Below are 57,671 nucleotides of genomic sequence, written 5' to 3' on the forward strand. Positions count from 1 at the left end.
TGTAGAATCTGAACAGCACCTGCTCAGGTGTCTTGTGTACATTGACTTGAATATGGTGCGTGCCGGCGTAGTCTCTCATCCGTCAGAATGGCCTTTCGGTGGATATGGAGAAATTCAGGAGCCACGCCGAAAATCTGTGTTGATAGCATATCAAAAGCTTGCTGACCTGGCAGGTTTTGCAACGTATGATGCTTTTCGGAAAACGCACAAAGAGTTGATAGACGAAGCCCTGACGCATGCGGGCACCTTCCGTCAAAGACAAAGTCAATGGACTGAGAGCATAGCGGTGGGAAGTAGAAGTTTTACCGAGATGATCAAAGAGAAATTGGGAATATTAGCCAAAGGACGCAAAATTCTTGAAAATGAGACAGGATTTCAACTTCGGGAAAGCATGGGAACCTATATTGCCAATTTTGATGGCAAAAAAGACGATATAGGGGCTCAAAACGCCTATTATTGGGATCTTAATTATTGATTTCCAAATAGTTACCGTGGCCCGACCCCAGCGGCAGCGCCCCAGCGGCACAGCGGCAACGTTGTTTCAACCTGACCGCCGGGAGCCGCGTTCTCCGAATCCAGTTCAGTGGCGGCGGCAGGTTAAAAACGGCGTTAGACAGCGGAGTAAAAAAACTTGATATTGACCCAAGGAGTAAATTTTGCCTTGCTAAGCATGCTTTTTGCGGGCATTAACGACGTAATTTTTAAAAAATATGCCGCTAAAAACCGATCAAGAGGCATGTATATTCTAGGCGTTGGTTTTACATGGGCAATTTTGCAAATTTTATACTCATCTTTCTCCATAATTTCATTCAGCTTTGATATTCTAACAATCCAATATGGGGTATTGGCAGGTATCATTTTGGCGGCAGCTAACATTTCATTAATTGAGGGTCTTACTCACATCGACGTGAGTCTTGGGTCCACCGTATACCGTCTGAACACCATTGGGGTAGTTATTCTGTCTTTTGTGTTTTTAAGTGAGAGCATTGAATTCTATAAACTAACTGGCATTATGTTTGGCATCATTTCCGTGTTGCTTTTATACAAAAGCAACAACGGCAAAACAGTCAGTCGTACAACAAAAATATTTTTTTGGTTGGTAGTATTTGCATCGTTACTTCGTGCTGCATACGGTGTTGTAACCAAAATTGGTCTACTTGCGTCAGTAGATAAGAACGCAATCATTTTATTGGCTGCGCTCTGCTGGATTGTTGGCGGGGCATTCTACGCTAAATATGTTGAAAAACGCTTTATTGTAACCAAAAGGAAGGCTCTTTATTCCTTAGTGTCTGGTGTTCTTGTATTTTGCATTGTGAATTTCCTAATTCTTGGTCTTAAAGTTGCGCAAGCTAGTGTTGTAGTGCCAATTGCAAATATGAGTTTCATTATTGCTCTGCTCCTTTCTGTTCTAATGGGAACTGAAAGGATGGATTTAAAAAAAATAGTCGCTATAGCCTTTGCTGTAGGTTCGATAGTGTTGCTTTCAAGTGTCTAATCGGGTAGCCGGGGGATTTTCTCCCCCAGCCCCCACACCACCTGGCATGCGGGTCCGCACCAGGCGGTTCCCAAAGGCTACCGAGCCGTAGCCGGGTAATGGATGTTTACCCACAGATCTTTGACAGACAGCAAACCTTGATCCTTAAGCCACTGATTGGTCATGCCCGACTGGGTGGCCAGCGTGCGGGAGAGCCGCCATGGACCTTTCCGGCTCATGCCGGCCGAAATAGCGGTTCGCAGGTAAGTTCCAAGCTTTGTCAGCTCACGAACCTTGGTGCGGCAGTATCGCCATTGCTTCCAATAGCACATGCGCACCCTGCGGCGTAGCCAGTGGTCTATTTCCGGGATTGGTCGATAATGCTCCGATTTCCCAAAGTAGCCCATCCAGCCGCGCAGGTACTCGGCCAGCTTGATAAGACGGTATTCCATGGAGACACCCCAGCTCCGGCCGGTCAGTTCCTTGACGCGCTGCTTGAATCTGGCAAACGCCTTGTCCGACCAGCGGATACTGGCTCCCTTGAAGGTAAAACCGAGAAAGGTGATCTCGTTGGTTGAGGCCACCTTGCTTTTGTCCTGATTGACCTTAAGCTTGAGCTTGCGTTCAAGAAAGCGGGTGACGCTCGCCATGACCCGTTCCGCCGCCCGGCGACTCTTCACCAAAATGACAAAGTCATCGGCGTAGCGGGCGAAACGATGTCCGCGTTTCTCCAGTTCCTTATCGAGGTCATCCAGGAGGATGTTGGCCAGAAGCGGCGACAGCGGCCCGCCCTGGGGAACGCCCTTGCGGGTTTCCTCCCTGCGGCCGTTGATCATCACCCCAGCCCGCAGGTACTTGCCGATCAGCTGCAAGACGCGCTTATCGCGCACCTTTCTGCTGACCCGGCACATGAGGACGTCGTGCTCCACGGTGTCGAAAAATTTCGCCAGGTCGGCATCCACTGCGACGCGATGTCCCTTGCGGATGTAATCACGAACCTGGTAAACGGCATTGTGGGCCGAACGTCCCGGACGGAATCCGAAACTCGATTCCGAAAAGTGCGGGTCAAAGATCGGCAGCAAAACCTGGGCAATGGCTTGTTGGATCAGGCGGTCAAGCACGGCGGGAATCCCCAGGGGGCGGGTGCCGCCTGTTGCTTTCGGGATCTCTACCCGCTTGACCGGCATGGGTTGGTAGGTGCCTGCAAAGATGGATGAACGGATTTTCTCCCAGTGTTCGCGGGCAAAGGCCAGGAAATCGTCAATGGGCATGTTATCCACGCCCGGCGCTCCCTTGTTGGCCTTGACCCGTTCCCAGGCCATGGTCATGTTCGGCCGGGAAAGAATCTGTTCCAGCAGGTGTTCATCGGGATTGGGCGGATCTGCAACGCGCCGACCATTCGCTCCCCCGGACGGGTTCATGGCGTTGGTCGAGCTTGCCGGGCCTTTTCCCTGCTCTGAGTTCGGTCCTTCGTTCCCATGAGAGGAACTACTATGACCTCGGCTGACTCCTGCCCGGTCTTCCGACATGTTTCCATGCCGGATGCTGCCCGATGTTGCCTGGACCGCCTGCCGGGCAGGTCTCCCCGGATAAGGACGTGATCTGTCGCTACACAACCGCGGCATTTACCGTGCCTCCTAAACCCGGGGCTTTGTCATGTTGTGCTGACTTACCCGGAGGCTTGGCCTTGTATGCCATTTCTGTTCGTCGGCTCATAGTTTTGCGCTCCAGCTTCCTTCGGACGATCCCTCGCGAGATCGCCCTTGCTTTCGGCTAGTATTTTGTTCCTGTCTCACGACAGTAACGGGTTTACATACAGGGGACTTTCACCCCATAAGATCACGCCCATGCCGGGCGTACACAAGGCTAATGCAGCCGACGCAAAAAGCCGCGCGGCTGATTAGCACTGTTATACACAATAGGAATCATCGTGGAGTTATCAGAAGTAGTACCGTGGGGAAGATCCTTCAGCGAGTACAAAGAAATGTTCTCGCTATCAAGTGACGATCTTAGAAAGAAGTTACTTGGCTGTGGAGATGGGCCAGCTTGTTTTAATGCAGAATTATCTGCCAACGGTGGTAACGTAATATCAATTGACCCAATATATCAGTTCAGCGCTATTCAAATCCAATCAAGGATTGAAGAGGTTTATCCTCGGATAATGGATCAAGTGTCAAAAAACAAAGAGGATTATGCCGGCCGGATGGGGTCGGGCCACGCTAACTATTTAAAAGTAAAAGCAATAAGTATCAATTTGTGCCCATATTTCAGTTTATAATGGCGATTTTGATGTCAAAAATACAAATATAGATGGTTCTATTGGCGTAATGGCAAGGGCAAAGAGGCATTATCTTCCAGGACAAATATGGCACCTTACTCACCGATGCCATAAAAGTAGTTACCGTGGCCCTATTCAAGGACCTATTTAATTCAAGCAACATAAACACGGTTGTTGTCTGCACTTTGACATCAAATTTAAAAAGAGGACAGGCCCCTGGAAACATAACCCTAAATATGGGGGAAGCTAATTTGCCTAAAAAAAACGTTGTCAATATTTCCCAGATCTATACGGTCAACAAAAGTGAATTGACAGAATTAATTGGCAAGGTATCGGAAAAAAGAATGGGCGAAATTCTTGAAGGACTGAAATTACTCACTGAGCCAAAGAGTTTATGAAGAAAGGGGTCACCCATTAAAAGAGTGAGGTTCGTTGATTTAAAGAGAAAAGCCGAGCAATCGCATTGAGGAATAAAAGGAGGCTACAATGATCCAGTTTCACGTTGATGAGGAGCTCTGCATCCAGTGTGGCGAATGCGAGGTTGAATGTCCGGCCGGGGTCATCACCCTGGAGGAGTTCCCGGTGATCACCGACGAGCAGGGCTGCTTTCAGTGCCAGCACTGTCTTGCCGTATGCCCCACCGCTGCCGTATCGATTCTCGGTAGAAATCCCGATGAGAGTGTTGTGCTTGCCGGCAATATGCCGGACCCCGCCCGGCTGGCAACCCTGATCAAGGGCCGGCGGTCCGTCCGCCGTTATAAGCAGGAGGACCTGCCGCCTGAAATGATTGACGAGCTGCTGGAGATTGCCTGCCATGCCCCGACTGGCGTCAACGCCCGCAGCGTGCTGTTCACCGTGGTCAAGCAGCGGACGGTCATGGATACCCTGCGGGCAGAGGTGATGGCGCGTCTGGCGCACCTGAAGGATAGCGGGCAATTGCCGGAGGGCTTTCTCGGCCAGTATCTCGGCCGGGCCGTGCAGGCCTGGCAGGAGGCGGGCAAGGACATCATCTTCCGGGGGGCGCCGCATCTGCTGGTGACAAGCGCCCCGCAGGACGCCCCCTGTCCGGTGCAGGACACCCACATCGCCCTGACCACCTTCCAGCTCATGGCCCATGCCCGGGGTGTCGGCACGGTGTGGGACGGCCTGTTCATGATGGTGGTCTCCCTCTGCCCCGACCTGGTCGGTCGGCTCGGCATCCCGGCAAATCACACCCTGGGATTTGCCATGGCCTTTGGAGCGCCGGCTGTGGAATACCACCGCACGGTGCAGCGCGGCCCGGCCCTGGTCAATGTTGTCAAGTGATGGAGCGGGGGAGGATTCTCATGCAGAGCAAGCGGCGTTCTGTTATCCGTTGTCGACCGGCTTGCCGGAGTTAGGTTTCCAGACTTCCCTGGTTGTTTTTCAGCAGGGTTAGATTGTGCATGCGTAGCGCGCCACAATCTGCAGAACACCGGCGGTGCCGCACGAAAATCCCCTGCTCAGGAAGCAAATGCCGGCTCGGACTCCTGTCGGCGGTGGAAATCAATTCCTCCCATCGACGCGGCCGGATAATAGGGACAGGCCGCATGGTCTTTCCCGCACAGATTCTCAAGCTCCGATATGCTGGGGACATACCTGCCCTGTCTGGCTTGACAGGCGGCAACCTGCCAGGAAAACAAGTCGTTTGCATAAACGGACAAATAGCAACATTTCATAATCATCCTCCTTGAATTTTCAAAGAAGATACATCATGCATATTAGGATGCTGTCAGGATATGTTTAGATTTCTATTGCGCCGTCTGCCCCAGGAAATTTCCCCGGCTTTGCTCCTGATTATTTTTTCTGTTTCAAATCAAGCTATTACCAGATTGGCATAATCAAGCCGCAGGGTTTTCAGGCCGTGGCGGGGGAAAAAAACATCAACGGTTTTGTCGCCCGCTATTTTTTGCACCTGGCCGTTGCCGAAAAATCCGTGTTTCACCTGCATGCCGAGACTGAGATCGCGGGTTGAGGTGATTTTACCGCCGAGCTGATCCGGCGCTGAAACGGCTGTGCCCCTCGCTGCCGGGTACGCTGAGGATGTCTGCGCCGGTATCGCCGGGGAATGCACTCCGTATGCGCCGAAACCGGTTCCTCCGGCAGGGCTGTTTTGAACGAGTCCCGGCGGCAGGTCGGCAAGAAAGGGAGATATGGAGGAATAATGGCGTGATCTGTCGGGAGCGATGGTTTCCCTGGGATAGCAAAAAAAGAGCCGTGATTTCGCCCTGGTCGCAGCCACGTAGAGAAGTCGCCTTTCCTCTTCATACTGGTCGGGAAAAGCGGCGCAATGGGAGGAAGGGAATTTGCCGTCGGCCAGGGTGATGACAAAAACCGTGTCCCATTCCAGGCCTTTGGCCGAATGAACCGTCGACAGAATGAGGGTATCCTTGACCTGCGCGGCAAAAGGATCGGTTAATTCAGGCGGATCAAGGGCCGTATCATCTAAAAATGACCGCAGATCCTTATACCCGGCGACGATAATCTTCAACTGCTCCAGATCACGGCTGCGGCTGGGAAAGTCATCATGATACAGCCGTTCAAAGACCGGCTGGTAATATTCCATGACCCGGTCAAATCGGCCGGCAGGAGAAAGACCGCCGCGCATGTCGTAAAACATTTTCACCAGTTCCTGGAAATCCTGCCGCCAGGCGGGGGCGGCATTGAAATTTTTGAGAACGGCAAGATGGTCTTCCGCGGTCCGCAGGGATTCAACGATTTTCTGGACGGTTTTTGGTCCGACCTTGGGCAAATGGAGCAGAATCCTGTTCCAGGACAGGGTATCTTCATGATTTTCCACCAGCCGCAGATAGGAAAGCACATCTTTCACATGAGCGGTTTCAGTCAGTTTCAATCCGCCTCTTTTTTCAAAAGGAATCCGGCTGTTGCTCAATTCAAGTTCAAGTTTGTAGGAATGATAGCCGGAGCGGAAGAGAACGGCCATCTCGTGATAGGGAAGGCCCTTTTCATGCAGTTCGATGATTTGTTTGGTGACAAAGCGGGCCTGCTCCCCTTCATCACGCGCGGCGAAGATCGACGGTTTCTCGCCGCCGGCAATGGAACTGAAAAGTTTTTTGGTGTATTTTTCCCGAGCCTGTTCGATGATGGCGTTGGTGGCTTGCAGAATCGTTTCGCTGCTTCGATAATTTTCCTCAAGCCGGATGAGCCTGGTGCCCGGGAAAATCTTCGGGAAATCCATGATATTGCGAAAATCAGCGCCCCTGAAACTATAGATGGACTGGCTGTCGTCACCCACGGCCATGACGTTGTCATGCTCGGAGGCCACCAGTCTGACGATTTCCGCCTGAATATGATTGGTATCCTGGTATTCATCCACCATCACATAGCGGAAACGGGACGACACCTCCCGCCGGACATCCTCATTGCGCGCCAGCAGATCACGAAAATGAACCAGCAGGTCGTCATAATCCATCAGGCCGTGATCACGCTTGAACTGATGATAATGGTCGCGTATGCGCAGCAAGTCGCCGAGAAATTCAATCAGGTGGACGTATTGGGCCGCGACCAGCTCCTCAAAGGGAAAGGACTTGTTGACCGAGCCGCTGATGATATTTAGGATAACCCTTTTCGAGGGAAAACGTTTGCCGGCGCCCCCTAAATCAAGGGACGACTTGATGAGATTGACGATGCCCTCGGCATCGGCCCGATCCAGGATGGTGAAGTTGGGTTCGTAGCCGATATGGCGTCCATAACGGCGCAGAAGCAGATTGGCAACGGCATGAAAAGTTCCGCCCATCACCCGTTGGCAGGAATCATCGAGCAGATTGGCCGCCCGGCCGATCATTTCATGGGCAGCCTTGCGGGTAAAGGTCAGCAGCAGGATATTTTCCGGCGACACCCCCTGCTCGACAAGATGAACAAGCCGGTACACCAGGGTGCGCGTCTTGCCGCTGCCCGCACCGGCAATAACCAGCACCGGCCCGTTGATGCAATGCACCGCCTCAAACTGGGCGGCATTGAGGTCATTTGCTTTGATACGGGAATTTCCCGGTTCCCCGCCCATCGTGTCCACCGGAAAAAGGCTTTGCTGTTTCATGAAGAATTGTATTTTTATTTTAAATTTGACCAGAAGTTTCAAAAAAAGTAGTATGAAAAATATAAACAATATTAAAAGACTACGTATTATTATCCATACCGGAGGTTTGCTGTAAATGGCTGAGATAAACGACATATTCACCGACGACGTCCTTCGGGAGCTCTTCCCCCGGCAACGCGCTGATGAATTTTTTGAAGCCCTGTTCGGAGATGCCGCCGAGGGTGCTTACGATATTTCCCTTAAATTCACCAATCACCTGCCCGAAACACAGGAATTGTATTTTGCCCTGCATCTCATCCAGCGGCCCAACAAATGTCTGGCATGCAACCTCACTTACGGACTGCCCGAGGTTTTTTCCAGACACCCGGTGATCAATATCAAGGGGCTTGTCGCCGATATCGAGAAACGGCTCGGCGGCAGCCCGAAATGCAAGGGATGGGCGCTCAAACACACCAAGTCCGTCTCCAGCGCCCTGCACATCATTCCGCTTGTCATCACCCTGGAGTAAACCGCTTTCAGGCCACCAGGGCCGGCAACCTTTCAAAAAAACGACCGACATCCTCGGGCCGATGGGCATCGGAACCGGCAACCAGGCTGACGCCCATGCCCATCGCCTCCCGCACTATCCAGGGCGCGGGAAACGGCTGGTTGCGCAGGGCATAACCCGAGGTGTTGACCTCAAGGGCAATCTTTCTTTTCTCCATCGATGCCAGAATTGTTCGCAGGGCCGCGACATGCCGGTCGGCTAACGAGAAATTCGAACAATGGCGCAACACCGCGTCCAGATGGCACACCACATTTGCGGGAATCACCTCGATCGCCTGTTTCAAGCCGTCAAAATAGGCGTCAGCCACGGTGGCGAAACCGATTTTTCCCATCAGCTCAAGGTTGATTTTCCTGCGACTCACCACGTTGACGAAAACATCCCCATGCCGGACGTAATGATAGGACAGGCCGATGCGGTGCCACCTGTATCGCCGAAGAAAATCAATCGTTTCCTCGAATCTTTCCGGATTCGCCCCGACCTCGACACCGACACCGACGTCGATCAGCCCCTGATACCTGGCGGCCAGACGCCGCCCTTCCTCATGATAAAAGGCGAAATCATCATCGGTCAGCCAGGTGCGTTCGAAATAGGAGATGCCGGTTTCATAATGCTCGAGGAAAATTATTCTCCCCAGCCCGGCTTTCAACGCAGCCTCGACATAGTCCTCCATTTCGCCGACAGCGTGAAGGCAAAGCCGGGTGTGGACGTGGCCGTCAGTGGTTATGTCGATTATCGGCGAGGCCATCAAACCATCAATAATTTTTCTTGGCCAGAATCTCGCGCGGCTTCGCCCCGTCGGATGGCCCGATGACACCTTCCTTTTCCATGGTTTCGATCATGCGCGCCGCCCGGTTGTAACCGACCCGCAGACGCCGCTGGATCATGGAAATGGAAGCCTGGCCCGCTTCGCAGACAAAGGCCACCGCCTCATCGTATTTTTCGTCGAAATCCTCATCCCCGCCGTTCTCCGAATTGTTATCTTCCTTTTCCACCACCTGCATGACCGATTCATCATACCGGGGGGAGGCCTGCTCCTTGAGGAAATTAACGATCCGCTCCGATTCGTGCTCGGAGATATAGGCGCCGTGTATCCGTTTCAGCCGCGACGAGCCGGGAGGCAGCAGCAGCATGTCGCCGGCGCCGAGGAGATGCTCGGCCCCGCTTGTATCGAGAATGGTGCGGGAATCGATCTTGGAAGAAACCTTGAAGGACATCCTGGTGGGGAAATTCGCCTTGATCAGTCCGGTCAGGACATCCACCGAAGGACGCTGGGTCGCCAGGATGAGATGCATGCCGGCGGCGCGGGCCATCTGAGCCAGTCGTGCCACGGCGGTTTCCACCTCATTGGATGAAACCATCATCAAATCAGCCAGCTCATCAATAATAATGACGATGTAGGGCAGCTTTTCTTCCGCGCTTTCGTTATAGCTTGCAAAACTCTTGACCCGCTGTTCCTCCATGAGCAGGTAGCGGCGCTCCATCTCCCTGACAGCCCATTGCAGGGCGCGGCTGGCCATTTTCGGGTCAACCACCACGGGATGCAGCAGATGCGGTATCGCCTCATAGGTGGACAGCTCGATCCGCTTCGGATCCACCATCAACAACCGCACCTCATCAGGGGTTGCCTTGAACAGTATGCTGCAGATGATGGTATTGATCGCCACGCTTTTGCCGGCCCCGGTGGCGCCGGCAATGAGCAGATGCGGCATGCGGGCCAGATCAGTGCACACCGGGCGGCCGACCACGTCCATGCCGAGGCCCAGGGTGAGCTTTGATTCCGCCTTTTGGAATTTTTCGGTGGCCATTATGTCGCGAATGGTCACTATTTTTCGGTGCGGGTTGGGAATTTCAATACCCAGGGCGGATTTGCCGGGAATGGAGCCGACAATCCGGACGCTTTCCGCCTGCAGTCCCAAGGCAAGGTCATCGGCCAGGGCAACAATCTTGTTTATCTTCACCCCTGGGGCCGGGGCAAATTCATAGGTGGTGATCACCGGTCCGGGAGAGATACCGGTAACCTTTCCCTGGACGCCGAAATCGGCCAGTTTCAATTCAAGGGCCCGGCTGACCTCGATATAATGTTCCCGGTCGATTTTCACCTCGTCCTCGGGCGAAAGGTCCAGCAAGCCGATTGAAGGGAGATGATACTCGCCCGATTTCACCGGCAACGGCTGGAAGTCTGTGGCGACCGTATTGCTCCTCACGGTAACCGGTTCATGCAGCTGAGGAATGATCAGCGGCAGCGGTCCGGGATCATCCACGCCCTTTTCTTTGCCCGCGACCGGCGATTGCGGCGGATTTCCCGCTTTTTCCTTCAACTGACGACGTTCGCGAATTTTCCTGTTCAAGGTGCCGCAGGTGGTTACCATTCGCTTGCCGACGAAAAAGGGAGAAAAGCGAACCGTTGCCATGAGCGACAGGACAAGGAGGGTAAGAAAAAAAAGAAACGCGCCGGTCCAGCCGACAAATTTTGATATAAAATCAAAGAGATTGGCGCCCACATACCCGGCCAAAGGATAATCCCGACCGAAAAACGGCAGGTTTTCCCAGGACAGAGAGCCGAAAAGCCCGCTGCTCGCCAGCAACAGCCCGGTACAGCCGCCGCAGATAAAGGGCAGTCGATTGAGGGAAGAATCGGCGAAAAATATTGAGAGGCCGAAAAAGAAGAGAAGAACCGGGAACCAGAAGGAACTGAGCCCGAGAAAACCGAGAAGAAAAGTCGCCAGGAAATGGCCGACCATGCCGCACCAGTTGGCAGCGGAAGCGCCGGCGGAATTTTCCACGGGCGGGGTGAAACTGACAAGACAGAGCAGCAGAAAAAGGGCGGAGACCAATGCCAATACAGCAGCAACCTCCTGCCCCAGGGTGGGATGGTACGATTGTTTTTTTATGCCGTTTGCCATATGTGACAGACTTGTGAAAAGCGAAAAATTTACCACAGAGCACACAGGGCACACAGAGTACACAGAGATAACTCCATGTAATAAAAAATATTTCTCTGTGATCTCTGTGGTGAAAAAAAATGATTTTTCACGAAACCATCATATGTGATGATCTCGTAAAAACTATAATCAACCCGCAGAGAACGCTGAAATTACCGGTAATAACAAAAAGATTCCTCTGTGATCTCCGCGGTGGAAAAAGACTTTTTACGAAGCCGGCAAGCTATGCTTTTCTGACGCTGCGACACATGGAATCCAGGATGCCGTTAATGAAGGGCGCGGCGTCATCGGTGCTGAAGCGCTTGGCTATTTCAATCGCTTCATTGAGAGCGACGGATGCCGGAACATCGTTCATGTGGGTCAGTTCAAAGGCGGCGATGCGGAGAATATTACGGTCGATGACGGCCATGCGGGTCAGCCGCCAGTTCTTCGCATGATCCTCGATCAACGTGTTCAATTCCTGCCAGTGCAGGCGAATGCCTTCGACAAGTTCCTGGGCATAGGGAACCGCTTTTTTATTGACGTCGAAATGATCACTCATCCCGGCGACATCCGCCTCAAAATTACCGCTCTGATCAATCTGATAAAGGCATTGGAGGGCGAGTTCCCTTGATTTCCGTCGAAGACTCATGTGAGATTCTTGAGCAGATTGACCATTTCAACCGCGGCTGAGGCGCACTCGGAGCCCTTGTTTCCCGCCTTGGAACCGGCCCTTTCAATGGCCTGTTCGATGGTGTCGGTGGTCAGCACGCCGAAAATGATCGGCACGCCGGTGTCCATGCTTGCCTGGGCGATCCCCTTGGCCGCCTCATTGGCAACGAAATCAAAATGCGGGGTTGCGCCCCGGATCACCGCGCCGAGACAGATAACCGCATCGTAGCGGGCGGAACGCGCCATTTTCAACGCCACCAGAGGTATCTCATAGGCACCGGGCACCCGGGCTATCTCGATATCATCATCGCCCGCGCCGGAACGCAGCAGGGTGTCAAGGGCGCCTTCCAGCAGACGCTCCGCGATAAAAGAATTGAAACGGGCCAGCACGATACCGATTTTCTGCCCCTCAGCCTGTAAATTTCCTTCAAAATACTTTGCCATTTTTTACTCCGATTCCCTTTATTCTTCCGAGCTATCCAGTTCAAGCAGATGGCCCATTTTGTCTTTTTTGCAGCGCAGATACCCGATGTTGTCCGGCACCGGATGCATTTCAATTTTCACCCGGTCGACAACCTGCAGGCCGTATCCCTCAAGACCGACGATTTTCTTCGGGTTGTTGGTCATGAGCTTCATCTTGCTCACCCCGAGGTCCCGCAGAATCTGGGCGCCGATGCCGTAATCGCGCAAATCCGCCTTGAAACCCAGTTCAAGATTGGCTTCAACCGTATCCATCCCCTTGTCCTGCAGGGCATAGGCCTTGATCTTGTTGGCCAGTCCGATGCCCCTGCCTTCCTGATGCATATAAAGAATGACCCCGCTGCCCTCCTTGTCGACCATGCGCATGGCCGCCTGCAGCTGGCCGCCGCAGTCGCAGCGCATGGAACCGAAAACATCTCCGGTCAGACACTCCGAGTGAACCCGGACCAGAACCGGTTTATCCGGACGGATATCACCCTTGACCAGGGCCAGGTGCTCAAAATCATCCACATCGTTGGTATAGACGATGGCCTTGAACTCACCGCCGTATCGGGTAGGCATTCGTGTTTCAGCGGCCCGGTGCACAAGTTTGTCTTTTTGCATTCTGTAGCTGATGAGATCGGCAATGGTGGCGATCTTCAAACCATGTTTCTCGGCAAAAACATCAAGATCAGGCATGCGGGCCATGGTGCCGTCTTCGTTCATGATCTCACAGATGACCCCTGCGGGGGTAAGCCCTGCCAGCCGGGACATATCCACCGAGCCTTCGGTCTGCCCGGTGCGCACCAGGACGCCGCCGCGTCGTGCCCGTAAAGGAAAAACATGGCCGGGGCTGACGAGGTCTTCCGGTTTGACATCGGGAGAAACCGCCGCCTGAATGGTACGGGCCCTGTCCGCCGCGGAAATACCGGTGGTAACCCCATGGCGCGCCTCGATGCTGACCGTGAATGCCGTTTCATAAGGGGACTGATTGTTCTGCACCATCATGGGCAGCTTCAGCCGGTCAAGGAGCTCCGGGGTCAGGGTGAGACAGATCAAGCCGCGGCCGTGGGTGGCCATGAAGTTGATGGCTTCCGGCGTGGCCATCTGCGCCGCCATGTATAAATCACCCTCGTTTTCCCGATCCTCATCATCTACCAGGATGATCATCTTGCCTGATCGAATGTCCTCTATTGCCTCTTCAATACTGCTTACCGGCATATTATTCACCTGTTTCCGGCCGGGCCGGAAATTAAATATTGGTAACTATCCCACAGCACCGCATCTGCGGCACTGCTGAACAGTTACAGTGCGTGGTTTTATTTACTTTGTCGCCATGAAGCTGGATAGTGACAAATATTGCTGAAATAGTAATTTTGCTCAATCGGTGCAACCAAATCCGACCAAAATCCGGACGCGATCCAGGTATATTAATATTTTCCAAGTCCCTTAAAAAAACCCGTGCTCAGCCAGAAAGGCGGAGCTGATTTTCGACGGTTGCGGTTTTTTCCCGCTGTCATTGAACAGCAGCAGCTTTTCCACATACTTGCCGATGAGGTCAACCTCGATATTGACCATGTCTCCCTGGTTGAGACGCCCCAGAGTCGTCACTTCCAGGGTATGAGGGATAATGGCCACGGAAAAGGTTTTGTCATCGCAGGAATTCACCGTGAGGCTGATGCCGTTGATGGTAATCGACCCCTTTTCAATAATGTATTTCCCCTGGCCCTCGGGAACCGCAAAAACAAAACGGACAAAATCCCCCTCCGGTCTTCGTGCAAGCACCGGGGTGACGGCATCAACGTGACCGCTGACCAGATGACCGCCCAGACGATCAGAAAGCCGCAAGGCCCGTTCCAGATTCATCATCATGCCGAGTCCGATATCGCCGAGAGTGGTGCGCGACAGGCTCTCGGGCGACACATCCACCTCAAACCGGCGCCCGGCAATTTTTTTTGCCGTCAGGCAGACCCCGTTGCAGGCGATGGATTCGCCCTCCTGCGGATCGGCAAGGTCGAAATCCGCCTCAACGCCGAAAACCAATCCTCCGCCGGCAGGTCGTTTTTCTATCAGCTTTCCCTTTCCCTGAATGATTCCGGTAAACATTGTTCCTGGCTCAGCCCTTGAAATTAATCATTGCCGGTTCCATGCGCCAGCACAAATGATGAAGAAAAAATCCCTTCCACCAGCACGTCGTCGTCAAACCTTTTGACCCGGCTGGTGACAAAACGTCGTCCGTCCCGCACCGAGGCCAGAGATAATGTATCAACCACGGGTACCGCATCGGCGCCCAGAAAAAAGGGGGCCAGAAAAATACTGACCTGATCAACCAGCCCGGCCCGGAGAAAGGAACCATGAACCCGGCCTCCCCCCTCAACCAGCAGACTGGTGATCTGATTTTTTCCGAGTTCACGAAGAACCTGCGCCAGGTCGAGAAAACCGTTCTCTCCGGTGCCGACGGGAATAACGCGGGCGCCGGCTTTTTCCAGGGATTTTCTTTTTCGGGCATCAGGATTATCGGCGCAGAAAATCCAGGTCGGGGCAGAGGATTGCCGGCGCAGCATTTGAGCGTCGAGCGGCAGCCGAAGTTTCCCGTCAAGCACGACACGCAGGGGGTCTTTTCCTTTTTTCCCCGGCAGTCTCGTTGTCAAGGATGGATCATCGGCAAGCGCGGTGCCGGCCCCGACCAGGATAGCGTCCACCCGGTGGCGCAGACGGTGCACCTCGCGTCTGGACTTTTCATTGGTGATCCAGCCGCTTTGTCCGTCGGCAGCGGCGATTCTTCCGTCAAGGGTGCAGCCGGCCTTCATGATCACCCAGGGCAGCCCGGTGACGATATGCTTGATAAAAGGAAAATTCAACCGCCGGCATTCATCAGCCAGAACATTCCGGCGCACGTCAAGCCCCTTTTCCCGCAGAAAATCGCACCCACCGCCGGCAACGAGCGGGTTCGGATCAAGCATCCCCACCACAACCCGCTTAATTCCGCTTGCAAGGATCGCCAGGGTGCAGGGAGGGGTGCGGCCCGTATGGTTGCAGGGCTCCAGGGTGACATAGATGGTGGCCCCGTGAGCCGCATCACCCGCCGCCCGGAGTGCATGAATTTCGGCATGGGGGGTGCCGGCCTTTTTATGATACCCCGTGCCGACGATGCTGCCGTCCCTGACCACCACCGCGCCGACGGCTGGATTGGGAGATGTTGCGCCCAGTCCCTTGCGTGCCTCCCGCAACGCCCTTTTCATGAAAGCGATGTCGGGATCAGTCTTTTTTTTCATCTTCCCGGCCGCTCAGCAGCCCCTTCAGCTCATCCATGAATTCATTCAGGTCCTTGAATTGCCGATAAACCGAGGCAAATCGTACATAGGCGACCTCGTCGATTGTGCGCAGGGCATCCATGACTCGTGCGCCGACCAGCCGGACCGGAATCTCCCGCTCCCCCATATCCTGCAGTTCCCTTTCCAGATTGTCGACAAACTCCTCGATCTGGGTCATGCTGACCGGTCTTTTCTCGCATGCCTTTTTCAGCCCGGCAACGACCTTGTTCCGATCCCATGGTTCGCGGCGATCATCCTTTTTGATGAGCATCGGCATGCTCACTTCCAATCTTTCGTAGGTGGTGAAACGTCTGCCGCAGGAGTCGCAGAGACGACGACGGCGGGTAATCGTGTAATCTTTATTGAGGCGGGAATCGACCACCTTATTATCAAGTTGGCCACAGTAGGGACATTTCATGATTAAGCCTGCAATAAACGAAAAAAAGAACAAAGACCACGGGAAGAATGACTTATCCTGGGCCGGATTCGGAGCCGGGAATACTCTTTATTCACCACTCTCCATCTGAATCAAAGGAATACCGGCCTCGGCAAGCATGGAAGCCGCGAGAAAATCCGCATAGCCGTCTTTGTAGTAAATAGCTTTCACCCGGGCGTTTATCAGCATTTTGCTGCAGATGGAGCACGGCATATTGGTGCAATAGACAGTGGAATCTTCAACACTGACACCGTGGAGAGCCGCCTGAATAATGGCATTCTGTTCCGCATGCAGCCCCCGGCAAAGCTCATGCCTTTCGCCGGAAGGGATATTCTGCTGCTCACGCAGGCAACCGACTTCCAGGCAGTGGCGCACCTTGGTCGGCGCGCCGTTATAGCCGGTGGCGATTATTCTTTTGTCTCTGACCAGGATAGCACCAACCTTTCTCCGGGTGCAGGTTGATCGCTGGGCGACAAGCTGGGTGATGGCGAGAAAATATTCGGACCAGGAAGGCCGTTGGACGGGATCACTCATCTTCTCGTTCTAAATGAGGATAGAGAGGAAACATATCACACAGCATGCGCACTTCCAGCCGTATGGTCCCCAAAGCTTCCTTGTTGTGGCGGTTGTCGATCGCCCGGTTGATCCAATCGGCAATGCGGGCCATTTCCGGCTCTTTCAACCCCCTGGTGGTAACCGCCGGGGTGCCGATCCTGACGCCGCCCGTCACAAATCGGCTCTGGGTGTCAAAGGGGATGGCGTTTTTGTTCACCGTCAGGCCCGCATCCTCCAAAACTTTTTCCGCCTCTTTGCCGGTTATATTCTTGTTGTTCAAATCAACCAGAAGCAGATGATTGTCCGTGCCGCCGGAAACAAGCTGAAAACCGAATTTCTGCAGATTTTCCCCCAGGGCCCTGGCATTTTTGACAACCTGGGCCTGATAGATTTTGAACTCGTCACTCATCGCTTCCTTGAAACTCACCGCCTTGGCGGCAATGACATGGACAAGAGGCCCACCCTGGATGCCGGGGAATATCTTGCTGTTCAGCTTCTTGCCGAACTCTTCCTTGGCCAGGATGAGACCGCCGCGCGGACCACGCATGGTCTTATGGGTGGTGGTGGTGACAAAATGGGCATGAGGCACCGGTGAAGGATGGATGCCCGCCGCCACGAGCCCGGCAATATGGGCCATGTCTACCATGAAAAGGGCATTTACCTTGTCGGCGATTTTACGAAAGGCGGCGAAATCAATAATGCGGGGATAGGCGCTGGCCCCGGCAACGATCATCTTCGGCTTCTCGGCCAGGGCGATGCGTTCAACCTCGTCCATGTCGATTCTGCCGGTTTCCTTATTGAGGCCGTAGGAAACAAACTGAAACAATTGCCCGGAAAAGTTGACGCTGCTGCCGTGGGTCAGATGGCCGCCATGGGCCAGATCCATGCCGAGTACCTTATCGCCCGGCTGCAGTGTGGCGAAATAAACCGCCATGTTTGCCTGGCTGCCGGAATGGGGCTGGACGTTGGCGTATTCAGCGCCGAAAAGTTCCCTGGCGCGGGATATGGCCAAGGACTCGACCTCGTCGGCATATTCACAGCCGCCATAATAGCGTTTGTTGGGGTACCCCTCGGCGTACTTATTGGTAAAAATCGACCCCTGCGCTTCAAGCACCGCGGGGCTGACAATATTTTCCGAGGCAATGAGCTCAAGCTGATTGGTTTGACGCTCAAGTTCATACTTTATGGCCCGAAACACTGCCGGATCAACATCCTTTAGAAATGACATATATTTTCTGTCTAAAAGGTAAAATTTATAATTAAAACATTTCGATACGCCGGAGATGACGGTCGCCGGCAAACTCTGTTGTCAACCAGGTGCGCACTATTTCTTCCGCCAGTCCGGGCCCGATAACCCGCGCACCGAGGCAAAGCACATTGGCGTTGTTATGCTCCCGGCTCATTCGCGCCGTAAACATATCGGCGCACAAGGCCGCCCGGATATCCTTATTGCGGTTGGCTGCCATGGACATGCCTATACCGGTGCCGCAGATGAGAATGCCTGCTTCACATTCGTTTGCGGACACCTTATCGCAAACCGCCTTGGCGTATTTGGGGTAGTCCACCGACATCTCCGAATCAGTTCCCACATCAACAACCTGATGGCCGTATTCCGAGACAATGGACAGAACATTTTTTTTCAGGGAGATACCGCCATGGTCGCAGCCGATTGCTATTTTCACCGTATTACCCCTCGAAACGCTTCATGATGATAACCGCATTGGTACCGCCGAAACCGAATGAATTGGACATGGCGGCACGAATTTTCGTCTTGCGGGCTGAACCGGGAACATAGTCAAGATCGCACTCGGGATCGGGATTTTCAAGATTTGCCGTGGGAGGAATAATCTGATGATGAAGAGACAATGCGGTGAAAACCGCCTCAATTCCTCCGGCGCCGCCAAGCATATGGCCGGTCATCGACTTCGTCGAACTGACGGCAAGCTTTGCGGCATGATCACCGAAAACCTTTTTGATGGCCCGTGTTTCCACCACATCGTTTAACGGGGTGGAGGTGCCGTGGGCATTGATATAATCAATATCCTCGCCTTTCATGCCGGCATCGGCGAGGGCCATTTGCATGCAGCGCACCGCACCGTCGCCGTCTTCAGGCGGGGCGGCCATGTGAAATCCGTCGCCGGAAAGACCGTAACCGACCATTTCGGCATAGATCTTCGCTCCCCTCTTTTTGGCATGCTCAAGTTCTTCCAGCAAAAGGATACCGGCACCTTCGGAAATGATAAAGCCGTCACGGTCACGGTCAAAGGGGCGCGAAGCCCGCTCGGGTTCGTCGTTGCGCCGGGACAAGGCTTTCATGGCGTTGAAACCGGCCACGGCAAGCGGACAGATAACCGACTCACTGCCGCCGGTAATGGCAACATCGCAACTGCCGTTGCTGATCATGCGAAAGGCTTCACCCACGGCATGGGTTCCTGCGGCACAGGCCGTGGTCACCGACAGATTCGGACCTTTCGCCTTTTTGACGATGGAAATCTGGCCCGCCCCCATGTTGGGGATGACCATGGGAATAAAAAAAGGGGTGATTCGTTTCGGTCCGCGCTCGAGAACGACCTGATGATATTTTTCGATGGTCGGCAATCCACCCAGTCCGCATCCGGTAATAACACCAACCCGGACGGCATTTTCCTCGGTTACGGCAAAATCGGCGTCTTTCAAGGCCATCTCGGCCGCGGCGATGGCATACTGGACAAAGAGATCCAGATGCTTGGCTGTTTTCGCATCGATAAAGTCTTCAACATTAAAATCTTTGACTTCCGCCGCAATTTTAACGGAATAATCGCTGGTATCAAAACGGGTAATCGGACCGATACCGCTCTTTCCCGCGCAGAGTCCGCTCCAAGTTTTCTCAACGCCTGTCCCCAGGGGAGTTACCAGACCCAAACCGGTTACCACAACTCTTCTTGCCATGTGCGACCTCAAACGACTTTTTCTTTGCAGAACCTTCACAAATACGTTCACCGGACTCAAACTTCATTGTCAAAACAGCATATTGCAACACATCCTTCTTTAACAACGCAAGGGAGAACGTTTTTTTCGACAAAATCAGCGAATGGCCTCAAGGAAATCTCCTCAAGGCCATCCATGTCATTAACCCAGCGAGTTAATGTGGTTGATGGCATGCTGAACAGTTGTAATTTTTTCAGCAACCTCATCGGGGATCTCGGTGTCAAATGCCTCTTCCATGGCCATGATCAATTCGACCAGATCCAGGGAATCGGCGCCGAGGTCATCGACAAAAGAGGCGGCAGGAACAACCTTCGCCTTGTCTACACTGAGTTGCTCAACAATGATATCAATAAGTTTTTCTTCTTTAGACATGTTTTTCTCCTTACTTTTTCCTTACAACCCTTCACATTGCCACCAAGAACCCACTTGCCGGGTTCACAAAGTGGATTTTGCCTATCCCATGTACATGCCACCATTGACGTGAATAAACTGCCCCGTGACATATCGTGCTTCCTCGGAAACAAGATAGGCCACGGCAGCAGCGACATCATCAACCGTCCCCAATGAATTCATGGGTATTTCACCTTTAATTTTCTCAGTTACCTCCGCCGGCAGATCACGGGTCATATCCGTATCAATATAACCCGGAGCAACGCCATTTACCGTGACGCCGCGGGACGCAAGCTCACGGGCCACCGACCGGGTCAAACCGACCATTCCCGCCTTGGCGGCCGCGTAATTTGCCTGACCAGCATTCCCTGCAAACCCAATAACCGAGGTAATCGATACGATCCGCCCCCAGCGCTGCTTCATCATCGGGCGACTCACTGCCTTGATGCAATTAAAAGCCCCTTTGAGATTGGTGTCAAGCACTTCATCCCAGGACTCTTCCTTCATCATGGCCACCAATCCGTCACGAGTGATTCCGGCGTTGTTCACCAGAATATCGACGCGACCGAAATCGGCAACAATCTTTTTAAAGGCAGCCTGTACCTGATCGGCATCAGAGACATTAAATTGATACGCCGCCCCATTGCCACCGTTTTCCTTGATTGCCGCGACTGTTGCCTCGGCGGCATCGGGTCTGCTGACATAATTGACGATAACCGTAGCCCCGCTGCGAGCCAGGTGCAAACAGATGGCCCGGCCAATGCCGCGGCTCCCGCCGGTGACGACGGCAATTTTTCCTGCTAAAACCATGTTCACTCTTTTATCCTGTTTATGGAGAAAAAACACCCTTTTTAAAGGGCGCGCGCTTCCTTCAGTTTGTTGATCAGCTTCGGCAGCACCTCAAAAACATCGCCGACCACACCATAGGTGGCCACATCAAATATCGGGGCATCCGGATCACGGTTGATGGCGATAATGGTGTCGGAGGACTGCATGCCGACCAGATGCTGAATTGCCCCGGAAATTCCGCAGGCGATATACACTTTGGGGCTGACGGTTTTGCCGGTCTGGCCGACCTGATGCGGGTAGGCAATCCAGCCGCTGTCAACCGCGGCCCGGGATGCAGCCACCGCTCCGCCCAGCTGATCGGCAAGTTGGCGAATAAGGGCAAATCCCTTTTCATTTTCCAGACCCCGGCCTCCGGCAACAACGATATCAGCTTCGTTGAGATTGATCTGGTCACCCTCCAGGGGCACAAACTTCCGAACCTTGACCCGTGATTGCAACCGTGCCGGATTGATAACGCACTCGATTATGGTGCCGCTGCGGTCGGGATCAGGGATAACCGCCTTCATCACCAGCGGCCTGACCGTTGCCATTTGGGGCCTGCGATTGGCACAGGCAATGGTTGCCATGATATTGCCGCCGAAAGCCGGCCTGGTCTGCAGCAGCGCGCCGTCGCTTTCCTGGATTTCAAGCTGGGTGCAATCGGCGGTGAGCCCGGTCTTGAGCGACGTGGCAACCCGGGGAATGAATGAACGCCCCATTGCCGTGGCTCCGGCCAGAATGACCTCGGGCCTGTGGATCTTTGCCAGATCTTCAAGAGCATTGCCGTAGGCATCATCGGTAAAATGGGCAAAGGCCGGATCCTCGGCAACATACACCTGGTCGGCGCCGTAGGATATCAACTCCTGCGGCACGGTGCCACGCGCATCGGTCAACAGCACCGCTGAAAGGAGGACTCTTTTTTTGTCGGCAAGTTTTCGGCCCGCACCAAGCAGTTCATGGGTGACAGGGGCAATCCGGCCGTTACGGTATTCCGCAAAAACCCAGATGCCGGACCAGCGGGAAAGATTATTGACCGCCTCGCTTTCCCTGCCTTCAATTTTTAATGCACCTGCTTCGCAGAAATCGACGCAACCGCCGCAGAGGGTACAATTTTCATTCACTTCCGCAATGCCGTCAACAACATGTATTGCATCAAAGGCGCAATTGGCTTCGCACAAACCACAGCCGATACAGGCGTCTATATCAATCAACAACATAGGACTAACACCATTCCATCAATTTTGCGGCCAACTGATCGACCTTTTCATCAACCGTGCCTTCGATCATTGACCGGTCACCTTTCAACTGCGGGGCAAAAACCTTGACCACCCAGGTAGGAGACCCTTTCAATCCGAGCTGGCACACATCGGCATCGATATCGGCTGCCGTAAGGGTTGTAATAACAAGTTTCTTGGCCTTCATTTTGCCTTTCAGCGACGGCAGCCGCGGTTCATTAATTTCCTTGACCACGGTAAAAAGAGCGGGAAGGGAAATCTCCACTTCATCATAGCCGTCATCCATCAATCGTTCGACGACAAATGATTGCTTCCCGGCCTCAACCACCTTCCTGACACAGGTCACATAAGGCATGTTCATGCGCACGGCAAGACCAGGCCCCACCTGGGCCGTATCACCGTCGATGGCCTGCTTGCCGCAGAGAATCAGATCAGCGCCGCCGAGTTTCTTGACGGCCTGCGACAGGGTGTATGTGGTTGCCAGGGTGTCAGCCCCGGCAAAAGCACGATCAGACACCAGCACGGCTTCATCGGCACCGCAGGAAACGGCTTCGCGCAATATCTCGGCGGCCTGGGGGGGGCCCATGGTGACAACCGTCACGGTTCCGCCGAGCTGTTCCTTGATCCGAACCGCCTCTTCAAGGGCATGACGATCATAGGGATTGATTATGGACTGGACACCTTCCCGGGACAGGGTGTTGGTCTTGGGGTCAAGACGAACATCCTTGGCATCGGGAACCTGCTTGATACAGACAATGATCTTCATCAGCCTTATGTATACTCCTTGTTCAGTTCCTGCCCGACCACATTTCGCTGAATCTGGTTGGTTCCTTCGTAAATCTGCAGTATTTTCGCATCACGCATCATTTTCTCCACCGGATAATCGCGCATATAACCGTATCCGCCCAAGACCTGCACGGCATCAACCGTTACCTTCATGGCCATGTCCGTGGCAAAAACCTTGCACATGGATGACGCCTTGGACATATCCTTGGGATGGGCATCAATATGTTTGGCGGCGGAATAAACCAGGGCGCGGGCCGCCTCGACTTGAATGGCCATGTCGGCCAGCATATGCTGGACCGCCTGGAAGGAAATAATCGGCTTGCCGAACTGAACCCGCTGCTTGGCATAGGTCACGGCCACATCAATCGCCGCCTGGCCGAGTCCGACACCGAGGATGGCAATACCGGGACGTGATTTATCCAGGGTTTTCATGACGGTGATAAAACCGGTACCCTGACGGCCGACAAGTCGGTCCTTGGGTATACGGCAATCCTTAAAAATCAGCTCCCTGGTTGATGAGGCCCTGATTCCGAGTTTCTTTTCCTTGACGCCGTAAGAAAATCCCGGATCGGTATCTTCAACGACGAACATGGAAGCACCACGGGGTCCCTTGGCTTTGTCGGTCAACGCAACGACCGTGTATACCTGGGCTTCACCGGCATTGGTGATCCACTGCTTGGTACCGTTCAGCACCCAATGATCACCATCGAGGACCGCGGTGGTCTGAATTCCGGAGGCATCGGATCCGGCATTGGCCTCGGTAAGGGCAAAGGCGGCCTTTTTTTCGCCGGTGGCGATAGGGGGCAGATACCTTTCTTTCAGCTCATCGCTGCCGCTGATCAGAATGGGGAAAGCACCGAGAGCACTGGCGGCAAAAGCGGTAGCAACGCCGACACAACCCCGTCCGAACTGCTCAAGGGCCAGAACGATATCAAATGTCCCGCCGCCGAATCCGCCGTATTGCTCGGGAATATAAAGACCGAAAAGATCGGCCCGGGCAACGGCATCGAGTATTTCCCTGGGAAATTCTTCGGATTCATCCAATTCAGCCCGCTGGGGGATAATCAGTTCATCGGTGATCTGTTTGGCCACATCCACGATCATCTGTTGTTCTTCGGTCAAAAAATAATCCACTAGCTACTCCTTAAAACAGAAATGAGTATCAACACAAAATTTACCATCGAAACAGGAGAGCACCCCAGGTAAATCCTCCGCCGAAAGCACAAAGCAGAAGGTAATCCCCCCGGCGGATCCGGCCTTCACGATTGGCCTCGTCAAGGGCAATGGGTATGCTCGCCGCCGATGTATTACCATATTTGTCGAGATTAATGTAGATTTTTTCGATAGGCACGGCAAGCCGGTCGGACAGGCTTTGCAAAATCCGTATATTGGCCTGATGGGGAATGATGAGGGAAACATCCTCAATTGAAACCCGTTCCTTTTCAAGGACGCTTTTGACGGCATCCTCCATGGAGCGGACTGCATATTTAAAGACGTCGCGACCAGCCATTTGGATATAAGCGCCGTCGTTGTCTTTCAGCTGCAAATCCTTGTTCATGCTCGACGCGGTATTCATGAAAAGCAGTTTATAGAGACTGCCGTCGGAAAAAAGCCGGCCGGCGAGCATGCCGCTGTCTGCATCAGTGCCGGTGACCACGCAGGCCCCTGCCCCGTCGCCGAACAGGACACAGGTATTGCGGTCTTCCCAGTTGACCCTGGAGGAAAGGGTTTCCGCGCCGATGACCAGGATCTTTTGCCCGGGATCGGCCTTGATATACTTTTCGGCCAGGTCAAGGGCATAAAGAAAACCGGAGCAGGCGGCATTAAGGTCAAAGGCAAAGGCGTTTTTCGCACCGATCTCTTTCTGCACCAGACAGGCGCAGGATGGCATGCCCATCTCGGCGGTGATGGTGCCGAGAATGATCACGTCGAGCTGATCGGCGGCAATACCCGCCATTTCCAGCGCCCGGCGACCTGCCTCGGCGGCAAGCTTTGATGTTTCCTCACCCTTGGCGGCAATACGACGGTTTTTGATTCCTGTTCGCGTGGTTATCCATTCGTCGCTGGTATCAACGAGTTTCTCAAGATCCGCATTGGACAAAACGCGGGCAGGCAAGGAGGAGCCTGTGCCGATGACCACCATTCGCGTCATTTATGCCGCTCCAGCCGGGACATCGCCCGGCTCGACATCCATGGCAGCGATATCGGTATTTTCAAGCATGGTGAGGATGTGAGCATTAACCTTGTTCCGCACAAGTTCATCGGCGACGCGAATGGCATTTTTTATCGCCAGCCTGTTCGACCGGCCGTGGCAGATTACTCCCGTGCCGTTCAGGCCGAGAAGCGGGGCGCCGCCATATTCGGCGTAATCCACTCGTTTTTTAAAATTCATAAAGGCGTCCTTGGCCAGATAATAGCCCAGCTTGGCCTTCATGGTCTTACTGATTTCATCGCGAAGCATGGTCAATATCGCTTCCGCCAGACCTTCACTCAGTTTCAGGCAGACATTGCCGACAAAGCCGTCACAGACAATGACGTCGACATCTCCCTGAAAGGTGTCCCGCCCTTCCACATTGCCGATGTAATTCAAAACACTGGCGGCAAGCAGGCCATGGGTGCTCTTGACCAAGGCATTGCCCTTGCCGCCTTCTTCGCCGATGCTGAGCAAACCGACTCGCGGATTTTCCACCCCGAAGACGACCCGGGAAAAGGCCGATGCCATGATGCCGAACTGGAGGAGATGCTTTGGCCGGCAATCGACATTGGCGCCGACATCCATCACCACGACCGGACCTTTCAAGGTAGGGAAGACGCCGGCTATTCCCGGCCGGGAAATGTCTTTCAGGCGGCCGAGAAATTTAATGGCGGCAGCCATGACCGCGCCGGAATTACCCGGACTGACCACGGCATCGACCTCTCCCCTTTTCAACATTCCAAAAGCAACGACAATCGAGGAATCTATTTTCTTGCGAATCGCCTCAATGGGCGAATCATGCATGGTGACAACCTGAGTGGTGGGAACCAGATCGACAAGATGAGAAATACCCTCTTTTTCCATGGCAGGGCGTATCTCGTGCTCATTGCCGATCAAAGTAACGCGCACATCCGCTTCACGGACAGCCAACGCGGCACCGGCTACCATTTCCGCCGGTCCGCGGTCGCTTCCCATGGCATCAAGAGCTATACGCACAAACTTTCTCCTTTAGCCCTGAAAGCCCTGTCGAACAATGAAGCAGAGATCTCTCACGTCCAGTGTCACAGATGAAGCCGTCACCGGCTTCCGCAGGGACGACGATCTTTATGCAAGCTCCTCATCACCCAGTTCAATCACGGATCTTCCTTTGTAGGATCCGCAACCGGAACAGAGACGATGAGGCAGTTTGGGCTCGCCGCAGGAATCGCATTTTGCAACGGATGGGGCGGTCAATGCGTCATGGGCACGACGTTTTCTGGTGCGGGAATGGGAGTGTCTTCTTTTCGGTAAGGCCATTATCGTTCCTCCAAACTACGTTTATGTTAAAAAAAATATTATCCGGTTTGAAATCATTTATCTTATTTTGAGCTTTGCCAAAACACTAAACGGAGAATCTTTACCGATTTTGCATTCACATGCATTCACATTGAGATTTGCTCCGCACCCGGCGCATATTCCCCTGCATTTTTCAGAACACAATTTTTTCATCGGCACGGCAAGCAATATCTGCTGCTGCAAAATATCAACAATATCTATTTCACTGTCATGGAGAAAATCCATATCCATTTCTTCGTCATGAAAAAAATGGTCGGTTTCTTCAGCAACAGTTGTTCCTTCATCAAGGAGTTCGAGATCAACACTGAACTGACTGTCAACCGGCTGATCATATTTTTCCAGACAGCGGTCACATTCAAAAAACAGCGATGCGGTGATCCGCCCCCTCACCACAACACGTTCACCCAGCCTGTTCAGATGGATCTCGGCGGACACCGGGCCTTGAAATTCCATATCATGGGGCACCCATGATGGATCATCAAGGTAAAAGGACAGCCCCACATCGGGAATTTCGTAAAAATTTATTTTTTTCATGCCCGCACTCCAACAGTAATCTTTGCAAGGCAAAGGAACAAGAAACTATAAATAAAATTAATTTCTTGTCAAGTTCTTTCGTGAAGGGGTGGATAATTAGACGGGAAAGGAAGGATGTGCCTTCAAGGCAAGCAGCTTGTCGAACATGAGGCTAGAGAAGTTCGCCAAGACGGATACCTGCCTGGTTCAAACGTCCTGACGTTACCACAAGAATATTTTTTAAGAGCCTGATTGCCAACCGCGGTTCGGCATCAAAAAAACGCTGGGCATTGTTCCCGCTAAACCGCAAGAAACGGCTGTCTTCCCCCACAGCCAGGGTAACGCTTCTTTTCTGCCCGGCAAGGATAGCCGTTTCACCGAAAATGGAACCGGGACCCAGGACAGCCAGAAGAATAAACTTGCCGGGAAAACGTGCCTCACGCTTAACAACCAATTTCCCCTCCAGGAGAAACCCCATGAAATCGGCGGAATCCCCCTCTTTCCAAAGATCCGCTCCCCGGGAAGAAACCTGGTACTCCAGAAAAGGCAGAATTTTGTTGATCTCCCCTGTGGTGCAACCGCTGAAACACGATTGAAACCGAGAAGAAAGAGCTTCGGCATCAGGTACCGTTGTCGCCGACATTGTAACCATAAATTCCCGCAAAAAAATTAATAAATCTTATCGCTTTGACTACTGTCCTTTATTTTACTGCGGCGATGCTGAATATAGGCATCACGCAGCGAGATATACGGATCAAAGGAAGATTCCTTGAAGGACTCGTAATCGCCCAGAACCAACGAGGTATTATTGACCTGCTGAACACCGTACAGGGCAAGCCCCGCCTCCTGATCATTTTCCATGACAACGGCAAGAGGGCTCAGATAGGAATCACCGAACAGGCCCAAGGTGTCACGGGCGGTGGAAGGGCCCAACACCGGCCAGCAGAAATATATGCCGTTGCCGATTCCCCAATAGCCGAAAGTCTGACCCAGATCTTCATCTTTTATTGTCAGATGAAAAACATCCTTGGCCGGATCACCGAGTCCGGCAACACCGGCAGTTGTGTTAATGCAGAAACGGCTGAGTTCAATCCCGGCGTTTTTGAATTTCCCCTGCAACATGTTGTTCACAAAACGGACAGGGAACAGAATATTATGAAAGGCATTACGGATGCAGATGCGGAAATCCTGTGGTATGACCGCCCCATATGCCCGAGCAACGGGTTTCAAGGCCCAGAAATACAACTTATCGTTGAAATGAAAAAAGAAACGATTGACCGGTTCAAGCGGATCACTGATGACAATATCCGGTTCATTATCAAACTGGTCATCAAAATCTTCTCCAACCGGCTCTGCTTCCTGAGCCCAGGCCGCTGCCTCAAGGACAAGTGAAAGAGTCCCGTCGACATGCACCTTCAAGGACGGAAAAGTCGCGCAAAGAAAAACAAAAAGAAAGGCAACAAGACCGATCAACGGTCTGATCCGAAAATTATTTCTCACAAATCCTCCTTTGGCACATCACGCCTGAGCTTCCCGGTCTTTTTCCTGGTTTTCTTTTATTTTTTCTTCCATGCGCAGAATAAGTCCCTCATATTTTTCTTTTTTAATTATCTGATCAAACTGTTTCCGATAATTCTGCACAAGACTGACGCCCTCGATGATTATATCGTATATGCGCCATTCATTGCTGTTTTTCAGCAGCCGGTAATCAATGGGAATCTCCTGATCTTTACGGAGAATCTCACTGTAGACAGCGGCCTTGTCTCCATTGACGATCTGTTTTTTAAAGACAATTTCTTCATTGGAATAGGATTTCAGCTTATTGATATACGTGGTTTCCAGCACATCGGCAAAAAGCAGGATAAACTGCTCCCGCTGCTCTTCCGTCCTTTCCTTCCAGTGCTGGGCCAGAACCCGCTGCGCCAGTTCCCGAGAATCAAAGCGCTGCCTGACGATGATCACAATCTCTTTCTTTTTTTGCTCCCATGCTTCACCCGGCACATCTCTCCGCAAGATTTCCAGAATCCGGTCGATGGAGCCACGCATCTGATCAATGGCTTCATCCTGGGCCCGGCACGGCAGAGGGGAAAAAAACATGAAAAAAAGGACTGCCGTCAACAGCAGTCGCAGCCATGATCCGTTTTTTCGGCGGGTATATTCCATATCTTTTTTTATCGCGCTACACGAGGTTGTCATCCTGAAATACCATCAACCATCCTATTCAACTTTGCTCAAACCTGTCAAACATCGCCGAAAATATATTTACTGATCAGCTCTTCCAAGTCAACCGCTGATTCCGTTTCGGTGATCAATCCGCCTTCTTGCAGATAGACATCGGAACCGCCCTGACTGATACGGATATACTTGTCGCCGATAATGCCCTGTGTTTTTATCGAGGCGATGGCATCTTCCGTTATTTCCACATCCCGTGACAGATAGAGTTCCACCCGCGCCTGCTGGGAATCGTTTAATTGAATACCCGACACCTTGCCGACATCAACCCCGGCAATTGACACGGAAGCCCCTTTTTTCAGGCCGGAGACACTGTCGAACTCGGCGACAAGGGTATAATTGTTTCCCTTGGAAAAAACTGAAAATTCCCCGAACTGCAAGGAAATATAGGCAAATGCAAAAAAAGAAAGGATCAGAAAGACCCCGACAAAAAATTCAACACTGGTTTTTTTCATACCTTACTGTTCCATCACTGTGCTTGAATAAATATGCCCCATGGTTTCAGTGGCAAAGGAAATAATATGCGGGTCGCCGCTCAGGAAAATATCTTCGGGGCTGGCAAAGGAAACCGTTTTCCCCTTGTTCAGAAAAACGACCTGATCGGCCAGATTGAACACCTTGGGGATATCATGACTGACGATGATCGCGGTATACCCGAACTGCTTTTGAATCTTAAAGAAAAGCCGGTAGATATCCATGGTAATCAAAGGATCAAGTCCGGTGGTCGGCTCGTCGAACAGCATGATTTCCGGCTGGAGCATCAAGGCCCTGGCCAGCCCCGCCCTTTTTCGCATGCCGCCGCTGAGTTGTGCCGGGAATTTTTCTTCATGCCCGTCGAGTTCAAACTGGGCAAGCATTTCCCGGACGCGCTGATCTATCTCGGCGGCCTTGCACCGTGTCCTTTCCCGCAACGGCAAGGCAACATTTTCGTAAACGGTCATGGAATCAAGCAGCGCGCCGCCCTGAAAAAGAACGCCGAACTTCTCGCGCACCGTATTGAGCTCTTTCAACCTCATGCCGGTGATGTCGCGGCCGTTTACCAGGATTTCACCGGAATCCGGCTGCAGCAAGCCGAGAATAAGCTTGAGGCTGACGCTTTTGCCCTGTCCGCTGCCTCCGGCTATCACCGTGGTTTTGCCCTTGGGGAAAAGGATATTGACCCCGTCAAGAACACGTTGCGCACCGAATGACTTGACAACGTTTTTAAATTCTATAACCGAATTACTCATAGCATGACAGCCGTTATCAGATAATCCCAGATCAAAACGGAAATTGACGAAAGCACCACCGCCTGGGTGGTGGCGCGGCTGACCCCTTCGGCGCCGAAACCGGCACTGCGCAAGACATGGACAAAATAACCGCGGCCGGTACAGATCCAGACGACAAGAAGGGCAAAAACAAACGATTTGACGATACCGAGATTGATATCCTGGTTGACGACACTTTGTTCAATCCCGTTATAAAAGGCGCCCGGATTGACCCCGAGGAGAATGACCCCGGCGAGATATCCTCCGCCGATGCCCACGACATTAAAAATCTGGGTAAGGGCCGGGATGGAAATCATGGTTGCCAGAAATTTCGGGGTGATAAGATAACGAAACGGATCGACAGCCATGCACTCCAATGCATCAAGCTGCTCCGAGTTGCGCATGATGCCGATCTCGGCGCACATGGCCGATCCGGCACGACCGGTGACCATCAGGGCGGTCAAAACCGGGCCGAGCTCACGGATCAGGCTTAAGGCGACGGCTGAACCGAGCAGGCCTTCCGAGCCGAATTTTCGCAGGGTATAGTAGCCCTGCAGACCAAGAACCATGCCGGTGAAAATGGCGGTGAAAAAAATGACCGCAAAGGAATTGGCGCCGATTATCCTGATTTGCCGGACAACTTCCCGGAAGCGAAAGGGGCGCGCAAATATCCCTTTCAGGGTGGCGAGGAGGAAAAGACCCATTCGCCCCTGATCACGCACCGCGTAAAGAAAAGAGTCACCAAGCCTGGTTATAAGGGAAATCATACTATGCTGGCCGGGGAAAAGAACCTGTCTGAATTTAATCCGTGCCGTGAGCCGGACAACGATGAACACAAGCCCGTGGATTCCGATTCATGGAAAAGAGCTAGCTTGTCATAAAATGTTTTAGTAATAACTGTCAAGTTTTTCTTCTTTCAGCCTGTCATGAAATGCCGGCCATAATTTTTTTTCAACAGACGAGCCAATGGATAAATCAGTCCCATGAAACTTTCCCTGATCAGCTTCAACTGCCGCTATACCCATTCCTGCCTCAGCCTCTTTTATTTGCGAAATCAACTCGAAGCGCATGTCCGCCATGCGCATGTCTCCCTGCATCAATTCACCATAAATGACCCTTACTACGCCGCTTTGATGCGGATCACGAGCATGAACGCCGATGCCTACTTTTTCTCCGTTTACATATGGAATGCCGATCTTGTGTCTCGAATTATCCATGATCTCGCCGTTCTCAAGCCGGATGCCCCGATTGTGCTGGGCGGCCCCCAGGCGTCAGCCATGGATTGGAGTCAGGCAGGGGCAAAAATTTCGCTGGTCACCGGCGAAATCGAGGGCATAGACCCCAAATTTTACGCTGATCTGATGTCGGACAGCCTCGCCGACCGCTATGAATGCAGCCGGAGTCATTTTTTCCCCTCTCCTTTCAGGCCGGCGGATTATGATGAACATCTCGCCAATCGCTCCATCTACTATGAGTCATCCCGCGGCTGCCCTTACTCCTGCAGTTATTGCATCTCTTCCACCGAGCCAGGCATCCGCCTGAAAGAATTGGAACTGGTGAAACGAGAGCTTGCGGAAATTCTGGCGCACCAGCCCAAAAGCGTGCGTTTCGTGGACAGGACATTCAACGCATCAGCCGCACGGACCATGGAAATCTGGAATTTTTTGCTGGCAGAGCCCCATCGCGGCACCACCTTTCATTTTGAAATCTCCCCGGATCTTTTCACGGAAGACATGTTCGCCTTGCTGCGCGAGGTCCCCCCCGGTTGCTTTCAATTTGAAATCGGCATCCAGTCAACCAACCCGGAGACGCTGGCCGCCATCAACCGGAAAACCAACATACCCGTTTCCCTGAACAATATTATCAGACTGGCGGCCCTTGACTCCATTCATCTCCATGTCGATCTTATCCTCGGCCTGCCCCATGAGGACATGGAATCGTTCGCCCGATCCTTTAATGCTGTTTTTGCCGCTGCCCCCCATTACATCCAGATGGGACTGTTAAAAGTGCTGCCCAATACCCCTCTTGCACTTCAGGTGGGAAATTTTTCCATTCTGCATTGCCGGCGACCGCCGCACGAAACGCTCGCCACGAAATGGCTCACCCACGATGAACTGGCCGAACTGTACTGGTTCGGGGAATGCGTCGAAGCCTTTCACAACAATCGTTATTTCCGTTCGTTTTTCCGCTGCATCCGAAAGAAAGAACCACACGGGTTCGATTTTTTCCGTCGTCTTCTCATTTTTTGCCGGAAAGAAAACTTCTTTCACCTGGCCAGAACCCAGGAACTGATGAGCCGCATCCTCCTCGAGTTCATCCAGAAGGATCGTGAGCAACACATCTTAAGTGAACTTCTCCTTTTTGACTGGCTGCGCAGCGGTCACCGCTTTCTTCCTTCCCATCTCAACCCAAATGCCCTGAATGCGGAAAAGAACGAACTCTGGCAGCAATTGCCCCAGGAATTACCGCCCTTCTATACCGGGGTGACACGAAACAATTTTTTCAAAAAGGCACTGTTCGTCAAATTTTCAGGGCAGTGCCTGCGGGAACTGAACCTCAACGACACGGGCAGGGGTATCCTCTGTTTTCTGCCGGAAAAAGAAGAAACCGTGGACGGGCTGATACGGGTTGTCTTTCTTGCGCCGTAAACATGTCCCAATCGAAAGTAACGGGGCGTTTCAGGAAATTATCATTGATCATTTGTATGAATTGCTCCAATTTGCTTCATGACCATGCTATAATGCAAAAATACTGATCTCCTTGTTATTGTTATGACTGAGGCGAATACGCTTCGTATTGCACGAGAGAAGAATTGATGAAAAAACGAACAATCATCCTGATGGCAGCGGTTATGCTGGCTCTCTGCGGTTGCGCAACCATGTCCTCCGTTTTTTCCGGTGCGGCAGGCGAATACGAGACCGGTATGGGATATTTCAACCAGGGAAAATTTCAGGAGGCGGCAAATCACTTTTCCAAGGCGGTCGAACTCGACCCTGAGTATGGAGAGGCATATCTGTATCTGGGCAGATCGTACATTAATCTCGGACGATGGAAAGCGGCGCTTTCCCCTTTGCGGACCGCGTATCGGCTGGCGCCGACGGAAACGAGGAAGGAAATAGGCTCCATCCTTTTCGACGCCCTCCTTTCCGCCGCTGTCGGGCAAATCAAGCAGGGAAATTTCAAGGAAAGCATTTCCTATCTCAAGGAGGGAATGACTCTCCACGCTTCGTCAGGCAAGGCGCAGGAGATGATGTTCACCGCCCTGCTTGGTTACGGCGGACAGCTCCTGCAAAGCGGCAACGCCGCCCAAGCAATCGGCGTTTACCAGGAAGCATTAGGTTACAACCAGGGTGGCGTGGATGCCTATATCGGTCTGGCCCGGGCTTTCCTGATGAACGGCAATTGGCTCAAGGCCAAGGAGACGGCGGCCGAGGCGCTGCGTCGTAATCCAAACAGTTCCGACATGAATCAGTTGTTCCGGCAGATGGCCGCTCCTCCTCGCTGATTCAAGGAGATGACGACGCGGGCCGCTTCCGGCCCGCACGATCGACCTCTCTTCGTGCGCCGCACCGTCATGTGAGGTCCTGAAAATCCCTGCGGATTTTTTCAATGTTTTTCCGGTAGCCGTCGGCATCGCCATATTCCAGAAATTTACTGGAGCGACTATGAAAAGAGGAGGTTCTTCTGGCATGCTTGATGGGGCACCAGTATTGCTCGGTTCTGCCGGCAACCTCCCGGACGTAGCCGATAAGTCCGTTAAAATAGCCGCAGTAGACACAGTTCACTTTTTCGACAATATTCAGATAACTCAATGAATGACGATCAATAACGATGTATCGGCCCCGCTTTACCTTCGGGATGCCGTAGACGGGAAAACAGGCGAATTGATAGATGGAGACAACCGCATCCAGGAACAGCGCCGGGAAAAGGCAGAACCAGATCACCGGAACCGTGAGAAAATGGAGGAAAGGGGCATCTTTCAAGAAGTGACGCAACCGCTTGGCCAGACGTTGATGCCGGCTTTTTATCTCCCGGTCGAAACGAACCTTTTTCCCCCGGATTGTATAAAAAAATTCCTCCTCCTTCTTCTGAATGTCACGGGAAAGCTCATTTTCAAGTTCTTTAATCTTTTCGATCAGGCTCTGCAGTTTATTTTCCATTCAACCCCTTTTATCGGCGGAATCACTGAACTCCTTAATTGACCAGCCAGACCGCCAGATCATTCACCGTCCAGAGCACCCGGGCCGACACACCGCCGAAAAAGCCCGTCGGCTCATCCGGACCGCGTCTGCCCATGACGATGGTACCGTATTTTTCATTTCGCAGTTGAAACATGATGTCAAGGGCGGCTTCAACTCCCCTGCCGACATCCGCCCGGGAAACATTGTCCATATTAAATCCGCTTTCCCGTAAAATCTGCTCAGGCCCATGGAAAATGGCATCCGGTCGAGAAAGATGTTCCTCGCACCATTGCTTGCCCCATATTTCATGGAGCTTTTCCACATCCTCTTTTTTTTTCTCTTTCAGCCAGGCAGCGGAATGAAACAGGGTGATCTCGACATCATGCATTCCCTCGAGAACAAAGGCCAGATGGTCCACTGCGCGCAAACTGCGTCTGCTGCCGTCAACCGGCACGAGAAAATTGCGGGACGTCACCTCGCCGTCAACAATCCAAATCGGCAGACTAAAACATTTTTCAAGGACTTCCGTCGTCACGCTGCCCATCACCAGCCCCTGCAACCGACCAAGACCTCTTCTGCCCATGAGAAGGGCATCATATTGCCCCTTATGCATTTCCGCGACAAGATCATTCGCGACACCGACACCGGTGCGGGCCAACTGCACCGCCGAGGTGATCATCTCTTCCTTGAATCCGTTTCTGGTGAGAAAATTGATCTCTTCGCGTAAATGTTTTTCAGCAAGGCGGAATTTTCGTCGCGCATCGTCGGAGAGCATGTTCATCCTGTCCCCGTCGTCAAGCCATTGCGTGCTGGGCGGCAGGGAACAGGAAACAATACAAAGCATATGCAGGGCGACATCCCCATCGACGCCGAACAACCTGCTCAGATAGTTGATCTCGTTCAATGAACAATACGAACCGTCAACGGCCACCAGTATCTTCTTCTGCATGGTTGGCAATCCTCCTTGTAGCTTGTCGCGGCAAAAAAAAAGTTTCCCGCGGAAATCCTGGGAAACTTCATGGCTTTCTCACACCGCATCCCGCAAAGCAGGAAGCAATAGAAAAAATCTAGTCAGCCCCAAACATGACACCGATTTCCGGCCATTTCTCCGAAGGTATTTCCATGGCCAGTTTCAGTGCGCCGGCGCTGCCGACAAATTCCGGGTCATCCACGCAGGTAACAATCACCTCGCCGTAATCCCGCATCTGCCGGGCAATCATCCGGTCAAGCCCGCGAATGCGCGATCCGCCTCCGGCCAGAATGATGTTGCGCAGGGCTTCTTCCTGATCTTCCGGGTCAAACTTCATTACCAGGGTTTCAAGTTGTTCGACGATATCGGGCACGATGCTTTCACAAACTGCGCGAAGTTCTTCGGTTACATCAAACTCCACCGGCTTGCCTTCCATGCGCAGCTTGGCGATCACCGGCTGAGGGGCTTCACCGACAAAGGCATGGGCTTCCTTGATGGCGCAGGCGACCGATTCCGTGATCTGCACCCCGGGGTAGCGCCTGGCAATGGCCGCCTCCAGACGCTCATCAATAAAATCACCACCCTTGAGAAAGGTCACCTGATCATCGGCCGAAGGGACCGTGCCCTTCATGCCGCAGATATCAACGGTTCCGGCGCCGATATCGATAACGATGCAATTGCTCAACTTGTTGAGCTGATAGGCGACCATAAACGGTTCGGAAACGACAAGCGCCACCGACATCACCTCCTTGGCGATTTCAAGCAGCAGCTCCTTGTTCATGATGGAGGCGCGGGCCGGCACACCGATGATCCCGCACACAGTCGATTCCGCTCCATGCTTGGCCAGATTGACCGCATGGCGGATCAACTCATAGGCGGCATCGTAATCACGCTCGCTGGCCTCGCGAATGACTCCGTCAGCCAGGGGATAGCAGAGATCGAGAAAACTGCGTTTCTGCACGGCCTCCTGCCCGATAATAGGGCCGTTCCCCACCATGCGTTCACTGATCACGTCCTTGGGATAGCCAACCACGGACCGGACCATGATCCGGGCACCACGATTCGACATGATCGCTGTCCGACAGGTGCCGAGGTCGATACCCACCAGAAGCGGATTCTGCACAAGTCGATTTGTTTCCTGTATTTTTTGCTGGATTTCCATCATGAAGTCCTTGACGATTAGTTAAATAGTTGCAGAGTTGCGCCGTTGAAGAGTGACCAAATCAACCAATCACCTTTCTTCATTCCGCTGCCGCATCATGTTGCGCACAACTCCCGCGGGCAGATAGTGGCTTCCCTGGACAAAAATAAGGCTTTCCTGAAAAGACTTCCGCTCCAAGGCCAGCTCGTCTACAACTGCATCAAGGGAGGTTTTCAGCTCGCCGTTTTCCCGGGTCAGTTCTTTGACCTGAATTTCCTTGTCCTCAAGTTTTGCCTCAAGGCCTGGAATAATTTTCACCTTTTCATCGGATTCCTGTCGCAGTTTCTTTTCAAGCTGCAATTCATCCCAATAACGTTTTCCCTCATCCCGCACGCTTTCCATTTTAGCTTTCAGATCGCGGATCTGATTATTGAGTGAAGTCACCTGCTCTTCAAAACCGTTTTTGGTCTGCTCACTTTCCTGCTTTTCCTTGTTCCGCAGAAAATAAGCCGCACCTCCACTGCCGACAGCAACGCCTAATACAAGAAATAAAAACCAAATAAAAAAATCCATAATTCACTCTATATTCAGTTGAGGAAACCGACCTGTTCCCACAACTCAGGAGGCACTTCCGTTGCCATTTTTAAAGCACCCGCACTACCGATATAATCAGAGTCATGAACGCAGGTAACCCGAACTTCGCCGTATGCCTTGAGCTGCCGTGCTATAAATTCGTCAAGGCCTTTGATTTTCGATCCCCCGCCGGCAAGATAGATATTCAGCAGGGTTTCCTGCTGATCCTCAGGATCAAAACCTCTGACAATGCCCTCGAGATGTTCGATGATATCCGGCACAATACTCTCGCAGACCATCCGCACCTCATCGGTGATATCGATCTCCACCGGTTTGCCGCCGACCCGCATGGTCACCACAACGGGTTTTTCCGCCTCACCGACAAAGCCGTATTCTTCCTTGATGCGACGAAGAAAATTCCGGGTAACCTGCACCTCCGGATAATGCTGCTGGATGGCCGATTCGAATCTTTCATCAATGTAATCGCCTGCTTTCAGCAACGTCACCTGATCATCCGGCGAGGGGATTGTTCCCTTCATGCCGCAGATATCAACAGTGCCCGCCCCAATATCAATGATAATGGAATTGCTCAATTTATCGAGATAATAGGCAACCATAAACGGTTCGGACACAACAACAGCCCGGCTCAGGAGATCACGGGCAAGACGCAGCAGCAGTTCCTTGTTGATGACCGAGGCACGGGCAGGCACGCCGATTACCCCGCAGACATCTTCTCCGCTTCCCTGTTTCGCCTGTTCAACCACATGTTTCAACAATTCATAGGCAGCATTATAATCGTTTTTACTTGCCTCGCGGATAACACCGTCTTCGAGCGGCTGATACAGGGTAAGAGCGGAATGAAACTTTAACGCCTCATCGCCGAAAACCTGATTTTTCCCGACCAGCTTGAGGCTGATGACATCCTTGGGATAGCCGACAACGGAGCGGATGATCTGCTTGAAACCATTGTTCGTCATGACAGCGGTTCGCGACGTACCCAGGTCGATACCAACCAGAAGACTATTTGAATTGCGGCTTGAAGGTTCCAAACATTGTCCTCAAGTAAAAAGGGGAATAAAATTCTTTTGCCGGTACGTATGATGTACCGTGTGAAAAGATTTTAAACAATTGCTGAAAATAAATTTTAATACAATGGCAGCCAAAATGATGTCAAGACAAATAAAGGATATATGAGCATAAAACATAATGCGGACAAGCCCTTGCTTTCACTATTTTCTCCGGGAATCCTTTGCGGATTTCATATTATTTTCAAGAACTTTCCGTTGCTGCATCCTTTCTCCGGCGCCGGAGGCGACATGTATCGGCTGCAAGGTGTCACGGTCGAGTCCGCTGACATACATGGCGGTTGAGATGGTTCCCGGGGTTGGCGTAAAATCCTGGAACTGGCGGACCGACAGTCCAAGTTTTGTGATTTCCTTCATCAGCGTCGTCATGTCCGCAACGGTACAGCCCGGATGGGAGGATATAAAATAGGGAGTCAGCATCACCTTTTTGCCCGATTCCCGCCCCACCTGACTGCACAGTGCGACAAATGCCGGCAGCACATCGCTTTTCTGTTTATGCATCAGCCGCAATACATGGGGCACGGTATGTTCAGGGGCTATTTTCATGGCCCCCGGCGTGTGATCAATCAACAATTTTTTCAACAAACGGGGAGTCTGCAGAAGCAATTCCATGCGCAGGCCGGAGGAAACAAAAACATTCTTTACCCCTTCCATCGCGCTCACCTTGTCCAGCAGGTGAAACAAAGGGGTCTCGTCCACGACCAGATGGCGGCATCCTCCATCGAAAAGACAATCATGCCGCTTGCAGTCCTTGATCCGGCAGCCAAGCCCGTACAGATTGGCGGTCGGTCCGCCGAGATCGCTTATGGTGCCGCGAAAATCATCCATCCGGACAACCCGTTTGACCTCTGCCAAGACGGATTCCCGGCTGCGGGAAGTGACAACCGGCCCCTGGTGCCTGGCAATCGCGCAGAAGGAACAGTTACCGAAACACCCCCTGACAATGGTTATGGAATGGCAAATCATCCGGTAGGCGGGAACGTCGCCGGCAGCGGGATGGGGCTTGCGGGCAAATCCAAGATTGTACAACGCATCCATTTCTTCGACTGCAAGGGGGGCGGCAGGAGGGTATTGCACCACCCACATGGCCTGTTGCTTTTGCGCCAGCACGGTGCCGGACAATGAGCGGGCACGTTTGTCGATCTCAAGCTCCGCCGTGAGAAACATCCGGCGATCCTGCAGAATTTCCGCAAAGGAGGGCAATATCAGGCGAGCATCCGGAGGGTACAGGGAAAATTCCGCCTCGGTCAAGCGCCGACATGTGCCGGCGATACCGTCAAGGCCCTTTCCATGGTCAAGCCTTTCCGCCGCCGCAAGCACCGCCCGTTCCCCCATGCCGTAAATCAGCAGATCCGCTTTGGCGTCAGTCAAAATCGATGCCCGCAGCTTGGCCTGCTGGTAATCATAATGGACAAAACGGCGCAGTGATGCCTCAATCCCCCCCAGAACAATCGGCACCTCAGGGAAGGCACTGCGCGCAAGATTCGCATAACGGATGGTGGCCCGGTCGGGCCGGCGCCTTTCGTTTTTACTGCGCGCGGCGCCGAAATAAGGATTTCCGCCCGGCGAATACTGATCCACATCGCGCACCTTGCCGTTGCCGGAATAATTGGCGACAATGGAATCAAGATTGCCCGCGGTTATTCCCCAGAAAAGCCGGGGTGGTCCAAACTGCTTGAAATCGTCAACCCGGTCATGGCGGGGTTGGGCCAACACGGCAACCCTGTACCCTTCGGACTCAAGCAGTCTGCCGATCAAGGCAACGCCAAAAGCAGGATGGTCCACATAGGCATCGCCCGTTACCAGCACCACGTCCACCCGGTCCCAACCACGCAAACGCATTTCCCGCCCGGATGCCGGCAAAAACTCTTTTCCGGATTTGCCGTTCATAGCCCCTCACCGTTTCCGACACGAAATGTGTTTGCCGACCCGCGCCATATCAGCTTTTTCTTGCGGGACTTGCGGACACAAAAGAAAGGATCCGGAATTGTTTTTGCGGTGATTATTTTATCCATCGTCGTCAACCTGAAAGGAAAAGGAAGCCTTGATCCCGCATGCGCATGGAGATCTGCCCTTGCAATTTACCCTTTCTATATTTACATTCACAGGGTAAGTTCTTTTTTTTTACTTCCAAAAGCATTTTTTTGCCGTGACCCCTTCCCAGAAAAAACATGGAACATAGACCTGCAATTGACTACCCCTGCCTCTGGCTCTACAAGGTTATCGGCTGCGGTGAAGAAGAGCTGCTCGCCGCAATCAGTGAGATCCTGGGGGAAACACCTTACACCCTCAGCCACTCAAATACCAGTCGTAGCGGAAAATATCTTTCCTTGAACCTGGAGGTGATGGTTTCCTCCGAAGAGGCACGAAACTCTTTTTTCGCGACCCTCCGGGAACATTCCGCCGTTAAAATGGTACTGTAACAATATGAATCCGCTCGATATCATCCAAAGGACCCCGAAAACAAACTGCGGGGAATGCGGCTATGCCGCCTGCCTTGCCTTTGCGGCCAATGTGGCGCGCAGCGGCGAAGATCCACGCAAATGCCCTTATATCAACCTGGATGGCCTTGACCTGAATAATCGGCAAGGGACCTCCCTCGACAAGCTGGGGGAAAAGCATGATCTTGACCTGATCCGCCGATTGCGGGAAAAAATAGCTGATGTCGATTTCGCCCGTAGAGCGTCGACTCTCGGCATTGCCCCCCCTGATCCGGCAAGTGGCGTCCTTTCCTTTACCTATCTGGGCCGTCATGTGCTGCTCGGCAAAAACACTCTCTTGATCGACGACCGGGAACCGGAAGACCCCAGAGACCAGATCCTGCTTTATAATTATATCCATTTCGGCGGCAAAACACCTGCCTCCGGCAACTGGATCGGGCTTGAGAGCCTGCCCAATTCCATTTCCAAGGTGAAAACACTGGCCACCTACTGCGAGGAACGGCTGGCGCAAATTTTTACCGGGATGCAGCGAGATGCTCTCATTGCCCTGTGTCAGCAAATCGGCGGAAAACCTGTTTCCGGGAGTTCGGCCGACGTTGCGCTGACCATCCCGGTTCTGCCCCGTCTGCCCCAGCAGCTTCTTTTCTGGGACGAAGACCCGCAAGACGGTTTTCCCGCCAAGGTAAAAATCCTCTATGATGCCAACGTGCTCGATTACCTTGATCTCGAATCACTGGTTTTTTCCTCCGAACGGATGGCGGACAGACTTCTTCTTTTCTCCGCCGCTCCATGACAACGGCGACAACAGACAATCGACCACTGGCTGAGCGAATACGTCCCCAACAGCTCAGCGAATTTGCCGGCCAGGAGCACCTGTTGGGCGAAGGCAAAATGCTGTGGCGCCTTCTTGAGGAAAGCAGGCTGCCGTCGCTCATTCTCTGGGGGCCGCCGGGAACCGGCAAAACGACCCTGGCGCGGATTCTCGCCCGCTCCACCGAATCCGCTTTTATCTTTTTTTCCGCGGTTCTCGCCGGGGTCAAGGAAATCCGTCAGATAATCGAAGAGGCCCGGCAAAACCAGCTTGCCGGCATGTCAACCATCCTTTTTGTCGATGAAATCCACCGTTTCAACAAGGCGCAGCAGGACGCCTTTTTACCCCATGTGGAAAGCGGGCTGATTATTTTAATCGGCGCGACCACGGAAAATCCTTCCTTCCAGATCGTCGCCCCCCTTCTCTCCCGTTGCCGTGTTCTCACCCTCACGCCGCTGACCCCCGCGGATCTGCGGATTATATTCCAGCGCGCCCTGCTGGATGAAAAAAACGGCCTCGGCGGACGGAACCTTGTCTTCGACGAACAGGCAATCGACTATCTCATCGCCATGGCGGACGGCGATGCCCGCCGCCTTTTAAACAGCATGGAAATTGCCCTTTCCCTGGCAACGGAACAAGACAACGGCACCCGTCATGTCACTCGGGAAGCGGTCAAAGATGCCCTGCAACGCACCAGCCTGCGTTATGATGCGGACGGAGAAGAACATTACAACCTGATTTCCGCCCTGCATAAAAGCCTGCGGGACAGCGATCCTGACGGCTCCCTCTACTGGCTCGCCCGGATGCTGAAATCAGGCGAGGATCCCCTTTATATCGCCCGGCGACTCATTCGTTTCGCCTCCGAGGATGTGGGTAATGCCGACCCCCAGGCCCTGGCCGTGACCCTCAACGCCAGGGAGTCCTACCACATGCTTGGCTCCCCGGAGGGCGAACTTGCCCTGGCCCAGGCGGTCATCTATCTTTCCACCGCGCCAAAAAGCAATGCAACATACCTTGCCTACAATCTGGTCATGAAGGATATCGAACGGACCGGCAGTTTGCCGGTGCCGCTGCATATTCGCAACGCCCCGACCCGACTCATGAAAGAGCTTGGCTACGGCAAGGGATATCAATACGCCCATGACTCACCTCTGGCCCTGGTTGACCAGGATCATCTGCCCGAGGAACTCTGCGGCGCCCGCTATTATGAACCGACCAACCGAGGCCATGAGGCAACCATCAAGGACCGCTTGACCAAATGGCGGCTCATCCTTTCACAAAAAAAACCTCAAAAATAAAGGTAGCAATCATGCATCTGCTTCACATCCTCATCGTGTCACTTGTCTTCTTGTTCCTGCCCGGCGTGCTTTCTGCGGCAAACACGGAAAAGCTGACTGTTTTCTACACCAACGATGTGCATGGCGAAACCGAACCCTGCGGCTGAAAATCAAAACAGCTGGGCGGTCTGCCCAAACGGCAAACTCTTCTGCAACAGCAGGACGTCGGCAAAGACACCATGCTCCTTGTTGATGCCGGCTCCCTGCTCTTCACCGATGCAACTCTTCCCCCGGGACGTTCCGGAGAGCAGGCAAAAATCAATGCCCGGGGCATGGTGGAAGCGTATAACCGTATCAGTTATGATGCGGTCGGCGTCTCCCATCTGGATCTGGCCGCCGGACTTGATTTTCTGCAGGAACTCCGAAAAAATTCATCTTTTTCCTGGTTGAGCGCAAACCTTGTCGATGCCGAAAACAATTCCCCCTTTCCCTCTTTTGTTGTTTTAAAAAAGGCAGGACTGCGCATCGGCATCATCGGCTTGACAGCCGGCTCCGCCACAGCTTCGGCAACGGCAGCCGGTCCGGCCGGATTTAAAACCTTACCGTGGAGCCATGTGCTGCCCGGCATTTTAGAAAAGCTGCGTCCCCAAACCGATCTCGTCATTCTTCTTTCCAATGAAACGCCGCAGGAAAACAAAAAAATAAGCAGTCAATACAACGACATTCACCTCATCATCCAGTCAGACAAGCACGCCCGCAATATCCCGCCGGTACTGAACGGCAATACCCTGATCTGCCAGACCGAAAAACAAGGCAAATATCTCGGCAAGCTGGAAATAAACTGGAATGCGTCAAAAAAATGGGAAGACAAGTCTTTTGATGAAGCCGTTTTAAAAAGACAGGAGCTTGACCGCTTGTCCTGGCAGCTCTCGCGAATCGAAAAACAAGGCGATCCGGAACAGTTGTACAAAAACAAACCGGAAGCCCTGAATGCCTACCGCACGTTATCCGAACGGATGATGAACCTGGAAAAGGAAATCCGCCTGGCTGAGGAAAAAAGAAAGGGAAATAATGATCCGGCAACGTATGAAAACCGTTTCCTTGAAATTGCAACAAGCCTGGCCGATGATCCTGAAATTGCCGAAATAACCATGGCAACCAAAAAGAAGATCAATGCCCTGGGCAGGATTGCCGGTGATCAACAGGGACTTCCCGGATATACCGGCAGCCAGGCATGCTTTCAATGTCATGGTGACATAGGTGCTTCATGGCAAAAAAGCCGGCATGGGCGGGCCTATCAGACCCTTGCCGACAAAGACCAGCAGTTCAACACGAGCTGCCTCCCCTGTCATGTTACGGGAATTTCCATGAAAGAAAAGACGTTGAGTCTGGCGCTGCCCGACACTCTCCGCAATGTGGGCTGCGAGTCCTGTCATGGACCGGGACTGCTGCACGGCACAGATCCCGCAAAATGGAAACTGACCGGTCATCCGCGCGAAAACATCTGCCTGCAGTGCCATATCGCTGAGCACGACGACTCATTTGATTATGAGAAAGACAGCAAACTGATCCATTAACAACACACGGTTGCAACCAACCACCCATAAAAAAAGTCCCGTTTCTCCTGGGAGGAACGGGACTTTTTTTATGAATACAGCTTAACAGCGTAAAGGAATCAGCAGCCGAAAGCTTTCTGCAGATTGGGGATGGTCTGTTTTTTGCGGCTCATCATGCCGTCGATCCACATGGAGCTGTTGGCCAGTTTGCCGTTGAAGGCCTTTTCAATGAGCGCGGGATCATCGGAGAGAACCACCAGATCGGTTCCTTCCTTGACAACGTCGGTCAGCATCAGCAGTACGGAGTGACGACCCTCGCCTTTGACCTTCTCCATTTCCTTCATCAGATCGCCACGAATGGCGGCAACCTGATCCAGGGTGGCAAGCTCAAGCTGGCCAACGCCGACTTTGTTGCCCTTCATGTCGAAATCTTTGTAGTCACGGAAAAGGAGATCCTTTGCCGGAATACCGTCAACAGCGGATTTAGCCTTCAGCATGTCCATGAAAAGGGCATCCTTGTCGGCAACACCGGCGACCTTGAGCAGATCGGCAACCGCGGCCTTATCGGCAGGGGTGCAGGTGGGTGACTTGAAATTCACGGTGTCGCTCAGGATGGCGGAAACCATAACGCCGGCGATGTCCTTGGGAATAGCGATCCCGCTGTTTTTGTACATTTCATTCAACACCGTGCAGGTGCAGCCGACGGGCTGGGCATTGAAGTAAATGGGGTTATTGGTGGTCAGATCACCGATTTTGTGATGATCAACAACAGCTACCACCTCGGCGGCTCCCAGATTGGCCGGGGCCTGAGCGAGATCGCTGTGGTCTACCAGGGCGATTTTTTTGCCGCTTGCGTCCATGAGCGTCTCAGGAGCTTTCAGACCGAACTTGGCGAGAACGGTTTTGCTTTCAGGGTTCAATTTTGCTGCATCGATCTGCATGCAGGCAACTGCATCCTGTCCTGTGGCTTTCAGGTAATGAGCATATGAAATTGCCGCTGCAACGGAATCGGTATCCGGATTTGAATGGCCAACAACACAAATTGACATGGTAACTCCTCCTTTCCTAAGTACAATTTTAATTTATCCTATACAACTTACCTGTGCTGGGGTAAACTGAATCCAGTTTCATTAAGAAGTCGCTTGCGGGGGAAATCAGCCTTGTTTCAAAGGGACGAGAACCATCTGCCGACTTCCTTTTAAAACGTGTGAAAGATAGTTCGGATACGATTCGGAGTCAAGAACAAAAAATTGAATCACCCCTCATTTCGCGTTTTTTATTTTGCTTGCACAACAACGTTTGTCGGTTTTTTTGTGAATGCAACTTCGACGGAACCGGCACATGGGGAACAGCCGCGAATCCCGCATCCTTTTCCGGTCTCCCATCAACGTTACCTTCAGACAACCTGATCCCGGCAGATTTTACTTTGATACCGGAATTTGGGTTCGAGAAAAGTGCCTAAAATGCCTAAAGTAATTGAAGTGGCGCCACTTTCTGATCAGACAGCACCTTTCACTTTAGGCACGTTAAGCACTTGAAGTATTTTAGCCACTAAAATCGGCAACAGGCCAAAATCCGAAGTGGTGACATAACTTATTGAAATCACGTTACGACATCACGAGTTCTGAACTTATGAGAGAAGGCAGCTCTTTTTTTCGAAGACTGGGGCTGAAAACAACGAAATGAGCAAAACCAAAGCGATAATTTTCGACCTTGACGGCACACTGCTTGACACGCTTTCCGATCTTGCCGATTCCATGAATCGAGTGCTCGTCCGTAATGGGTTCCCTGCCCATCCGGTTGACCATTACCGTTATTTTGTCGGAGACGGGGTCGAGATACTGGTCAGCAGGGTATTGCCGCGGCAGTCGCGGGATAATGAGTTGATAAGGAAGCTGGTTGCGGAAATGATGGAGGAATACGGCAGACACTGGCAGGACAAAACAAAGCCGTATGACGGCATAGAGAACATGCTGACATCCGTGGCGGAACGCGGTCTCCACCTCAATATTCTCTCCAACAAGCCGGATGCCATGACCAGGCTTGTTGTCGCAACATTTTTTCCCGGCCACCGCTTTGAGCATGTTGCCGGGGCCAAAGAGAATTTTCCCAAAAAACCGGATCCCGCCGCCGCACTGGCCATAGCGAACAAGTTAGGTGTATCGGGACAAGAAATTCTTTATCTCGGCGATACGGCAACGGACATGAAAACGGCTGTCAACGCCGGCATGCACGCCTTAGGCGCGCTGTGGGGTTTCCGAACCGCGGAAGAGCTGATAGGCAATGGAGCAAGGGAGCTGCTTGCCGAACCAAGTGAAATCCTGCGTCACATCCGGGATTAGACAGACAACCGTTCCGCTTCTTTCTGCTTTCTGATATCACATGCCTTTTTAAAGGCCTTGTCCTTGCCGTGCCGCCTGATGGAAACAGAGGTTTTCCCCTGTTTTCCGTCGGCATTGACCCAGCTCACCTCATAGCGGTTCAGCTTGTCATTTAAACGAACTCCGACGACGCCGGTTGTTGTATTGCTGACTGTCACTATATGCTTATTGGTGCGCAGCTTGCCGAGCCTTGTTTCTACTTCGTCACGCCAGGCAATGGCGGCAAGAAGGCTGGAATAACGTCCGCCGCATTTCCCATCGGAAAAGAACTTCGAATGGGTTTTGCCGAAGTAGCGGACCCGTACATACCAGCCGTGGGTTCTTTTCGTTTCCTGGTCAATTCGTGCGATATCCTTATGTTTTTCCTGAAGTATTTTCTTTTCTTTTTTACCTTCCATAACATTCCCTCCTTCCATATGATTGAAACATACCACGCGCGACACAATCGTTTCACAAAGGGTCGAACAGCTACGTATATATACCCACAAGACCCATTTGGCAACAATTCATTTCATTAACATAATATTGAAGCAGACACTTTCTGTACAGTATTAATTTGATAGACTTGCAAAAATTCAGGATTACGATAGGATGCAACGCACACAGACAAGAAGAAGGCTGGCCGACTTCAAGGCATGAGACGCAAGATGGTCCGCCGTTGCGGCGAGATCATCGAAGAAATCAGCGACCTTTTATGAGTCCATCTTGTTTACAATTTTATCAAACACTTTACTCTTACCTAAATCACAAAAAAAAGTGAAGGAAAATTGACACAATATGAAAAAAAACAGCCAAGCGGCCGACAAATTTGCCGAACTGCTCGATTTAATCGACCGTCTGCGCGCACCAGGCGGTTGTCCCTGGGACCGGAAGCAGACGGTCCAGTCCTTCAAGCCCTATCTCATCGAAGAAACCCACGAACTTTCCGAGGCGCTCGACGGGGACGACCCCATGCAGGTGCGGGAAGAACTGGGCGATATGTTCTTCCAGATCGGCTTCATCAACCATTTGTTTGAAGAACAGGAGCACTTCACCATCAGCGAAGTGCTCCAATCCATCATCGACAAAATGATACGTCGACACCCCCATGTTTTTGCCGGCCGAACCTTTGATTCCTATGAAGATATGAGAAGGAACTGGGGCAAGGTAAAGGAAAAGGAAAAACATGACAAAAAGAGCCTGGAAAACGAACTGGACCTCCCCAAATCCCTGCCGGCCCTGATTCGGGCGCAACGGGTCACCGCGCGAGTCAGTCGCAGGGGGTTCGACTGGCCGGACATGGCCGGCATTACCGCCAAATTCGACGAGGAACAACAGGGACTGCTCAACGCCATCGCCGCAGCAGACAAAAACCGCATCAAACAGGAACTGGGCGGTCTCCTTCTCCTCCTGACGCACATTGCCGGCAAATTTGACCTGGCAGCCGAGGAATGCCTTCATGGCGCGACAAATAAATTTGTGCGGCGCTTCAAATCCATGGAGGAAATTATCAACAATGATACCCGAATTTTGGAATCCCTTGATCCTGAGTCCCTGCTTTCCTATTGGCACAAAGCAAAAGAGCGCGACGACGAACCCGGCAAGGAGCAATAACCTCCTTTCCCACCGTGACGTACCAAGCCTTTTTCAATTGACATCGCTCCGCAAATCATGTTAATTGTTTCGTCTTATTTTTGCCGGTTTCACAGGGAAACCGGCGGTCAACAAGTCTTTCCTTGCTCTCTGACAGAGGCAACGGAAGAGGGCCAAAAGTCCACAAGGAGGACCGAATGCGTAGATATGAGACCATATCTATCATCCACCCCGGCGTCGGGGAGGATGTACTTAACTCGATCAGCCAGAAAACGGCTGAAATCATCGAAAAAGAAGCGGGCACTATTATCACCGTTGATAATTGGGGCCTGAAGAAACTCGCTTATCCGATCAACAAGGAACAGCAGGGCTACTATATTTACACCGAGTATGCCGCGGTCCCCTCAGCGGTGGCGGAAATGGAACGTATCTTCAAGATCGACGACAACGTTTTGAAATTCATGACGATCAAGCTCCAGGAAGTGTATGATCCCAACAAGGCCGTAAAATCATCCTTGACCGCCCGTGCCCATGACGATGCGGATGAAGCTGAATCAGACGAAGACGAATAAACAACACAAAAGAGGCAATCATGAGAAAGAAAAAAATATTCCATCGGCGTAAAGTCTGCCGCTTTTGTGCGGATAAAGAACTTGTCATAGATTATAAGGATGTCAAAACCCTGCGCAACTTCCTTACGGAAAGGGGCAAAATAATTCCCCGCCGCATATACGGGAACTGCGCCAAACATCAGCGCGAACTGACGGAAGCGATAAAGCGGGCGCGTCAGATTGCCCTGTTGCCGTATACCGGCTCCCATATCTAAATATGGTATGGCAGGAACAGACTTCCCCAAAGAGCTGTTAAGGGTATTCCTTGTAACGGCGCTGTTGTTTCTTCCTGCCATGTCAGAGGAGTTGGGCTGGATGAGGACCTTTATTCCCCTTCCAGTCTTTTACATCCTTGTCATTTGCGGAGAAAAAGACGGTATAGCGTTGCTGTCAAAGGCATTAGTCGCTGCGGGCATCGGTTGCATTGTCATCAGCGCCTTGCCCGGTTTTATCATATCATTGTCTTTTCTCCCCCTGGCCTTTGTGCTGGCCAGGTCGGTGCGGCAGGAACATTCGGTTCTTCGTGCCGGCATGACGGGAAGCATAGCCCTTGCGTTTGTCTGGTTTATCGGGGCGTTTCTGTACGGGATGATTGAACACGTGCATCCTTACAGGCAGATTCTTGATACAATTGATATTTCCTTAACCGAAACATTCAAATCGTATCAGCAGAGTTCGGAGATTTCGGCCGACACCCTGACGCAGATTGAATCCGCCTTCAGCAGAATCCGAACCGTTATTCCGGTAATTTTTCCGGCAATCATTATTATCACCATACTTTGTACGGTATGGATCAATATGATGCTGGGCGACATGCTGATAAAAAAGAAAAATATGCACCTGAGTCATTGGCCGCCGTATGGTCAATGGAAACTCCCGGATCAGCTGGTCTGGGTCGTTATTCTCTCCGGCATCGGCCTTATGCTGCCGATGCCGGCGTTAAATAAAATCTGTTTGAACGGAGTGCTGATTTCCGGTATTCTTTATTTTTTCCAGGGGCTGGCCGTCCTGTCAAACCTGTTTAACAGGTGGGCGGTTCCCTGGGCATTCAGATTTTTTGTTTACGCGCTTATACTGATTCAGGCTTACGGTATCATATTTCTCGCTATCGCCGGTCTGATCGATGTGTGGTTTGATTTACGTAAATCAAGGAATGAAACAACCTGATTTTTCCAGGCACGTAACGTTCCATCTTAAATAAAAGGTAGAAAAATGGAATTAATACTCAAAAAAACGATTGATACCTTGGGCCAGGAAGGTGATATTGTAAAGGTTAAGCCCGGTTATGGGCGCAATTATCTCGTTCCCCACGGCATGGCCGTACTGGCCAACAAAGCAAACCTTGCCATTCTTGAGCAGGAAATGAGCGTCATCAAGGCCCGCAAGGAAAAAGAACGCCAGGCAGCGGAAGAGCTTTCCAAGAAAATCGGCGGTGCCACCGTTGTCATCGAGCAGCGTGTCGGCGAGGAAAACAAGCTTTACGGATCCGTTACCTCTGCGGATATTGCCCAGAAGCTTGCCGAGGTCGGCATTGTCATCGATAAACGTAAAATCGTTCTCGATGAACCGATCAAAACCCTTGGCGTGACCATGGTCCCCTGCAAGACCGGCTACCAGATGACCACTGAAATCAAGGTTGAGATTGTTCCCCTGTCCATCGCGGAATAATTTTTTACTGACCGAAAAAGCCCGGAAGCATGATTCGGGCTTTTTCGGAGCCTTGTCGCGCCGCTGAAAAGTTACTCACCTCTGCATTTCGCAATTCTTTCATCCGGAGTTTTTTGTCAACAGCGTTGAATACTATTTAAGATGATACCACAGCAATCTCTTTCAGCAAGCCACCGGATTCCGCCTCACAACAGAGAGGCGGAGCAATGTGTCTTGGGAGCTGTCTTGCAGCAGCAAGGGATTCTGGCAAAAATCATTGACTTTCTCCGTCCGGACGATTTCTATTTTCAAGGCAACAAGCTTATTTTCAAGGCAATGCTGGCTCTTTTTGAAAAAAACGAGCCGCAGGACCTCATTACCGTCACAAATTACCTGAAAACATCCAACAGTCTCGCCGAAAGCGGCGGTCCCGCCTATCTGGCTTCCCTGACCGACCTTGTCCCCCTGGCATCCAATGTCGTTTATTATTCCAAGATAGTCCGTGAGAAATCGATTTTACGACAGCTCATCGCAACGACAACGGACATTGCCGGTCGCTGTTACGAAGAACAGGATGACATTGAAAAGCTGCTGGACGAAGTGGAGCAGACGGTTTTTGAAATCGCCCGGGACAAGGGCAGCTCAACCTTTGAGCCCTTAAACAAAATTATTACCCAGGCATTTGAAAGGGTGACGACCCTTGCCGAACGGAAAGAAATGATAACCGGCGTCCCCACCGGTTATGACCAGTTCGACAAAATGACCGCCGGACTGCAGCCTTCCGACCTGATCATCCTTGCCGGCAGGCCAAGCATGGGGAAAACAGCCCTGGCCATGAATATCGTCCAGAATACCGCTTTGCATCACGGCACCGGGGTTGGCGTCTTCAGCCTGGAAATGTCCAAGGCGCAGCTCGGCCTCCGACTCCTCTGTTCACTGAGCAAGGTCGACTCCAACGACCTGCGTACCGGTTTCATCAGGGATAATGACTGGCCGAAACTGACCCGCGCCGCCGGTGAACTTTCCGGCGCAAATATTTTCATCGACGATACCCCTGCCCTTTCCGTTCTGGAAATGAGGGCAAAGGCACGAAGACTGAAAGCCGAATATGACATCGGCCTGGTTGTCGTTGACTATCTGCAGCTCATGCGCGGCCGGGCGGACAGCCGTGAACAGGAAATCAGCGAAATTTCCCGTTCGCTGAAGGCCATGGCCAAAGAGTTAAGCATCCCGGTCATTGCCCTTTCCCAGCTTAATCGAAGTCTGGAAAGCAGACCGAACAAACGCCCCCAGCTTTCCGACCTGCGTGAATCAGGCGCCATTGAACAGGATGCCGACGTCATTTGCTTTATTTACCGTGATGAGGTTTACAACAAAGCGGAAGACAACCCGAAGCGAGGTATTGCCGAACTGATTATCGGCAAACAGCGAAACGGTCCGACCGGCACCGTGGAACTGGCGTTCCTCGGCAAATACACCAGCTTTGAGAACCTGGCACCTCACATGCCGGGACCGACTGCGTAAATTATCCACCAAAGAGCAAGTATAAAAATTATGAATACGAACATATATGATTTTGCCGCTATTGAAAAGAAATGGCAGATGAAATGGCTTTCCGAAAAATCCTTTAAAGTCTCCCATGATGCCGGGAAAAAGAAATATTATCTGCTGGAGATGTTTCCCTATCCTTCCGGCCGCATCCACATGGGCCATGTTCGCAATTACACCATCGGCGACGTGGTTGCCCGTTTCAAAAGAATGCAGGGTTACAATGTCCTGCATCCCATGGGCTGGGATGCATTTGGCCTGCCCGCCGAAAATGCGGCCATCAAACACGCCACCCATCCGGCCAAATGGACCTATGAAAACATCGAGTATATGAAAGGTCAGCTGCAGGGCATGGGACTCAGTTACGACTGGGACCGTGAACTGGCAACCTGTTCCCCGGATTATTATCGCTGGGAACAGCTCTTTTTCATCCGGCTTTACCGGAAAGGTCTTGTCTACCCCAGGGTAACCACGGTCAACTGGTGCGAAACCTGCCAGACGGTGCTTGCCAATGAACAGGTTATCGACGGCTGTTGCTGGCGCTGTGACGAAAGCGTCCTGCCGCGGGAAATGAACGGCTGGTTTTTTAAAATAACCGATTATGCCGAGGAGCTTCTCGCTGAATGCGACCATCTCAAAGGCTGGCCGGAAAAAGTTTTGACCATGCAGCGCAACTGGATCGGCAAAAGCATCGGGGCCGAAATTGATTTCACCATTGAGGGGATGGACAAAAAACTGACCATTTTCACCACCCGTCCCGACACAATTCATGGTGCGACCTTCATGTCCATTGCCCCTGACCACAAATTAATCCCGGAACTGGTCCAGGGAACAGGCATGGAAGATGCCGTCGCCGCTTTTGCCGTTAAAACCCGCATTGACAGACAGCGGCAGAACCCGGAGGATGAACTTGCCAAGGAAGGTGTCTTTACCGGTCGATACGCGCTAAATCCCTTCACCGGGGACAGGCTGCCCATTTATGCGGCCAATTTCGTCCTGGCCGAATACGGCACCGGCGCCGTCATGGCTGTTCCGGCCCATGACCAGCGTGACTTTGAATTCGCCCGTCAATATAAACTGCCGATCATGGTGGTTATTCAGCCCGAGGGTGAAGAACTTCACGCCGAGACCATGGAAGCCGCCCACGAAGGCCCGGGAAATCTCGTCAATTCAGCCGCATTCAACGGGCTCTCTTCGTCGGATGCCAAGGTAAAAATAACCGAAACCGCTCAAAACAGGGGGTTCGGCAAGCCCCGGACAACCTACCGATTGCGGGACTGGGGTATTTCCAGGCAGCGTTACTGGGGAGCGCCGATCCCCATGATTTACTGTGAGCGTTGCGGCGTGCAGCCGGTGCCGGAAAATGATCTTCCCGTCACCCTTCCCGCTGATGTCATTATCGAAAAATCGGGCAAATCCCCCCTGCATGACCTGGAAAGCTTTTACAAAACCACCTGTCCGGCATGCGGCGGACCCGGCAGGCGCGAAACCGACACCATGGATACCTTTGTCGAATCATCATGGTATTACGCCCGATATGCCTGCCCGGATTATGTTCAGGGACCGCTGCACAAGGAATCGGTTGATTACTGGCTGCCCGTTGACCAGTATATCGGCGGGGTCGAACACGCCATCCTGCATCTCCTTTATGCCCGCTTCTTCACCAAGGTCATGCGGGATCTCGGGTACCTTTCCATTGACGAACCCTTCACCAATCTGCTGACCCAGGGCATGGTCATCAAGGACGGCACCAAGATGTCCAAATCAAAGGGCAATGTTGTCGACCCCGACACCCTCATCAAAAAATACGGCGCCGACACCGTCAGGCTCTTCAGCCTGTTTGCCGCGCCGCCGGAAAAGGATCTGGAGTGGAGCGATCAGGGAGTTGAGGGAGCCTATCGTTTTTTAAACAGGGTACACCGCTTTGTCGCTGATAATCTTGACATGCTGCGCCGAACAACCGCCGAAATCCCGGAAAACATCGAGGGACCGAGCCGCGAACTGCACCGCAAGACCCACCAGACAATCAGCAAGGTGAGCAGCGACATCGACGGCAAATTTCATTTCAACACGGCAATCAGCGCGGTCATGGAACTGACCAATACCCTCTATGCCCTTACCGGAGAAAATTCCCGCCAATGGCCGGCAGACGCTGTCATCAAAGAGGCCGTGGAGGCAATTGTTGTTCTGCTCTCCCCAATGGTGCCCCATTTCTGCGAGGAGCTGTGGCAACGCACCGGCCACGACACGGTGCTTTCCACAACGCCCTGGCCGCTCTTTGACGAAAATGCAGCCAAGGAAGACGAAATTACTCTCGTGGTCCAGATTAACGGGAAGGTTCGCAGCAAGCTGCAAGTCGCCGCGGACTGTGATGAAGATCTTTTGAAGGAAAAAACCCTGGCGGATGATAAGGTGCTGAAGTTTATCGATAACAAAACAATTCGCAAGATCATTGTCGTCAGAAACAAACTGATTAATATCGTCGTTTCCTGAACGATTTCCGCGTACCTACAGGTTCAAAGGGTTACAACATGAGAGCAGCAATCAATTCGGTTCTCCTCCTGTCCGTCATTTTTCTTCTGTCTGCCTGCGGCTATACCCATCCCTATGTAAAAATGATGAGCGAGGGGCAAGGAAACACGGGAAACGGTATTTCCATTTATGTGGATATGTGGGACAACCAGACCAGTGAATTGGGGTATCAAGCGGAAATCAAGCAGGCCCTGTTTCGCTGGATGAAAAAATCTTCCTTTATCACCATGGCGCAAAGCAAGGAACAGGCTGACTACATCCTTGACGGCAGGGTTGATTCGGTCCGTTATCCGGGGCTTTCCTACGGCGAATGGGACAGGGCGGTTGAACTGAGAGCGGAAGTACTTTTCAGTTTCAAAATGATTGACCGAAAAACAGGAAAAGTCTTCCTGCAGGCCGATGAACGCAAGTGGCAAGAATCTTTCAGGGCAAACAAGAATGCGGCGACAACCGAAAGGAACAAACGGGAGTCATTGCAGGAAATCGCCGAACATATCGCGGAAAACATGTACGTCCAGCTTTCTTACAGATTTTCCCACAAAGACGAGCCCGGCATGAAAATGGATTTTCCAGCAAAAACAGAGACCAGTGACTGATGCTCTCAAAAAAAAAGCGCCGACTCAAGAACATTGAGCCGGCGCTTTTTTTTGCTCTTTTATTGTGAAAAAATGCTTTTTCCTACAACAGCTGCTTAAAGGATCTGACAATCCCTGCCGCGTCAAGCCCCTGTTCGGCATAAAGATCGGCAGGTTTCCCGGAAGAACCGTAATGGGTGACACCCAGCCTCTTTAATCCGCAGACCAGCCCTTCATCAGCCAGAAGCGTGCCGATCATGGCGCCGAGACCGGTATCGACATGATGGTCTTCCACAGTGAGGACAGGCCCGTTTTTAGCGGCTTCCAGCACGCTTTGCCGGTCAAGGGGAACAATGGAAGCCATCAGCAGTACGGACACCGATATCCCTTCATCCCGCAATTTCCGCCAGGCATCCATGACATAATTACTCAAGGCGCCATAGGAAATAATGGTGCCTTTATCGCCCCGGCGCACCCAGTCGCCACGGCCCGGAGTAAAAACATAATCAGCTCCGAAGAACGGGGTGCCGGCCTCATTTGTGATCATATTCATCTTCGAGCGGCCCATGCCGACAAAACAATTGCCGGGACTGACGGCTGCATGACGGACGATATGGTCCGTCTGGTTGGGATCAGCGGGAAGAAAAACGTTAAACCCGAAATAATTGCGCATCAGGCCGATATAATCGATACCCTGGTGGGTGGGGCCGTCCTCTCCGACGTCAAGACCGAGATGGGTGGCCACCACCTTGACATTGGTGTGGTTGATATCATTAAGCCGGTTCTGGTTATAGACCTCGGAAACGGCAAAGACGCCAAAGGTGCTGAAAAAGGTTGCCATCTCCTCCCGGCTGATGGCTCCTGCCATGGTGGCGGCGTGATGCTCCTGAATACCGGCTTCGAGAAAGGCCTCGGGCATATGTTTGTGAAAATCCCCCATTTTTACCGACCCTTCCAGGTCGCAGGAGATGCCGACGATTTTCGGGGCTTTCCCCGGCACATTGTTTAACCTGGCGAGCTCATACAGCGCGGTGCCGTAAGCTGAACGGCAATCCGTTCTGGTTCCTGCATCGTAAACCACGGCTTTGCCGGCTTCAATCCGCGGATAGCAAACCGTGTCGGCCAGGCGCGTTGCGGCAGAAACGGGTTGTTGTCGCAGTTCCGCCCATTTGGCGGAATCATTCACCACCCCCAGTTCGGCGCATGCCGCATCGAGCTGCTCCTGCTTCAGAGGGGAGCCATGATATTTGGCCAGGTTCTCCATAAAGGAAACTCCCTTGCCCATGGTGGTTTTAGCAATAATGACGGTGGGTCGCTCTTTTGCACCGTTGCCGTTATAGATCCCGGCAAGCTTCGCAAAAACCTTCCGGCAATCATGACCGTCGTCAAGATTGTCGACATTCCAGCCGCAGGAGGCAAACAGGCCGGGAATATCACTCGGCATGACCTCTTCCGTGCTGCCGCAGATCTGCAGGTGATTCCGGTCGACTATGCCGATCAGATTATCAAGTTTATACTTATGGGCAAATCGCATTGCCTCGGCGGCCTGCCCTTTCTGCAGATCACCATCACCCATGAAGACAAAAACCTTGCTGCCGGATCCCTTAAGCTTCATGGCCATGGCCATGCCCACGGCGGTTGACAATCCCTGGCCGAGATTGCCGGTATCCCATTCAACGCCGGGGACGATCTTTTCCACATGACCGGGAAAACCGGACCCAGCACGCCTGAAACCGGCGAGAAATTCTTCCTCGCTGAAATAACCGTACTCGGAGAGAACACTATAGACACCCGGGGAAATATGGCCTATGCTCATCACGACCCTGTCTCTGCCGTCCCAACGCGGTTCCCGCGGCTTATGATTCATCATGCCGTAAGTGACGAGCAGCAGATCCAGCGACGAAAGCGATCCGCCGGGATGGCCCGAAGCAGCCAGACTGGTTGACAGCAGAATGCGCCGGGCGCATCGTTTTCTCATCTCCGCAAGCTCTTGCAGCTCTTTCGTGGACAATTGATCGTTATTCGGGTTTAATTTCAATGTCATGACATCTCCAGTTGGACTGTTGACTGGTTTATTGGTTGCCGGCGGTCAAAAGGTTCGTTACAGTGCAGGTTCCTGCGCGACCGTCACGTGTTACAATTTTACAAAGACAGCCATATTACTATGTTCTCGACCAACTCTCCAGCAGAAAATCCATGAAATTTCGCCCATTGCAAATCGGCAACATAACTCTTGAAAATCCCTTTATTCTTGCGCCCCTGGCCGGTTACACCGATCTGCCCTTTCGCCTGCTTTGCCGGGAATATGGGGC

The 57,671-nt window shown here is 52.4% G+C and carries 60 protein-coding genes and 1 pseudogene (1 of these 61 running past the window's edge); 22 read left to right on the forward strand and 39 right to left on the reverse strand.

Features of this window, described 5'->3' with window-relative positions:
* Together BM485_00700 and BM485_00705 are read left to right on the forward strand one after the other, a co-directional pair.
* Window positions 1-475 (forward strand): hypothetical protein (locus BM485_00700; GenBank protein OKY76637.1); only part of this gene is annotated, 475 nt, incomplete at its 5' end.
* Window positions 476-637: 162 nt separating this feature from the next.
* On the forward strand, window positions 638-1,495 hold the full coding sequence (locus BM485_00705) for a hypothetical protein (GenBank protein ID OKY76904.1): 858 nt from the start codon (window positions 638-640) through the stop codon (window positions 1,493-1,495).
* A gap of 77 nt (window positions 1,496-1,572) precedes the next feature.
* On the opposite strand, the gene BM485_00710 is transcribed toward BM485_00705, so the two are convergent.
* The gene (locus tag BM485_00710; protein ID OKY76638.1) at window positions 1,573-2,895 is read right to left on the reverse strand and encodes a group II intron reverse transcriptase/maturase; all 1,323 of its coding nucleotides are present in this window, start codon (window positions 2,893-2,895) and stop codon (window positions 1,573-1,575) included.
* A gap of 563 nt (window positions 2,896-3,458) precedes the next feature.
* On the opposite strand from BM485_00710, the pseudogene BM485_00715 reads away from it, so the two are divergent.
* From BM485_00715 to BM485_00725, 3 genes and pseudogenes are all read left to right on the forward strand, one after another.
* A pseudogene (locus tag BM485_00715) lies at window positions 3,459-3,668 on the forward strand (SAM-dependent methyltransferase).
* Between the two features lie 152 nt (window positions 3,669-3,820).
* Entirely contained in the window at window positions 3,821-4,150 is a 330-nt protein-coding gene (locus BM485_00720; GenBank protein ID OKY76639.1) for a PemK family transcriptional regulator, read from the forward strand.
* 88 nt (window positions 4,151-4,238) lie between these two features.
* On the forward strand, window positions 4,239-5,057 hold the full coding sequence (locus BM485_00725) for a nitroreductase (GenBank protein ID OKY76640.1): 819 nt from the start codon (window positions 4,239-4,241) through the stop codon (window positions 5,055-5,057).
* A 176-nt stretch (window positions 5,058-5,233) separates the two neighbouring features.
* On the opposite strand, the gene BM485_00730 is transcribed toward BM485_00725, so the two are convergent.
* Together BM485_00730 and BM485_00735 are read right to left on the reverse strand one after the other, a co-directional pair.
* Complete coding sequence (locus BM485_00730) at window positions 5,234-5,449, reverse strand: hypothetical protein (protein OKY76641.1); 216 nt, start codon at window positions 5,447-5,449, stop codon at window positions 5,234-5,236.
* 137 nt (window positions 5,450-5,586) lie between these two features.
* Window positions 5,587-7,827 carry a DNA helicase UvrD gene (locus BM485_00735; GenBank protein OKY76905.1) on the reverse strand — a complete coding sequence of 747 codons (2,241 nt, stop codon included), beginning with the start codon at window positions 7,825-7,827 and terminating at the stop codon, window positions 5,587-5,589.
* A gap of 115 nt (window positions 7,828-7,942) precedes the next feature.
* On the opposite strand from BM485_00735, the gene BM485_00740 reads away from it, so the two are divergent.
* Window positions 7,943-8,335 carry a pancreas/duodenum homeobox protein 1 gene (locus BM485_00740; protein OKY76642.1) on the forward strand — a complete coding sequence of 131 codons (393 nt, stop codon included), beginning with the start codon at window positions 7,943-7,945 and terminating at the stop codon, window positions 8,333-8,335.
* Between the two features lie 7 nt (window positions 8,336-8,342).
* Here BM485_00740 and BM485_00745 read toward each other — a convergent pair whose 3' ends face one another.
* The 27 genes from BM485_00745 to BM485_00875 form a co-directional block, all read right to left on the reverse strand.
* A complete protein-coding gene (locus tag BM485_00745; protein ID OKY76907.1) occupies window positions 8,343-9,107 on the reverse strand; it encodes a hypothetical protein in 765 nt (254 codons plus the stop codon).
* A gap of 19 nt (window positions 9,108-9,126) precedes the next feature.
* Window positions 9,127-11,238, reverse strand: a complete 2,112-nt coding sequence (locus BM485_00750) for a cell division protein FtsK (GenBank protein OKY76906.1) — start codon at window positions 11,236-11,238, stop codon at window positions 9,127-9,129.
* A gap of 301 nt (window positions 11,239-11,539) precedes the next feature.
* Window positions 11,540-11,947 carry a transcription antitermination factor NusB gene (locus BM485_00755; GenBank protein ID OKY76643.1) on the reverse strand — a complete coding sequence of 136 codons (408 nt, stop codon included), beginning with the start codon at window positions 11,945-11,947 and terminating at the stop codon, window positions 11,540-11,542.
* Window positions 11,944-12,411, reverse strand: coding sequence for a 6,7-dimethyl-8-ribityllumazine synthase (locus BM485_00760; GenBank protein OKY76644.1), 468 nt, complete (start codon window positions 12,409-12,411; stop codon window positions 11,944-11,946). Before BM485_00760 ends, BM485_00755 begins: the two co-directional genes overlap by 4 nt.
* Window positions 12,412-12,429: 18 nt before the next feature.
* Window positions 12,430-13,647 carry a bifunctional 3,4-dihydroxy-2-butanone 4-phosphate synthase/GTP cyclohydrolase II gene (locus tag BM485_00765; protein ID OKY76645.1) on the reverse strand — a complete coding sequence of 406 codons (1,218 nt, stop codon included), beginning with the start codon at window positions 13,645-13,647 and terminating at the stop codon, window positions 12,430-12,432.
* A 228-nt stretch (window positions 13,648-13,875) separates the two neighbouring features.
* Window positions 13,876-14,532, reverse strand: coding sequence for a riboflavin synthase subunit alpha (locus BM485_00770; GenBank protein ID OKY76646.1), 657 nt, complete (start codon window positions 14,530-14,532; stop codon window positions 13,876-13,878).
* A gap of 23 nt (window positions 14,533-14,555) precedes the next feature.
* Window positions 14,556-15,701, reverse strand: a complete 1,146-nt coding sequence (locus BM485_00775; protein OKY76647.1) for a riboflavin biosynthesis protein RibD — start codon at window positions 15,699-15,701, stop codon at window positions 14,556-14,558.
* Window positions 15,685-16,158 (reverse strand): transcriptional regulator NrdR, encoded by a 474-nt coding sequence (locus BM485_00780; GenBank protein OKY76648.1) that lies wholly within the window; start codon window positions 16,156-16,158, stop codon window positions 15,685-15,687. The genes BM485_00775 and BM485_00780 overlap by 17 nt, the downstream gene beginning before the upstream one ends.
* 87 nt (window positions 16,159-16,245) lie before the next feature.
* Window positions 16,246-16,710 (reverse strand): cytidine deaminase, encoded by a 465-nt coding sequence (locus BM485_00785; GenBank protein ID OKY76649.1) that lies wholly within the window; start codon window positions 16,708-16,710, stop codon window positions 16,246-16,248.
* The gene (locus BM485_00790; protein OKY76650.1) at window positions 16,703-17,959 is read right to left on the reverse strand and encodes a serine hydroxymethyltransferase; all 1,257 of its coding nucleotides are present in this window, start codon (window positions 17,957-17,959) and stop codon (window positions 16,703-16,705) included. The genes BM485_00785 and BM485_00790 overlap by 8 nt, the downstream gene beginning before the upstream one ends.
* A 31-nt stretch (window positions 17,960-17,990) precedes the next feature.
* Window positions 17,991-18,413: a ribose 5-phosphate isomerase B gene (locus BM485_00795; protein ID OKY76651.1), complete on the reverse strand. Its 423-nt coding sequence runs from the start codon at window positions 18,411-18,413 to the stop codon at window positions 17,991-17,993.
* Between the two features lie 4 nt (window positions 18,414-18,417).
* The gene (locus tag BM485_00800; GenBank protein OKY76652.1) at window positions 18,418-19,659 is read right to left on the reverse strand and encodes a beta-ketoacyl-[acyl-carrier-protein] synthase II; all 1,242 of its coding nucleotides are present in this window, start codon (window positions 19,657-19,659) and stop codon (window positions 18,418-18,420) included.
* 180 nt (window positions 19,660-19,839) lie between these two features.
* Window positions 19,840-20,070, reverse strand: a complete 231-nt coding sequence (locus BM485_00805) for an acyl carrier protein (protein OKY76653.1) — start codon at window positions 20,068-20,070, stop codon at window positions 19,840-19,842.
* An 81-nt stretch (window positions 20,071-20,151) separates the two neighbouring features.
* Window positions 20,152-20,898, reverse strand: a complete 747-nt coding sequence (locus BM485_00810; GenBank protein OKY76908.1) for a 3-oxoacyl-[acyl-carrier-protein] reductase — start codon at window positions 20,896-20,898, stop codon at window positions 20,152-20,154.
* Window positions 20,899-20,939: 41 nt separating this feature from the next.
* Entirely contained in the window at window positions 20,940-22,133 is a 1,194-nt protein-coding gene (locus tag BM485_00815) for an electron transfer flavoprotein subunit alpha (protein OKY76654.1), read from the reverse strand.
* Between the two features lie 4 nt (window positions 22,134-22,137).
* The gene (locus BM485_00820) at window positions 22,138-22,917 is read right to left on the reverse strand and encodes an electron transfer flavoprotein subunit beta (protein ID OKY76655.1); all 780 of its coding nucleotides are present in this window, start codon (window positions 22,915-22,917) and stop codon (window positions 22,138-22,140) included.
* 5 nt (window positions 22,918-22,922) lie between these two features.
* Window positions 22,923-24,071: an acyl-CoA dehydrogenase gene (locus BM485_00825; GenBank protein OKY76656.1), complete on the reverse strand. Its 1,149-nt coding sequence runs from the start codon at window positions 24,069-24,071 to the stop codon at window positions 22,923-22,925.
* Between the two features lie 40 nt (window positions 24,072-24,111).
* Window positions 24,112-25,089 (reverse strand): 3-oxoacyl-ACP synthase, encoded by a 978-nt coding sequence (locus BM485_00830; GenBank protein ID OKY76657.1) that lies wholly within the window; start codon window positions 25,087-25,089, stop codon window positions 24,112-24,114.
* Complete coding sequence (locus BM485_00835; protein ID OKY76658.1) at window positions 25,090-26,127, reverse strand: phosphate--acyl-ACP acyltransferase; 1,038 nt, start codon at window positions 26,125-26,127, stop codon at window positions 25,090-25,092.
* 108 nt (window positions 26,128-26,235) lie between these two features.
* On the reverse strand, window positions 26,236-26,427 hold the full coding sequence (locus BM485_00840; protein ID OKY76659.1) for a 50S ribosomal protein L32: 192 nt from the start codon (window positions 26,425-26,427) through the stop codon (window positions 26,236-26,238).
* A 57-nt stretch (window positions 26,428-26,484) separates the two neighbouring features.
* A complete protein-coding gene (locus BM485_00845; GenBank protein ID OKY76660.1) occupies window positions 26,485-27,000 on the reverse strand; it encodes a hypothetical protein in 516 nt (171 codons plus the stop codon).
* A gap of 151 nt (window positions 27,001-27,151) precedes the next feature.
* Window positions 27,152-27,622 carry a hypothetical protein gene (locus tag BM485_00850; GenBank protein OKY76661.1) on the reverse strand — a complete coding sequence of 157 codons (471 nt, stop codon included), beginning with the start codon at window positions 27,620-27,622 and terminating at the stop codon, window positions 27,152-27,154.
* A 26-nt stretch (window positions 27,623-27,648) separates the two neighbouring features.
* Window positions 27,649-28,449 (reverse strand): hypothetical protein, encoded by an 801-nt coding sequence (locus tag BM485_00855; GenBank protein ID OKY76909.1) that lies wholly within the window; start codon window positions 28,447-28,449, stop codon window positions 27,649-27,651.
* A 48-nt stretch (window positions 28,450-28,497) separates the two neighbouring features.
* Window positions 28,498-29,142 (reverse strand): hypothetical protein, encoded by a 645-nt coding sequence (locus BM485_00860; protein ID OKY76662.1) that lies wholly within the window; start codon window positions 29,140-29,142, stop codon window positions 28,498-28,500.
* Window positions 29,143-29,219: 77 nt separating this feature from the next.
* A complete protein-coding gene (locus tag BM485_00865) occupies window positions 29,220-29,666 on the reverse strand; it encodes an outer membrane lipid asymmetry maintenance protein MlaD (protein ID OKY76663.1) in 447 nt (148 codons plus the stop codon).
* Window positions 29,667-29,669: 3 nt separating this feature from the next.
* Window positions 29,670-30,440, reverse strand: a complete 771-nt coding sequence (locus BM485_00870; protein OKY76664.1) for an ABC transporter ATP-binding protein — start codon at window positions 30,438-30,440, stop codon at window positions 29,670-29,672.
* Window positions 30,437-31,225, reverse strand: coding sequence for an ABC transporter permease (locus tag BM485_00875; protein OKY76910.1), 789 nt, complete (start codon window positions 31,223-31,225; stop codon window positions 30,437-30,439). Before BM485_00875 ends, BM485_00870 begins: the two co-directional genes overlap by 4 nt.
* Before the next feature lie 216 nt (window positions 31,226-31,441).
* Between BM485_00875 and BM485_00880 the strand changes: the two genes are divergently transcribed.
* Together BM485_00880 and BM485_00885 are read left to right on the forward strand one after the other, a co-directional pair.
* Window positions 31,442-33,106: a hypothetical protein gene (locus tag BM485_00880; GenBank protein OKY76665.1), complete on the forward strand. Its 1,665-nt coding sequence runs from the start codon at window positions 31,442-31,444 to the stop codon at window positions 33,104-33,106.
* A gap of 167 nt (window positions 33,107-33,273) precedes the next feature.
* The gene (locus BM485_00885; GenBank protein OKY76666.1) at window positions 33,274-33,963 is read left to right on the forward strand and encodes a hypothetical protein; all 690 of its coding nucleotides are present in this window, start codon (window positions 33,274-33,276) and stop codon (window positions 33,961-33,963) included.
* A 67-nt stretch (window positions 33,964-34,030) separates the two neighbouring features.
* Here the strand turns inward: BM485_00885 and BM485_00890 are convergent, their stop codons facing one another.
* From BM485_00890 to BM485_00915, 6 genes are all read right to left on the reverse strand, one after another.
* The gene (locus tag BM485_00890; GenBank protein OKY76667.1) at window positions 34,031-34,618 is read right to left on the reverse strand and encodes a hypothetical protein; all 588 of its coding nucleotides are present in this window, start codon (window positions 34,616-34,618) and stop codon (window positions 34,031-34,033) included.
* A gap of 34 nt (window positions 34,619-34,652) precedes the next feature.
* Entirely contained in the window at window positions 34,653-35,588 is a 936-nt protein-coding gene (locus tag BM485_00895; protein ID OKY76668.1) for a hypothetical protein, read from the reverse strand.
* 118 nt (window positions 35,589-35,706) lie between these two features.
* Window positions 35,707-36,732, reverse strand: coding sequence for a hypothetical protein (locus BM485_00900; GenBank protein OKY76911.1), 1,026 nt, complete (start codon window positions 36,730-36,732; stop codon window positions 35,707-35,709).
* Between the two features lie 108 nt (window positions 36,733-36,840).
* Window positions 36,841-37,323, reverse strand: coding sequence for a hypothetical protein (locus tag BM485_00905; protein ID OKY76669.1), 483 nt, complete (start codon window positions 37,321-37,323; stop codon window positions 36,841-36,843).
* Window positions 37,324-37,337: 14 nt separating this feature from the next.
* Window positions 37,338-38,372 carry a hypothetical protein gene (locus BM485_00910; GenBank protein OKY76670.1) on the reverse strand — a complete coding sequence of 345 codons (1,035 nt, stop codon included), beginning with the start codon at window positions 38,370-38,372 and terminating at the stop codon, window positions 37,338-37,340.
* A 180-nt stretch (window positions 38,373-38,552) separates the two neighbouring features.
* Complete coding sequence (locus BM485_00915; protein ID OKY76671.1) at window positions 38,553-40,298, reverse strand: YgiQ family radical SAM protein; 1,746 nt, start codon at window positions 40,296-40,298, stop codon at window positions 38,553-38,555.
* A 281-nt stretch (window positions 40,299-40,579) separates the two neighbouring features.
* Between BM485_00915 and BM485_00920 the strand changes: the two genes are divergently transcribed.
* The 4 genes from BM485_00920 (at window position 40,580) to BM485_00935 (ending at window position 44,514) form a co-directional block, all read left to right on the forward strand.
* Window positions 40,580-40,831, forward strand: a complete 252-nt coding sequence (locus BM485_00920) for a hypothetical protein (protein OKY76672.1) — start codon at window positions 40,580-40,582, stop codon at window positions 40,829-40,831.
* 4 nt (window positions 40,832-40,835) lie between these two features.
* A complete protein-coding gene (locus BM485_00925; GenBank protein ID OKY76673.1) occupies window positions 40,836-41,642 on the forward strand; it encodes a hypothetical protein in 807 nt (268 codons plus the stop codon).
* Window positions 41,639-42,958 (forward strand): AAA family ATPase, encoded by a 1,320-nt coding sequence (locus BM485_00930; protein OKY76674.1) that lies wholly within the window; start codon window positions 41,639-41,641, stop codon window positions 42,956-42,958. The genes BM485_00925 and BM485_00930 overlap by 4 nt, the downstream gene beginning before the upstream one ends.
* A 218-nt stretch (window positions 42,959-43,176) precedes the next feature.
* Complete coding sequence (locus BM485_00935; GenBank protein OKY76675.1) at window positions 43,177-44,514, forward strand: hypothetical protein; 1,338 nt, start codon at window positions 43,177-43,179, stop codon at window positions 44,512-44,514.
* 98 nt (window positions 44,515-44,612) lie between these two features.
* Here the strand turns inward: BM485_00935 and BM485_00940 are convergent, their stop codons facing one another.
* On the reverse strand, window positions 44,613-45,542 hold the full coding sequence (locus tag BM485_00940) for a manganese-dependent inorganic pyrophosphatase (GenBank protein OKY76676.1): 930 nt from the start codon (window positions 45,540-45,542) through the stop codon (window positions 44,613-44,615).
* A 633-nt stretch (window positions 45,543-46,175) separates the two neighbouring features.
* Between BM485_00940 and BM485_00945 the strand changes: the two genes are divergently transcribed.
* Window positions 46,176-46,835, forward strand: a complete 660-nt coding sequence (locus BM485_00945) for an HAD family hydrolase (protein ID OKY76677.1) — start codon at window positions 46,176-46,178, stop codon at window positions 46,833-46,835.
* Here the strand turns inward: BM485_00945 and BM485_00950 are convergent.
* The gene (locus BM485_00950; GenBank protein ID OKY76678.1) at window positions 46,832-47,272 is read right to left on the reverse strand and encodes a hypothetical protein; all 441 of its coding nucleotides are present in this window, start codon (window positions 47,270-47,272) and stop codon (window positions 46,832-46,834) included. The genes BM485_00945 and BM485_00950 overlap by 4 nt on opposite strands.
* A gap of 379 nt (window positions 47,273-47,651) precedes the next feature.
* Between BM485_00950 and BM485_00955 the strand changes: the two genes are divergently transcribed.
* The 8 genes from BM485_00955 (at window position 47,652) to BM485_00990 (ending at window position 55,380) form a co-directional block, all read left to right on the forward strand.
* The gene (locus BM485_00955; protein OKY76679.1) at window positions 47,652-48,467 is read left to right on the forward strand and encodes a hypothetical protein; all 816 of its coding nucleotides are present in this window, start codon (window positions 47,652-47,654) and stop codon (window positions 48,465-48,467) included.
* A 176-nt stretch (window positions 48,468-48,643) separates the two neighbouring features.
* Window positions 48,644-49,018 carry a 30S ribosomal protein S6 gene (locus tag BM485_00960; GenBank protein OKY76680.1) on the forward strand — a complete coding sequence of 125 codons (375 nt, stop codon included), beginning with the start codon at window positions 48,644-48,646 and terminating at the stop codon, window positions 49,016-49,018.
* A gap of 20 nt (window positions 49,019-49,038) precedes the next feature.
* Complete coding sequence (locus BM485_00965; GenBank protein OKY76681.1) at window positions 49,039-49,272, forward strand: 30S ribosomal protein S18; 234 nt, start codon at window positions 49,039-49,041, stop codon at window positions 49,270-49,272.
* Between the two features lie 100 nt (window positions 49,273-49,372).
* Entirely contained in the window at window positions 49,373-50,224 is an 852-nt protein-coding gene (locus tag BM485_00970; GenBank protein OKY76682.1) for a hypothetical protein, read from the forward strand.
* A 45-nt stretch (window positions 50,225-50,269) separates the two neighbouring features.
* Window positions 50,270-50,725 (forward strand): 50S ribosomal protein L9, encoded by a 456-nt coding sequence (locus BM485_00975; GenBank protein ID OKY76683.1) that lies wholly within the window; start codon window positions 50,270-50,272, stop codon window positions 50,723-50,725.
* A 141-nt stretch (window positions 50,726-50,866) separates the two neighbouring features.
* The gene (locus BM485_00980) at window positions 50,867-52,228 is read left to right on the forward strand and encodes a replicative DNA helicase (GenBank protein ID OKY76684.1); all 1,362 of its coding nucleotides are present in this window, start codon (window positions 50,867-50,869) and stop codon (window positions 52,226-52,228) included.
* A gap of 30 nt (window positions 52,229-52,258) precedes the next feature.
* Window positions 52,259-54,745 carry a leucine--tRNA ligase gene (locus tag BM485_00985; protein ID OKY76685.1) on the forward strand — a complete coding sequence of 829 codons (2,487 nt, stop codon included), beginning with the start codon at window positions 52,259-52,261 and terminating at the stop codon, window positions 54,743-54,745.
* 38 nt (window positions 54,746-54,783) lie between these two features.
* On the forward strand, window positions 54,784-55,380 hold the full coding sequence (locus tag BM485_00990; GenBank protein ID OKY76686.1) for a hypothetical protein: 597 nt from the start codon (window positions 54,784-54,786) through the stop codon (window positions 55,378-55,380).
* An 82-nt stretch (window positions 55,381-55,462) separates the two neighbouring features.
* Here the strand turns inward: BM485_00990 and BM485_00995 are convergent, their stop codons facing one another.
* The gene (locus tag BM485_00995) at window positions 55,463-57,403 is read right to left on the reverse strand and encodes a transketolase (protein OKY76687.1); all 1,941 of its coding nucleotides are present in this window, start codon (window positions 57,401-57,403) and stop codon (window positions 55,463-55,465) included.
* A gap of 152 nt (window positions 57,404-57,555) precedes the next feature.
* Here BM485_00995 and BM485_01000 point away from each other — a divergent pair, with 152 nt between their 5' ends.
* On the forward strand, window positions 57,556-57,671 hold the start of the coding sequence (locus BM485_01000) for a tRNA dihydrouridine synthase DusB (GenBank protein OKY76688.1). 883 nt of this gene lie beyond the right edge of the window; 116 of the gene's 999 nt are visible here — the first part of the coding sequence; its start codon is at window positions 57,556-57,558; its stop codon lies off the right edge, out of view.

The organism is Desulfobulbaceae bacterium DB1, assembly GCA_001914235.1.
Taxonomy (GTDB): Bacteria; Desulfobacterota; Desulfobulbia; order Desulfobulbales; family SURF-16; genus DB1.

Coding starts and splice junctions, on each gene's coding strand:
- BM485_00860 (OKY76662.1), bottom strand. CDS start 29,142: ATGGAATATACCCGCCGAAAAAACGGATCATGGCTGCGACTGCTGTTG.
- BM485_00845 (OKY76660.1), bottom strand. CDS start 27,000: ATGAAAAAAATAAATTTTTACGAAATTCCCGATGTGGGGCTGTCCTTT.
- BM485_00850 (OKY76661.1), bottom strand. CDS start 27,622: ATGTCGGCGACAACGGTACCTGATGCCGAAGCTCTTTCTTCTCGGTTT.
- BM485_00930 (OKY76674.1), top strand. CDS start 41,639: ATGACAACGGCGACAACAGACAATCGACCACTGGCTGAGCGAATACGT.
- BM485_00800 (OKY76652.1), bottom strand. CDS start 19,659: ATGGCAAGAAGAGTTGTGGTAACCGGTTTGGGTCTGGTAACTCCCCTG.
- BM485_00790 (OKY76650.1), bottom strand. CDS start 17,959: ATGTCATTTCTAAAGGATGTTGATCCGGCAGTGTTTCGGGCCATAAAG.
- BM485_00870 (OKY76664.1), bottom strand. CDS start 30,440: ATGAGTAATTCGGTTATAGAATTTAAAAACGTTGTCAAGTCATTCGGT.
- BM485_00775 (OKY76647.1), bottom strand. CDS start 15,701: ATGAAAAAAAAGACTGATCCCGACATCGCTTTCATGAAAAGGGCGTTG.
- BM485_00990 (OKY76686.1), top strand. CDS start 54,784: ATGAGAGCAGCAATCAATTCGGTTCTCCTCCTGTCCGTCATTTTTCTT.
- BM485_00920 (OKY76672.1), top strand. CDS start 40,580: ATGGAACATAGACCTGCAATTGACTACCCCTGCCTCTGGCTCTACAAG.
- BM485_00965 (OKY76681.1), top strand. CDS start 49,039: ATGAGAAAGAAAAAAATATTCCATCGGCGTAAAGTCTGCCGCTTTTGT.
- BM485_00810 (OKY76908.1), bottom strand. CDS start 20,898: ATGGTTTTAGCAGGAAAAATTGCCGTCGTCACCGGCGGGAGCCGCGGC.
- BM485_00770 (OKY76646.1), bottom strand. CDS start 14,532: ATGTTTACCGGAATCATTCAGGGAAAGGGAAAGCTGATAGAAAAACGA.
- BM485_00815 (OKY76654.1), bottom strand. CDS start 22,133: ATGTTGTTGATTGATATAGACGCCTGTATCGGCTGTGGTTTGTGCGAA.
- BM485_00730 (OKY76641.1), bottom strand. CDS start 5,449: ATGAAATGTTGCTATTTGTCCGTTTATGCAAACGACTTGTTTTCCTGG.
- BM485_00915 (OKY76671.1), bottom strand. CDS start 40,298: ATGAACGGCAAATCCGGAAAAGAGTTTTTGCCGGCATCCGGGCGGGAA.
- BM485_00885 (OKY76666.1), top strand. CDS start 33,274: ATGAAAAAACGAACAATCATCCTGATGGCAGCGGTTATGCTGGCTCTC.
- BM485_00820 (OKY76655.1), bottom strand. CDS start 22,917: ATGAAGATCATTGTCTGTATCAAGCAGGTTCCCGATGCCAAGGATGTT.
- BM485_00955 (OKY76679.1), top strand. CDS start 47,652: ATGAAAAAAAACAGCCAAGCGGCCGACAAATTTGCCGAACTGCTCGAT.
- BM485_00780 (OKY76648.1), bottom strand. CDS start 16,158: ATGAAATGTCCCTACTGTGGCCAACTTGATAATAAGGTGGTCGATTCC.
- BM485_00875 (OKY76910.1), bottom strand. CDS start 31,225: ATGATTTCCCTTATAACCAGGCTTGGTGACTCTTTTCTTTACGCGGTG.
- BM485_00935 (OKY76675.1), top strand. CDS start 43,177: ATGCTCCTTGTTGATGCCGGCTCCCTGCTCTTCACCGATGCAACTCTT.
- BM485_00905 (OKY76669.1), bottom strand. CDS start 37,323: ATGGATTTTTTTATTTGGTTTTTATTTCTTGTATTAGGCGTTGCTGTC.
- BM485_00865 (OKY76663.1), bottom strand. CDS start 29,666: ATGAAAAAAACCAGTGTTGAATTTTTTGTCGGGGTCTTTCTGATCCTT.
- BM485_00960 (OKY76680.1), top strand. CDS start 48,644: ATGCGTAGATATGAGACCATATCTATCATCCACCCCGGCGTCGGGGAG.
- BM485_00985 (OKY76685.1), top strand. CDS start 52,259: ATGAATACGAACATATATGATTTTGCCGCTATTGAAAAGAAATGGCAG.
- BM485_00840 (OKY76659.1), bottom strand. CDS start 26,427: ATGGCCTTACCGAAAAGAAGACACTCCCATTCCCGCACCAGAAAACGT.
- BM485_00785 (OKY76649.1), bottom strand. CDS start 16,710: ATGAGTGATCCCGTCCAACGGCCTTCCTGGTCCGAATATTTTCTCGCC.
- BM485_00980 (OKY76684.1), top strand. CDS start 50,867: ATGATACCACAGCAATCTCTTTCAGCAAGCCACCGGATTCCGCCTCAC.
- BM485_00735 (OKY76905.1), bottom strand. CDS start 7,827: ATGAAACAGCAAAGCCTTTTTCCGGTGGACACGATGGGCGGGGAACCG.
- BM485_00710 (OKY76638.1), bottom strand. CDS start 2,895: ATGAACCCGTCCGGGGGAGCGAATGGTCGGCGCGTTGCAGATCCGCCC.
- BM485_00725 (OKY76640.1), top strand. CDS start 4,239: ATGATCCAGTTTCACGTTGATGAGGAGCTCTGCATCCAGTGTGGCGAA.
- BM485_00895 (OKY76668.1), bottom strand. CDS start 35,588: ATGCAGAAGAAGATACTGGTGGCCGTTGACGGTTCGTATTGTTCATTG.
- BM485_00940 (OKY76676.1), bottom strand. CDS start 45,542: ATGTCAATTTGTGTTGTTGGCCATTCAAATCCGGATACCGATTCCGTT.
- BM485_00740 (OKY76642.1), top strand. CDS start 7,943: ATGGCTGAGATAAACGACATATTCACCGACGACGTCCTTCGGGAGCTC.
- BM485_00970 (OKY76682.1), top strand. CDS start 49,373: ATGAGGACCTTTATTCCCCTTCCAGTCTTTTACATCCTTGTCATTTGC.
- BM485_00950 (OKY76678.1), bottom strand. CDS start 47,272: ATGGAAGGTAAAAAAGAAAAGAAAATACTTCAGGAAAAACATAAGGAT.
- BM485_00975 (OKY76683.1), top strand. CDS start 50,270: ATGGAATTAATACTCAAAAAAACGATTGATACCTTGGGCCAGGAAGGT.
- BM485_00945 (OKY76677.1), top strand. CDS start 46,176: ATGAGCAAAACCAAAGCGATAATTTTCGACCTTGACGGCACACTGCTT.
- BM485_00760 (OKY76644.1), bottom strand. CDS start 12,411: ATGGCAAAGTATTTTGAAGGAAATTTACAGGCTGAGGGGCAGAAAATC.
- BM485_00765 (OKY76645.1), bottom strand. CDS start 13,647: ATGCCGGTAAGCAGTATTGAAGAGGCAATAGAGGACATTCGATCAGGC.
- BM485_00805 (OKY76653.1), bottom strand. CDS start 20,070: ATGTCTAAAGAAGAAAAACTTATTGATATCATTGTTGAGCAACTCAGT.
- BM485_00830 (OKY76657.1), bottom strand. CDS start 25,089: ATGACGCGAATGGTGGTCATCGGCACAGGCTCCTCCTTGCCTGCCCGC.
- BM485_00890 (OKY76667.1), bottom strand. CDS start 34,618: ATGGAAAATAAACTGCAGAGCCTGATCGAAAAGATTAAAGAACTTGAA.
- BM485_00925 (OKY76673.1), top strand. CDS start 40,836: ATGAATCCGCTCGATATCATCCAAAGGACCCCGAAAACAAACTGCGGG.
- BM485_00880 (OKY76665.1), top strand. CDS start 31,442: ATGAAACTTTCCCTGATCAGCTTCAACTGCCGCTATACCCATTCCTGC.
- BM485_00995 (OKY76687.1), bottom strand. CDS start 57,403: ATGACATTGAAATTAAACCCGAATAACGATCAATTGTCCACGAAAGAG.
- BM485_00755 (OKY76643.1), bottom strand. CDS start 11,947: ATGAGTCTTCGACGGAAATCAAGGGAACTCGCCCTCCAATGCCTTTAT.